This is a genomic window from Caballeronia sp. INML2 (assembly GCF_023631365.1).
GTDB lineage: Bacteria > Pseudomonadota > Gammaproteobacteria > Burkholderiales > Burkholderiaceae > Caballeronia > Caballeronia turbans.
The window spans coordinates 1-56,383 of the sequence record NZ_JALQDH010000058.1 but is presented as its reverse complement, the minus strand read 5'-3'; the positions used below and the strand labels follow the sequence as shown (position 1 = coordinate 56,383).

Below are 56,383 nucleotides of genomic sequence, written 5' to 3'. Positions count from 1 at the left end.
ACGCTGCCGGCATCGACTACGGCGAGAAAGTATTTGAGGTTGCGCGTCTCCATGCGGCCAGCATATCAAAATGCTATGAAAAACGAACGTATCCATAGTATGCGAGGCCGGCATTCGTTTCTAGAATGCAGTGGCATATTGAACAAGAGCCGGCCCGAGGCCAGCACAGGAGACGCAAGATGAATTGGTACCGTGAAATTTCCACGGCGGAGAGACGCACGCTGTGGGGATGCTTCGCAGGCTGGGCGCTCGATGGCGTCGATACGCAGGTATTCAGTCTCGTCATCCCGACCCTCATCGCGACATGGGGCATCGGTAAAGGACAAGCTGGCTTGATCGGTGGGGCGACGCTCGTCGCGGGCGCATTGGGCGGCCTGCTGGCGGGCGTGCTGTCCGATCGCATCGGGCGCGTCAAAGCTTTGCAGGTGACCGTTCTCTGGTTTTCGCTATTTACGTTTCTCAGCGCCTTTGCGCAGAATTTCGAGCAGTTGCTCGTGCTCAAATCGCTTCAGGGACTCGGCTTCGGCGGCGAATGGACGGCAGGCGCAGTATTGCTCAGCGAAACGATTCGCGCGAAACATCGCGGCAAGGCTATGGGCATTGTGCAAAGCGCGTGGGGCTTCGGCTGGGCCGGCGCGGTATTGCTCTATACCGTCGTGTTCTCGTGGGTTTCGCCCGATTGGGCCTGGCGCGTGCTGTTCGCGGTCGGCCTCCTTCCGGCGCTGCTGGTTGTTTATATGCGCCGCAATATCGAAGAACCGCCGCGCGAATCGAAACCCGCCGGACAGGATCATGCGCAACGTCAGGGCACATTCGCGATCCTCGCCGGCATCTTTCATCCTTCGGTATTGCGCACGACGATCGTAGGCGGATTGATTGGACTCGGCGCGCATGGCGGTTATCACGCCATCACCACATGGCTTCCCACTTACCTCAAAACGGAGCGCCATTTGTCGGTGCTCGGCACGGGCGGCTATCTGGCCGTCGTGATTACCGCGTTCATCATCGGATGCTTTGTGAGTGCGTGGCTGCAGGACAAGATCGGCCGCCGGAAAAACGTGATTCTTTTCGCGATCTGCTGCGCGGTCACGGTCAATGTCTATGTATTTCTGCCCATCGGCGATGTTGCGATGCTCATGCTGAGCTTTCCGCTCGGCCTTTTCTCCGCAGGCATTCCGGCGACGCTCGGCGCGCTCTTCAACGAGTTGTATCCACAAGGTGTGCGCGGCACGGGCGTCGGCTTCTGCTACAACTTCGGGCGCGTGGTGTCTGCTGTTTTTCCGGTGCTCGTCGGGCACATGGGCAATTCGATGCCGATAGGACAGGCGCTCGGCATCGACGCGGGCATCGCGTATGGACTCGTCGTCGTGGCCGCGTTGCTGTTGCCCGAAACGAAGGGCCGTCGCATCGCAACCGTGCCCGCTCAAACCGCATCGAGCGAGCGCTCGCCCACGCATGTCTGATCTATCCATGACGCCTTCACTTCACTCCACGCTCGCCGACGCGCAATGGCTCGCATCGACGCCCGCCGCAATCGAAGCGATCGACAGTCACGCGCATGTCTTCGTGCGCGGGCTTCCGCTTGCACCGCATCGTCGTCACGCACCCGACTACGATGCGACGCTCGATGCCTACGCGGAACATTTGCGCGCGAACGGCATATCGCATTCAGTGCTCGTGCAGCCCAGTTTCCTGGGCACGGACAATTCATTTTTCCTCGATGTGTTGCAGCGCTATCCGCAGCGCTTTCGCGGCGTGGCCGTCATCGATTCTTCGATCAGCGATGGCGAATTGCAGCGTCTCGCGGCGCGTGGTGTCGTCGGCATGCGGCTGAATCTTATCGGCCTTGCGCTGCCCGACCTGCGCGCGGCGCATTGGCGCGAATTGTTCGGGCGCATCAATGCGCTCGGCTGGCATGTCGAGATTCATCGCGATGCGCTGGATCTGCCGATGCTCATCACGCCGCTGCTCGAACAAGGCTGCACGATCGTGGTCGATCATTTCGGCCGTCCCGATCCCGCATTCGGCATCGACGATCCGGGCTTTCGCTATCTTCTGACGACGGCGAAGAGCGGGCGCGTGTGGGTCAAGTTATCGGCGGCCTATCGCAGCGTCCGTAGCGAAAACGGCATCGCGCTCGGGCAAACGCTCACGTCCGCCTTGCTCGGTTCATTCGGCGCCGCACGGCTCGTCTGGGGCAGCGACTGGCCGCACACGCAACATCAAAGGCTGATCGACTACGAGGCGTCGCGCGATGCGCTCGACCGCTGGATTCCGGACGCATCGCTGCGTACCATCGTGTTGCGCGATTCCGGGCGTGCACTGTTCCGCTTCGCGTAATAGCCGCGCAAGCGCCCAAGTGCATCGCGGGTTAGCATTGCAGACGCGGGCGAAACGTCGACGCGAGACACGAATTCACTTTCCGGAACCGAAACCATGACCACTTCCTCTTCACGCCGCCGTGCCGCCTTTCGCGAACGGGTGAACGCACGCAGCGCCCTGCTCTTGCCCGGCGCATTCAATGCAATGAGCGCGCGCGTCGCGGCCGATCTGGGTTTCGAAGCGATCTACATCACCGGCGCGGGCGTGACGAACATGTCGCTCGGCATGCCGGATCTCGGCTTCATCGGCCTCGCGGAAATCGCGGAGCATACGTCGCGCATTCGCGATGCCGTGGACGTGCCGCTCATCGTCGATGCGGATACGGGCTTCGGCAACGCGCTCAACGTGCGTCATACGGTGCGCACGCTGGAACGCGCGGGCGCCGATGCAATTCAACTCGAAGATCAGGTAACGCCGAAGAAATGCGGCCATTTCGCGGGCAAGGCCGTGATCTCGACGAATGAAATGACAGGCAAGATACGCGCGGCGGTGGATGCGCGCGAAGATGATAACTTTCTGATCATCGCACGCACCGATGCATGCGCGGTGGAAGGCTTCGATGCGGCGATCGAACGCGCGCGTGCATTCGTCGAAGCGGGCGCCGACATTCTATTTGTCGAAGCTATCGAAACCCCGGAGCAAATCGCCTCGCTTCCCAAGCTGCTCGATGCACCGCAACTCATCAACATCGTAATCGGCGGCAAGACGCCCGTGACGGATCAGGCAGATCTTGCGCGGATGGGCTTCAGTCTCGTGCTCTATGCGAATGCAGCATTGCAAAGCGCCGTGCGCGGCATGCAGACTGCGCTCGGCGCATTGAAATCGCAGGGACGGCTCGATGAAGATCCGGCAGTCGTCGCGCCGTTCGCCGAACGTCAACGGCTCGTGAACAAGCCGCTCTTCGATGAACTCGACCGCAAATACGCCGCGGACTGAATCCTTCGCCTGAAGCGGCCATGAAAGACCGCTTCGGGCATTCACGCCTCAGCGCGAGTACATCGCATTCCAGTCCGATTGCGATACGCGTGCACCCCCCGATTGCGACGTGCCGTTAGCGGCGCCACCATAAGCCGTCGCGCCCTCGCGTGCTGCGAGTTTCGCTTCGGCTGCCTGGATCGCTTCCGGATAATGCGCCTGATCGCCGTCGCCCGCGTGATAACCGACGCTCTGCAATTCTGCGAGTTCGGCACGAACTTGCGCCCGAGTGATTTGGCTTTGGGCGAACGAAGCGACGGGAATGACGAGAGCGGTTGCGACGATGGCTGCGCGAATGATCGACTTCATGATGAAACTCCAGTGTTATGAGGTGCCTGGCTTCGAACGCGGTGTCGTGCGAAAGCAGTGATAGCAGTCTATGACGCTGGTTATTCCGGGTTAACCCCTAGCACAGGAAAGCACCTTTCCCGGAAACACGCAGAATCGACGGCGCGAGTCGCACGGGGCATTAACGCCCGAGAATTTGTTATGCTGGCCGCCGGACTGAACGCACATGCGCGTTGCGTTCGCCTCATGGCGCAAAGCGCCCGTCAAACACTGGAGATACAGATGGCAAAAGGATATTGGGTCAGCGTGTACAAGAAGATCATGAAGCCCGAGCAGGCCGCCGAATACGCGAAGATCGCAACTCAAGCCATCGCGGAAGGCGGTGGCCGTCCGCTCGCCCGCGGCGTCGCGGCGATGGTGCAAGGCGAAGGCGTCATCGAGCGCACGGTGGTCATCGAATTCGATTCGCTCGATGCAGCCGTCGCCGCCTATAACAGCGCGACCTATCAGCACGCACTGGAAGTACTTGGCGATTCCGTCGTGCGCGATTTCCGCATCGTCGAAGGTGCCGCATAACATCCCTTACAGGCCGATGCTTGCGGCGCTCAGGCGCCCACGGCGTCGGCCAGTTCGTTCATGTCGTTCGCGACGACATCCCAATCGCTCTCAGCTTCCAAATCGACTGACTGACCCGGGCCGCGCTCATACGGACGCGAGACGAACGCAGTGCGCAAGCCGCACTTTCTTGCCGCTGCGAGATCGTCGTTATGCGCGGCGACGAGGCAGACTTCTTCTGGCTTCAGCATCAAAACGTCTGCGGTGCGCAGATAAGCCTGCGGATCGGGCTTGTAAATCTGCGCGATCTCCGCGCCGAGAATCGCATCCCAGGGCAAGCCTGCGCGCTTCGCCATATCCACCATCAGCCTGATATTGCCGTTCGAAAGCGGCGCAATGATATGGCGTGCCTTGAGCCGTTGCAAACCCGCGATCGAATCGGGCCACGGATCGAGTCGATGCCACGCGAGGTTCAGTTCGTCCAGCGCCTCCGAAGGAACCGCTTCAGGATTGATGCCAAATTCCGGCAGGAGGTCCACGAGATTCTCGCGATGCAGCACATCGAGCCGCACGAACGATCGCTCGCCGCTGATGATCTTGCGCATCGCGGGCACGTAGCGGCTGCGCCATGCATCCGCGAAGGCCTCAGGCTTCAAGCCGGTCGCGCCGTAGCGCTGCAGGAACGGCGCGGCCTCGCGGGCAATCCCGCCGCGCCAGTCCACGACGGTTCCGAATACATCGAATACGAATGCCTTTACGTTTTGCAAGCTCATGTCATTGCTCCCGTTGAGTCATTCATCTGATCGATTTCTCCTGCGATGCATTTGTTCCTCGCGCGCAAGACTGATTGTCCACCGCGTGTGTACGCAACGAATCTCGAAGAGCCTACATTACAAGCCATCGGAGCCTTCGGTCCGATCCGCAACAGGCCCACATCAACATCTATCGAGGTTCATCATGAGCAACGCAAACAAAGTCGCTATCGTCACCGGCGCGTCGCAAGGCATCGGCGCTGAAATCGTCAATGCCTTTCGCGCGCAAGGTTATCGCGTCGTCGCAACCGCCCGTTCCATTCGGCAGCCGGACGATCCGAACGTCGTGGCTGTCGCGGGCGATATCGGCGATCGCGCCACCGCGCAACGCGTCGTCGATGCGGCGATCGCCAAGTTCGGCCGCATCGATACGCTCGTCAACAACGCGGGCATCTTCATCGCCAAACCCTTCACGCAATATACGCAGGAAGACTATGCGGCCGTCCTGAACGTGAATCTGAACGGCTTCTTCCATGTCACTCAACTCGCCATCGAGCAAATGGAGAAGAACAAGAGCGGGCATATCGTCAGCATCACGACGACGCTCGCCGATCATGCGGTAAGCGGCGTGCCTTCGGTGCTGGCGTCGCTGACGAAGGGCGGCCTGAATTCTGCGACGAAGTCCCTCGCCATCGAATATGCGAAGTCCGGCATTCGCGCGAATGCAGTGTCTCCCGGCATCATCAAGTCGCCGATGCACGCGCCCGAAACGCACGAAGCACTCGGCGCTCTGCATCCGATGGGACACATGGGCGAAATGAGCGACATCGTGAACGCCGTTCTGTATCTTGATTCCGCGCCGTTCGTGACGGGTGAGATCCTGCACGTCGACGGCGGCCAAAGCGCGGGACATTGATCGATCCTTCACCGGTTGTGTATGCGCCCTTCGCGGGCGCGTCGCTGTTTTTCACTCAAGGAGATCGCCATGCCGATGGTTACGATTCAGGTGACACGCGAAGGCAACAAGGCAGGCACGAACGCCGTCACCGCCGACGAGAAAGCGCAACTCATCGAAGGTGTCAGCCAGTTGTTGCTCGACGTGTTGAACAAACCGCTCGACTCTACGTTCGTCGTGATCCAGGAAGTCGACATGGAGAACTGGGGCGTGGGCGGCGTGCCGGTGCAGGAATATCGGCGGCGGAAGCAGGAAAAGGAAAGTTGACGTGCATTGTTATGCAGGCATCGCCGCATGAAGAGCCGCGGCGATGCCGTCGTTTCGCTGTCTTATTGCCCCGGCGCGTAGAGGTCGAGTAGCTTGAGCGTGACGCCGTTGGTCCATCCGAAGCCATCTTGCAGCGGATATTCGCCGCCTCCGCCGCCGCCCGTTCCCTCGCCTTCGACGATGTATTTCTCGACGAGCTTCTGCTGCGTCTTGTAGACGTTATTCACGTCGGCAAGAAAGCGCGTACCGATCTGCTGCGCGAGATCGCTGCGCCCATATCGCTTCAAGCCTTGCACCGCGATCCAGTGCAATGGCGCCCATCCGTTCGGCGCATCCCACTGTTGCGTCGTGTTGTAAGTGGTCGTCGTGAGGCCGCCGGGCTTCAGCAACATCGCTTCGACCGTCTCTGCTGTCTTGTGCGCACGATCCGGCCACGCCGCATTCGCGAAGAGCGGATAAAGCATCGCCGCTGATGGATTATTGCGCGGTTGCCCGAGCTTCCAGTCGTAATCGCCGTAATAGCCGTTCTTGTTCCAGAGATACTTGTTGATGGCGATCGCGCGCTTGGCCGCGCGCCCGATGTACTCGCCGACGCATCCGAAATCGCGCGCCTCGCCGCAACCGATCGCGATGCTCGTTTCGAGGTGGAACATCAGGCTATTCAGATCGACGGGAATGATCGATGTCGTGCGGATCGTCGCGAGCGTCGTGTTGTCGCCGAACCAGCGCGAGCTGAAGTCCCAGCCGCTCTCGGCTGCCGCGCGCAGATCGCGATACACCTCGTTCGCCGGACGGCTCGTGACCTGTTTGGCGGTGGCTACATCTTCCGAGTAAGACTCGTCACGCGGCGTGTCGCGTTCGTCCCAATAGCGATTGAGCACGGTCTTGTCGGGCAGCATCACGACGTTGCGCACCGCACCGCCCGGCTGCAGCGTATTCGCGCCTTGCATCCAGTAGCTATGCTCCTTGCGCAATTGTGGCAAATACTTCTGATAAACCCGGCCGCCTTCTTTGTGCGCGGCAAGTTCGACCATATACGAGAAGAACGGCGGTTGCGACCGGCTTACATAGTACGTGCGATTGCCATTTGGAATATGTCCGATCGTATCGATCAGATACGCGAAGTTATCGAGCATGTCGTCGACGAGATCTTCGCGGCCGGCCTCCTGAAGGCCGAGCATCGTGAAATACGTGTCCCAGTAATAGCCCTCGCGAAAGCGCCCGCCCGGCACCACATATTGCTTGGGCATCGGAATCAGTGAGCTATTCGGCGGCACGTTGGCGGTGGTCGTCAAACGCGTGAGTTCGGGCCACAGCCAGTCGATATGTTCTCGCAATGTCTGATTCGGCGGCGGCGTGATGACCTGATCCGTCGGAGGCGTGAAGTACTGCCCGACGAAGTTCTTGAGCGAAAAGCCCGGCACCGACATCTGCTGATGATAGGCCTGCACGATCTGCGCGGGATCGATCTTCGGTACCGCATCGACGAAGGTTTTTTGATCGGGATAGATGCCCTGCGTCTGCACGGCGACGAAAAGATCGCCGTATAACTCGCTCGGCGGAGGCGGCAGCGTATAACCGGTTTGCGCGTCCGCATACGCGAGGTTCGCAGCCGCGCTCATGACGAGCCAGCCGCATAACGCTGTGCGTGCCTTGAACTGGAAACGCCGCGACGCCTCGTGCGCCGCGCGATACGATGACAGTGCGATCATGCTCCCTCCTCATCAGGATGAGTGAACCGGACTGGTCTCGCTCGTGCCGTTCTTGTTTTGACTGAATCACAGCACGGCGAAGCATCGCATGCTTGCACCGCGGTGGCAACCCTCCGGGATTGGGGCGACGCCGCTATTGCGTCGGCTATTGAATGGCGAGCGCCTTATGCGCCTGAGCCTGAAACTGCGTCGGCGTGACGCCGGTCTGCTTGCGGAAATAACGGCTGAAATAGGCGATATCGGCAAAGCCCAATCCATGCGCGATCTGCTTGACCGACATGCTCGAATAAACGAGATCGCGCTGCGCCTCACGCACGAGATGCTCGTTGATCATTGCAAGCGGCGAGCTCGATATTTCCTCGCGGCAAATACGTCCAAGCTGCGTGACGGTCATGCCGAGCCTTTGCGCATAGAAATCCACCGCGCGATGCTCGCGAAAGTGTGCGGCCACCAGCTCCCTGAAGCGCCTGATCTGTTGCGCGCGTCTTTCCGTCGATGCGACGTTCGGCGCGGACGTGCTCTCGCATAGCCGCGAGACATGCACGAAAAGTGCAATCAGGAGCGACATGCCCGCCGCCATGTGCCCGCGGTTCGTCGCGCGAAATTCCTTTTCCAGCAATTCGACGATCGTCATGAATGCGCTTTCCTTGACGGACTGCGCGCTCACACGGGAGAGGCCCGCGCGCTGCAGCACCGGAATGAGCCCCGGGGCTGCGATCGATGCGAGGGCCTCGATCGATCTTTGCGCGACGGTAACAACGAGACCATCGACGTTCGGCGCGAAGTTGAATCCATGCACCGTTTGCGCGGGCAGCACGATGACGCAGGGCGGCAAGATATCGATCACGCTGTTCTCGATCAGCACTTGCCCGCCGCCGCCGCGAATGTACAGAAATTGCAAGAGCGCGTCGTGACGATGCGCGTCGATATGCCAGTCGTTCGGCGCGCTGCGCTCGGCGATCCACTCGAAATTGAACGCGTCATACCACGGCGGGCGCGCCGACTCTCCATACAGGTTGTAGTTAGGGATTTTCCTCATGTCATGCGTCTCCTCATGCACAAATTGTCCTGTCGTCTGCTGCCTTTGTCCAATTTTTTGTGCATGACCGTGAATATACTTTTTTCACAGGCAAGGCCATCGTCGCCTTCGCATCGAATGGACTCAGGAGACAAGCATGACTAATCACCTCGCGCATGATCACAATACGCCGCATTGGCTCGGGCTCGAATCGAACGTGTGTGTGGTGACGGGTGCGGCGGGCGGCATAGGCCGCGCCATCGCATCGACATTCGCCGATGCGGGCGCTCGTCTCGCATTGCTGGATCGCGATGAAGCGGGCTGCATGGAAGTGGCCGACACGCTGCGCGCAAGCGGAGTCGATGCGCTTGCCATCGCGTGTGATATTGCCGATGCGGCGAGCGTGAACCGCGCGCGCGATCAGGTCGAGCGGAAGTTCGGTCATGTCGATGTGCTTGTGAACAACGCGGGCTTGTTGAGGGCGGGCGGCATCGAAGATATCGGCCTCGATGGGTGGAATGCGATGCTTGCCGTCAATCTCACCGGTTACATGTTATGCGCGCAGGCATTCGGTCGCGGCATGCTCGCGCGTGGCGCCGGCAGCATCGTGCATATCGCATCGGTGGCGGCACATCATCCGCAAACCTGGAGCGGCGCATATAGCCCGAGCAAGGCCGGCATCGCAATGCTGTCGCGTCAGATCGCCGCCGAATGGGGTGCGCGTGGCGTGCGCAGCAACACCGTGTGCCCCGGCATGATCCGCACGCCGCTCTCGAAAGCGTTCTATGAACAAGGCGATGTCGAAGCGCGCCGCAGCGCGATGACCGCGAGCAGGCGCATCGGCGAGCCGCGCGATATCGCCGAGGCAGTTGCATTTCTCGCGAGCCGGCGCGCGGCCTACGTGAACGGGGCGGAGCTTGCCGTCGATGGCGGCTTCGAATGCATGTTGATGGACCTCGTTCCGCGTCCCGGCTTCGAGGCGCCGCGCACCGCCTGAAACACGGCCTTTCATCTCACGGGTGCGCGACGCGCCCGCTTCCAATCAAAGGACTTCACCATGACTACCGTAACGCGGTCGTCCGATCTCGCTTGCGATGTGCTCGTGATCGGCTCGGGCGCAGGCGGCCTTTCGACGGCCATTACAGCGAAGAAACAAGGACTCGACGTGATCGTCGTCGAGAAGGAGGAATACTTCGGCGGCACGACCGCATTCTCCGGCGGCGTGCTGTGGATTCCCGGTAATCGCCACGCGAAGGAAGCGGGTGTTCAGGATACGCGCGAAGCGGCGCTTCGGTACATGCGTGGCGAAACGGGCGCGATGTACGACAAAGCAGCCGTCGATGCATTTCTCGACAACGGCCCGCGCATGATTGAGTTCTTCGAGCGCGAGACGTCGGTGAAATTCCTGCCGACGCTTTACCCCGACTACCATCCAGATGCGCCGGGCGGCGTCGACGTGGGTCGCTCCGTCGTCGCAAAGCCTTTCGATGCGCGCGAGCTGGGCAGGGACATCGCACGCCTGCGTCCGCCACTCAAGACGATCACGTTCATCGGCATGATGTTCAATTCGTCGAGCGCGGATCTCAAGCACTTCTTCAACGCGACTAGATCGCTTGCGTCGGCGTGGTATGTCGCCAAGCGGCTCGCGAGCCATATCATGGAACTCGCGCTGCATAAGCGCGGCGTGCAGATCACGAGCGGCAATGCCCTCGCCGCGCGCCTCGCCAAGTCCGCACTCGATCTCGGCATTCCAATTCATACACGCACGGGCGCGAAGGAACTCAGTACGGTCAAGGGCCGCGTGACGGGCGCGATCGTGATGGCGAATGGAAGCGAAACGCGCATCACCGCGCGGCGTGGGGTCGTACTTGCGTGCGGCGGCTTCTCGCATGATGTCGCACGCATTGCAAAGGCGTATCCCCATGTGCGACGCGGCAGCGAGCATGTATCGCCGGTTCCCGCGGGCAATACCGGGGACGGCGCACGCATGGCCGAACGCGTGGGCGGCCGCGTCGATATCCGCTATCCGCAGCCCGCCGCGTGGATGCCCGTCTCGCGCGTGCCGCTGAAAGGCGGCAAATACGGCGTGTTTCCGCATCTGCTCGATCGCTACAAGCCGGGCGTGATCGGCGTGACGCGCGACGGCGTTCGTTTCACCAACGAATCGAACTCTTATCACGATGTCGGCGCGGCGATGATCGAAGCGTGCCGCGATGATAAAGAAACGTCGATGTGGCTCGTCTGCGATCACAAGACGATTCGCAAATACGGTCTCGGTTTCGCGAAGCCCGCGCCGATTCCGCTCGGTCCTCATCTGAAGAGCGGCTATCTCGTCAAAGGCCGCACGCTTGCAGAACTCGCGCGGCGCGCAGGCATCGATGCAACTGCGCTGGAAGCCACCGTGCGCGACTACAACCGCGACGCCGTGGCAGGCCAGGACACCGCATTCGGCCGCGGCACGACTTCGTTCAACCGCTATCTCGGCGATCCCTCGCACAAGCCGAATCCTTGCGTCGCGCCCATCGGCAATGGCCCGTATTACGCGCTCAAGATCGTGATGGGCGACCTCGGCACGTTCGACGGAATCGCGACCAATCCTCACGGTCAGGTACTCAAAGGCAGCGAGCCGATTCCGGGGCTTTATGCCGTCGGCAACGATCGCGCGAGCGTCATGGGCGGCAACTATCCGGGCGCCGGCATCACGCTCGGCCCGATCATGACCTTCGGTTATCTCACCGGACTACATCTCGCGGGCCGCATCGACGAGCGCGCTAATTCCAGCGAATTGAGGAGCGCAGCATGAGCAAGCCATTCATCGATCACCGCATCTACACTATCAAGCCGCGCGGAATGGCTGAATTCATCGACGTGTTCGATCATCTGGCGATGCCGATTCAGCTCAGGTACCTCGGCGTGCCTGTGGGCTTCTACATGAGCGACATCGGTGCGTTGAATCAGGTCGTGCATTTATGGGGATACGAGAGCATCGCAGATTACGACGAGCGGCGCACCGCTCGCGACAACGATCCCGAATGGCCTGCTTATCTGCAAGCGTCCGCGCATCTGATCGTCGCACAGGAGAGCCGCATCATCAGGCGCGTCGAGTTCAAGAGTCTCTCGCCCGCTGTGCGTTGAAGCGCGGCATTGCGGCACGAAGAAGGCCGCATCCTCGCGACTGCTTTTAGATAAATGAATGGAGACATACCGGCATGGAAAAGAACTTCGGGACCATCGAGGTCCAGAGCTTCATCGACGGCGAACGCTTTTCGCCGTATCAATGGGTCATTCTGATCCTGTGCTTTCTGGTCGTCGCGGCCGATGGCTTCGACACGGCGGCGGTCGGCTTCATCGCGCCTTCGTTGATTGGCGATTGGGGCATCACGCGCGCCGCGTTGGGACCCGTGATGAGCGCGGCGCTCGTGGGTCTCGGTATCGGCGCGCTCGCGGCAGGACCGGTTGCCGATCGCATCGGGCGCAAGGCGGTGCTCGCGCTTTCCGTGTTCTTCTTTGGCGTGTGGAGTCTCGCGTCGGCGCAAGCAAGCTCGGTCGAAACGCTGACCGCGTGGCGCTTTCTCACCGGCCTGGGCCTCGGTGCGGCAATGCCCAACGCCGTCACGCTGATGGCGGAATATGCGCCCGCACGCATTCGCGCGGTCGTCGTCAACACGATGTTCTGCGGCTTCTCAGTGGGCCTTTCGATCGGCGGACTGTGCGCCGCGTGGCTCATTCCGCATTTCGGCTGGCAGAGCGTGCTCGTCGCCGGCGGCCTCGGCCCGATCGTGCTCACGGTGCTGCTGCTCTTTCTGCTGCCCGAGTCCGCGCAATTCATGGTCGTGAGAAGACACTCCGCGCAGAAAATCGCACGCGTCTTGCGGCGTATCTCGAACGATGCACGTCTTGCCGAAGGCGAGCGCGTCACATTCACTGCCGCCGATACGCGCACCGGCGGCGCGGACCAGTCCGCGCTTGGACTCATCGTTTCGCGGCCCTATCGCTTCGGCACATCCATGTTATGGCTCGCCTATTTCATGGGCTTGCTGATCTTCTATCTGCTGACCAACTGGCTGCCGACGCTCTTCAAAGACGCAGGCTTCTCCGCCGAACGCGCGGCGCTCACGACGTCGCTATTTCCGCTCGGCGGCATTCTCGGCAACCTGTCTCTCGGCTGGGTGATGGACAAGGCCAATCCGCGACGCGTCAACGCATGCGCCTATGTGCTCGCGGCGGCACTCGTGCTGACGATCGGACGCGGCGTCGCGGATCAGTTCTGGCTCGCGGTGCTCATCTTCCTGACGGGAACAGCGGTGACGAGCGCGGTCACGTCGATGTCTGCACTCGCGGCATCGTTCTATCCGACGCGAAGCCGCGCAACGGGCGTGGCATGGATGCTCGGCATAGGACGCATGGGCGCGGTCGCGGGCGCGATGACCGGCGGTCTTCTCATGAGCATGGGCCTGCAATTCGGCGCGGTCTTCACGCTGCTCGCCGTTCCGGCAGCCGTTGCCGCGTTGGCATTGGGCGCGTTGAGCCGGCGCGATGCGTCGCGTCAGGCAAGCGAAATGGATCAGACGGCGCGCGTGCCGGCAGAATGAGTCGTGGCATCGCTTTCGGTTGCAAGCGCAACTATATTGACGATGCCCTTATGCGCCATCTTCGTATAAGGGCAAAAGCGCTCTGTGTTGCACACGAGTTCCTCCGCCGTCGTGCGGTCGATAGCGGGCATCTGAACGCGCGCGTGCGCGGTGAGCACGAAGAGGCCGTCCATTGGATCGCGGCCGAATTCGACCGTGACCGACACGCTTGCGCCCTCCACCGCGATGCCCGCGCGCGCCGCGAGCAATACGAGCGCGCCATGAAAGCACGCGGCATAGCCTGCGGCGAACAATTGCTCGGGGTTCGTACCGCCGCCGGGCCCGCCAAGCGTTTTCGACATGCGCAAGTCGAGGTCGAGATTGCCGTCGTCGAATAAAGCGGCTGCACGTCGCGCCCTTCATACTTGTCGAGCAGGCCAACGGGCGGCGGATGCAGTGGCTCCATGACGACCTCTTCTATCAGCGATGACGACAGAGATCGCTCAATGCGCCGTTTGCGTCCGACTCTGGCTTCGCTCGAACCAGGCATCGAAATACATTGTGCCGAGATGCGCTTGTCCGCCTGGCAGCAGCGTGTCCGCTGCGAGTTGCGCGCCGAAGTAGAGCGCGCTCTCGTCGGCGAAGACCGTTCTTGCATCGCCCGTTACTTTGAAATAGCGCTGCATCAGATCGGACAGACGCGACCTGTCCGGACCCGCGATCTCGACAACACCGTTCACCGACGAACCTCCCGCGCGTGATGCACCGTAGGTGTGCGCGCACGCGTCCGCTAGCGCCGTCACCGTACGCGCAGTGTTGCCTCCGTTGCATCAATCGGCGATCGCGAGCGCCGAGGCGTTTGTGTTCGTCATGCTCGTCGTGAGGCAATGCAGATCGAGCGTGCGCGTATGCTCGGTCATGTAATCGACGAATACACGCACCCGTGCGGGCAAATGCTTGCGGCTGAGATAGCAGAGATAGTGGCCGCCGTCATCGGGCGCATGTTGCGCGAGACAGATGACGAGGCGCCCCGCCTTGAGCGAATCGCACACGAGATAGGCAGGCAGTTGCGCGATGCCCTGCCCGTAGAGCACCGCTTGCAACATCAGGTCGATGTCGTTGAACGTTTGCCTCGCGGCGGGCGAGCGTTTGTGCGTAAAGCCGTCTACCTTGAATTCCCAGTCGGCGATACGTCCTGCCGACGTACGGAAGTTGATGCAGCGATGGTTTTCGAGTTCCTCGACATGACGGGGCAAGCCGTGCTCACGCGCATACTCGGGCGATGCGCACACGACCATCTGCATCGGAATCAATTGCTTCGCGACGACTTCGCTGTCTTCCATATGACCATCGCGAAATGCGACGTCGACACGGTCGGCCGTGAAATCGCAAGGGCGATCGTTCAGGACGAGTTCCAGAGCAATCTCCGGATAGCGCGCATTGAAGCCTGACAGAAGCGGCGCGACGACTCTGCGGCCGAACCCCGGCGCGGACGCAATACGCAAGTGTCCGCGGGGCGGGCCGTGGCGCAGTTCGCGCATGTCCTCGAGCGCCTGCACGATGCGCTCCACGCCCGGCTGACAGTTCTTGTAGAAGAGTTCACCCTCGCGCGTGAGCGACGTGCTGCGCGTGGTGCGAAGAAAGAGACGCGCATCGAGCTGTGCTTCCAGCTTCTGCACGTTGCGGCTGACGGCGGACCGCCCGATGCCCAGGCGATCGCTCGCTTTGGCGAAGCTGCCTTCATTGGCAACGGCAAGAAATGAAACGACGCCCGCATAACTCGCCACGAAGCTATACGCGAGCGAATCGTCCGAGTGACATACGAGTTCAGATGGCATGGCGGCACGAAACGTAGTGGTTCTGTCTCACTAGACGTTCATGCCCTGCGCTTTGTGACACGCCATGCCGGATTTTTTATTTCACCGGCGTCAAAACCGGTTTGCCCTTGTCTTTGAGAAGCAGCACGATGAACTTCGCGCGCTTCGTGTTGCTGGCGTTGCGACCTACAGTGTGGATATCGTCAGGGCCTTCATAAAAGGTATCGCCGGGCTTGAGCGTCACGGCCTTGCCGCCCTGAAGCTGCATGACGATCGTGCCTTCGAGCACATACACGAACGCCTGCGCGTCATGGCGGTGCACCGGATCGACCGCGCCCGGCGGATATTCGACGCTGATCATCAGCGCTTCCTTGCCCGGAGATTCGGGCAGCGGCTTCGTCATGAGCTCCTTGACGATGGCCTCTGGCGCGGCCTGCGCCGTCTCCGCGACGAGCGCCGCGCATCCGAAGACGAGCGTAAGTCCCACCCGTTTGATGCTGTGCATGATCGTTCTCCCATGATCGAATGACGGCGCGAGCACATTACGAGAGGTTCGACTTGTCGAGGCCGAAGGCCTTGTCGGACGAACCCGGCACCGTCTGGAACGCGACATTCGCGCGATTCCATCCGTTGATCGCCATGATGGCGTAGGTCAGGTCGGACAGTTCCTTTTCCGAGAACTGTTCGCGCACGCGCGCATAGAGTTCGTCGGGCACGCCGTGCTCGGGAATGCGCGTCAGGACTTCGGTCCACGCGAGCGCGGCCCGTTCGCGTGGCGAGAATAGCGTCGACTCGCGCCAGATCGCCACATGATGCGTGCGCAGTTCGCGCTCGCCGTGAATCTTCGCTTCCTTCACGTGCATATCGACGCAGAAGGCGCAGCCATTCATCTGCGATGCGCGAAGCGTGACGAGATCGCGCGTCGTCTGTTCGATCGAGCACTCCTGCACCGCCTGACTGAACTCATAGAACTTCTTGAACAGTGCGGGCGATTGTTGAATGTAGTTGATTCGCTGCGTCATGATGACTCCATGCCTGGTTGAAAATATCGCCGGCAACCCGTGGCCGGCATGGATGTCATCGTAAGTTTGCGCGCCTTTTCGCGGTAGGCGCGGGATCGTGCGCACGCTATTGCTTCGCGCGCATCAATCAAAGTGGCAGGCGTTACGCATTGCCGTAACGCGCCGCGATGCGTTCGAGCTTGTCCGGGTTGCGTTGCACCTGAATTCGCACGATGCGCTCGTCTTCGATGTCGAATGTCTGCGCGGATTCGAGCTTGCCGTCGATGAAGCGCAAGAACGCCCATTCGCCATTGAGCATGACGAGGTCGAGACGCACGCCCTTTCCATAGCGCAGGAACGCCGCATAGAAAAGCTGCGCGATGCGCTTGCCGCCGAATAGCGGCTCCGGGAAACTCTGCACGCGACCGCCGCCATCGCCGACGAGCGTCGCGTCTTCCGAGAGCATCGCGTGGATGGCCGCGAAATCGCCGTGTTCGATCGCATGCGCGAATGCGCGCAGCAAACGCCTGTGAATCTCGCGCGGCACCGATTGGCGCGGGCGCGCCTCGCGCAATTGCGCTTTGGCACGGCTCACGAGCTGACGGCACGCGGCCTCCGTCTTGCCGATGATGCGCGCGAGCTCGGGATAATCGGCGTCGAAGACCTCGCGCAGCAGGAACGCCGCGCGTGCTTCGGGGCTCAGGCGTTCGAGCAGCATCAGAAACGCCACTGACACATCGTCCGCACGCTCGGTGACTTCTTCGGGCGTCGCGGGCGGCTCGGTGATTTGCGGCTCCGGCAGCCAGATGCCCGCGTAATGTTCGCGCTGCAGTTTCGCGGCGCGCAGCCGGTCGATGGAATGGCGCGTCGTGACGGCGACGAGCCATGCTTCCGCATTATCGATAGCTTCGCGCGCCGCCGCATGCCAGCGCAGCCATACATCCTGCACGATGTCTTCCGCCTCGGCGACCGAACCGAGCATGCGATATGCGATGCCCTGCAGACGAGGGCGCAGCCGGTCGAATTCGCGCGTGGCGTCATCCATGAAGGCGATTAAATGAAAGGTGCGGAAAAGGTGATCGTATATCACGCGCCTATGTTCGTGACGATCACGACGATGCGCCAAAAGATCTGAGCAATGCAGCCGTTAATATCGGAAGCCGGATCCGACTGCATCAACCTCCGTTCATTCATGACTCAATCCGAACATCAAAACGCGTCCGCGAATCCGACCCGCATCATCGTCGCGACCGTGATCGGTAACGGTTTCGTCGCCTACGACTTCACCGTGTATGGTTTCTCCGCGGCGATCATCGGACGGCTCTTCTTTCCCGCGCACGACGCCGCTTCATCCCTATTGCTTTCGCTCGCAACTTTCGGCGCGGGCTTCGTCATGCGTCCGCTCGGTGCCATGCTGATCGGCCGATACGCGGACCGGCGCAGCCGCGAGGCGGGCATGCGGCTGTCGATCGCGTCGATGGCGGCGGGCACCTGGCTGATCGCATGTCTGCCGACGCATGCGGCGATCGGTGCGAGCGCGACCGTGCTTATCGTGTTCGCGCGGCTTCTGCAAGGACTCGCGGCGGGCGGCGAGATCGGCCCGGCATCGGCGCTGCTGATGGAGTCCGTGCCCTACGAACGGCGCTGTTTCATGGTCAGCTGGCGCGGTGCGAGCCAGGGCGCCGCCGCATGCGCCGCGGCGCTCGTCGGCGCATGCACGTCCGCGCTGCTGTCGCAGGAGCAACTCATGCAATGGGGATGGCGCGTGCCCTTCGTCATCGGCGGACTGATCGCACCGCTCGGCTGGTTTCTCCGGCGCATGCCGGGCCACGCGTCGGCGGCGAAGACACGTGCCGCACGCACGCCGCTCGCGATCGTGCTTCGCGAGCACGCACGGCCTCTCATTTGCGGCATCCTGATGATGGCCGCGCCTTCGTCGAGCATCTACATTGCCGTGCTGTACATGCCGAGCTATCTCACGCACACATTGCACCGGCCACCCGCGATCAGCTTCCTGATCGCATCGCTCTCCGGTCTCGTGATCCTCATCGTCACGCCGCTCGTCGCGCTCGCCGCCGATCGCCTGATGAGCCGCAAGACGCTGCAATACGCATCGCTCATCGGCGCGCTCGCGACGGCATATCCCGCGTTTCATGCGCTCACGCAAGGCGCACCGGATACGCTCGCGCTCGTGATCATCCTGCTCTATGTCGCCATCGCGCTGAACAACGCGGGTGCGGGTTCGGTGCTCATGCTCGAAGCCTTTCCGAAGCATCGGCGCGCAGCGAGCCTCTCGGTCATCTACACCTTCGGCGTCGTCATTTTCGGCGGATTCTCCCCGCTCGCCGTCGCCTGGCTCATCGGCGCGACCGGCAATGTCATGACGCCCGCTTGGTATCTGCTCGCGGCGAACTGCGTGACGCTCTTCGCGCTCAGCCGCTTCCCCGAACGCCCCTCGAATGCGCGGCGTGCATGCGCATGACGGGATCGTTGGCCGCCGCGCGCAACAGATCCAGCGCGCGCAGACGCATCTCAAGCGGACTCACGTCGAACGCGCGACGAAACGCCCGCGTGAAATCCGATGCGCTCTTGAAGCCGAGGCCGAATGCGATATCGGCGATCTGGAGGTTCGGGAAGCGCGCCAGTTCATCGGCCGCCTCGCGCAGGCGGCGATGTCGAATGTATGCGGCAAGGCCGCCTTCCTGCTCGAACCATCGATAGATCGTCGCACGCTTCAGACCGAGTGCGTCGACGATCTTCATCGGCGTGAGATCGGCTTCATGAAGATGCGTCTCGACATAACGCTTCACCTGGCCTTTCACGGCCGTTTGCAGCGCGGCGCGTGAATCGTGCAACGCATGCGGCTTGTCGGCGAATGCCGCGAGCAGCAGTCGCGCGCCGGCTTCGAGCGCGTCGATCGCATCAGGCCGTTTCAGCGCCGGCAGCGCGCGCGCGGTGGCATCGAAATGCTGGCAAACGAAGCGCGCGAGCGGCGCGTCCTCGGGCAGGATGCGGCCATGCAGCGCATCGCAGTCAGCGGTATGCGCGGCCACGACCGAACGCGGCGCGAACATCGTCAACACGCGGCATGCCGGGCGTTCGACGCGGAACCGCTGGTTCAGATCGAACGCGACGATGCCGCGCACCGAGCCCGGCGCACTGCGCTTCACGCTCAGGCCGCTCACATGGCCGCACTCGCCTTCGGCATATACGTGAAACGCGAAATCGCGACGGGTATCGGTCGAGACGCGCGCGATCGAGCGCTCGAGCACCAGCGCATCGGTGCGCGCCTCAGTGAACACGAGCCCTCCCGCCGCATGCAGGTCGATGCTGCCCGCAAAGCCGCGCGCGATCTGATCGTTGTCGGGAAGGACATCGACGACATGCCCGACGCGATCGCGCCATGCGAGCAACTGGCGCTCGCGCGGCACTGCCTCCGTCGAGAAGCGCGTGAATAGCGTGGGCGGATCGGAATCGGCGGGCATGGGAGTCGATGTCGGTCCAAAGAGTCCTTTCGATCGGTGGCGCGCACACGAGGCGCCGCCCGGTGAGACGCATGGTAAAGCGTAGTCGAAATGCCGGTATATCGTGCTGATTGAGGAGCAGCGTGTGCGGCGTCGCGGGCGGTTCAGGTCGGCGATTCCTTGCCGTCATCCCGCTGTCACATCGCTGTCTCTCACTCATACGGTTTACGGCTGACAAGATCAAAAACACAGCCGTATGCAGCAAGAAAAGACGTTTCGGGGCGTCAAATGGAAAAGTCGAAAGTTTTGCGAACCAGGCGCGAAGCGGAAGCCACGCGAGCGGCGCTCAAGCCCGCGCGCGTCGCGGACGCCCAGCTCGATCATCTCGAGCGTATGGTCCGTTCGCTCGCGCGGGCGAGCGATCCGAAGGCGTTCGCCTGTCTCGATCGCGCCTATTGGACAAAGCGACTCGCCGCGCTCGGCGACGAAAGCGATCTCGTATCCACGCAGCGCGCTCGCGTGCTGCGGCTGCTCGATCTTCTCGCACAGGATCGCGCCGCCGGACCTGACAAGGCCGCGGCGTGATTTTTCGTCGGATATGCATGCGGAATGCAAGACACAAGACGGCATTCCGAATGCAAAACGCAAGATGCCAGCCATCAGCGGCAAGTCGATTGAAAGGCCAGCCTGAGAGAGCACGATCGACGCGCGGTCGTTTTTGACCGTCGTCCCGAAAAGTGCTATTACGACGGGGCTTCGCGTCCCGCGCATGCTTCGCCAGCACGCGCGAGGTCATGCGCGGGACTCGAAAGCTCCACGTAATCGCATCGGCATTCAAGACGATGCGCGTCAGCTCAAGGTCACCGTGAATCCCACAACCCTAACTCCCTGGTCTGCCCACGACACGCAACTGCTGATCGCCTGCGCGCTCGGCCTCGCAATCATCATCGTTTCCATCAGCGTGCTCAAGCTCGCGCCGTTCCTGTCCATTCTCGTGGGCACGTTCGCGGCGGGCTTCGCCGCGCATCAACCGCTCGAAGCAATCGCGCAAGCGTTCAGCAAGGGCGCTGGCGCACTGCTCGGCGACGTCGGCATCATCATCGCGCTCGGCGCCATGCTCGGCGCGCTGATGGCCGAGTCCGGCGCGGCCGACCGGCTCGTCACCACGCTGCTCGATCATTCGACGCCGCGCCGCCTGCCGTGGATGATGGCGTTCGTCGCGATCATCGTCGGCTTGCCCCTGTTCTTCGAAGTCGGGCTCGTGATGATGGTGCCGATCATCTTCGTGATGGCGCGTCGCGCGAAGCAGCCGATCCTGCGTATCGCCATTCCCGCGCTTGCCGGCATGACGACGCTGCATGCGTTGCTGCCGCCGCATCCCGGTCCGCTGATCGCGGTGAGCGCATTGCATGCCGATCTCGGCCTGACGCTCGGACTGGGCCTCATCGTCGCGCTGCCCGCCGTGATGCTCGCCGGGCCGCTCTATGGCATCTGGCTGTCGAAACGGCTGCATATCGAAGAGCCCGAGGAAATGGGCAAACTTTTCACCGCGCATGAAGACGGTGCAGCGACGCCGGGCTTCGCGATCTCGCTCGTGACGATCCTGCTGCCCGTCGTGATGATGCTCGGCCGCACCGTCGCCAAGCTCGCGCTCACGAAAGACACGCTGCTCTACAACACACTCGATTTCGTCGGCGAGCCGCTCGTCGCGCTGGCGTTGACGGTGCTCTTTGCGATCGTGATGCTCGGCTGGTCGCGCGGCATGGCGCGCGAGCGCGTGGGCGGCATTCTGCGCAAGAGCCTGCCGCCGATCGCGGCGCTCCTGCTCACCATCGGCGCGGGCGGCGGATTGAAGCAAATGCTCGTCAACGCGGGCATCAGCGCGACTATCGGCAAGATCGCGGTGGGCACGCATCTGCCGCTGATCCTGCTCGCATGGCTGATCGCGGTCGCGCTGCGTCAGGCGACGGGCTCGGCGACCGTCGCCACCACGACCACCGCGGGCATCGTCGCGCCCGTCGTGAGCGGACTCACGGCGACGCACAACTCGCTGATGGCGCTCGCGATCGGCGCGGGCTCGGTATTCTTCTGCCACGTCAACGACGCGGGTTTCTGGATGGTGCGCGAATACTTCGGGCTCACGCTGAAGCGCACGGTCGCGGTATGGTCCGTGTTGCAGACGATCGTCTCGGTGGTGGGACTCGTGCTGACGCTCGTGTTGTGGAGCGTGCTGGCGTAAGGACGTTTCAGGCGTTCGGGCGTTCAGCCCGACGCTTCCTCGCGCGCGAGATCGCCGATGCGCGCAGCCGGCGCATCGCGCTTTGCGCGTTCGAGGACGGCGAGCACTTCGCGCGCCGTGTTCTCCGAATGCTCGCGCAGGACCGCCGGCAAGCCATCGCGCGCGGGATCCTCGAGCGCGGCCAGAATGGCTTCGTGCTCGCTCGCGGATTCGGCCCAGCGCAGCGTGTCCGCATTCGCCGCGCCGCGCGCCCGATGCACCTTCGACATCAACGTCGAATAGACGCTCGCGAGCACGGGATTGTCGGCGGCATCGACGATCATTTGGTGAATCTGCTGATTCAGCTTGAAATACTCGACGCGCTTGCCGGCGTCGTGACACTCCACCATGCGCCGGTGCTTCGCCGCGATTGCCGCGATTTGCGCATTCGTGATGCGCTGCCGGACCAGTTCGCCCGCCATCGCTTCGAGGCCGTGAAGCAGTTCGAAGGTGGCGGCGAGATCATCGAGATCGATCTCCGCGACGCGATACCCGATGTACTGCCGGTGCGTCACGCGCCCCTCCGACACCAGCACCTTCAGCGCCTCGCGCAAGGGCGTCTTCGAGACGTCGAACGCGCTGCTCAGTTCTTTTTCGTCGATGCGCGCGCCGGGCGGCAATTCGCCCTCGTCGATCATGTCGCGCAGGCGCGCGGCGATCTCCGCAGCCATGCCGCGAGTGCGCAAAAGGAGGGGGCTTTTGATGGTCTGGTTCATTGCAGTGCAAGCTTATCACGAAGTTGGTGAAAACCCTGCACCAACATTTACCTCGTTAATTTTCAATAAAACCAATCGTTTACACTGTTTGTAATTATAAATTTCTAATCCTATACTCTGTCCAACGTTGCGCGACGTCACGAAAACATCCGCTTATCCAGGAGCCCGTTCATGTCTTCAACATCCGGTGTTGCCGCATTGACGGTGGGCAAATCCACCGTTCGCTGGAAGATTTTCGTCGTCATGCTGAGCCTCATCGCGATCAACTACATCGACCGCGCGTCGCTGTCCGTCGCGATGCCGCTCATTTCCAAGGAGTTCGATATCGGCCCGGCGATGGAGGGGCTTATCCTCTCCTCCTTCTTCTGGACCTACGCGGTGATGCAGATTCCCGGCGGCATGCTCGCCGACCGCTTTAAGCCGCGCGTCGTGATCGCATCCGCGACCGTGTTCTGGGGTTTCTTCCAGGCGATCGCCGCCGTCTGCACCAATGCGCCAGGCCTGCTGCTCACGCGTCTCGGACTCGGCGCGTCGGAAGCGCCGATCTATCCGGCCGGCGGCAAGCTCAACGCGATCTGGATGACGCAGACCGAGCGCGGCCGCGGCGCGACGCTGCTCGACGGCGGCGCACCGCTCGGCGCGGCGCTGGGCGCGATTCTGATCACCGGGCTGATCGCGATGCTCGGCTCGTGGCGGCTCGCATTCGCGGTGGCGGGCGTCGGCACGGTCCTCGCGGGCATCCTCGCCTGGTTTTATGTACGCAATACACCACGCGAGCACCCGGGCGTGAACGAACTCGAAGCGGCCTATATCGAGGAATCGCATGCCCGCGACGCCGCCGCCGAGCCGTCGTCGCTCTCGGGCCGCACGCGCGATTTCTTCAAGTACCGCTCGGTGTGGTGCATGTTCTTCGGCTGGATGTGTTTCAACAGCGTGTTCTACGGCCTGCTCACGTGGATGCCCAACTACCTGCACATGGTCCACGGTTTCGACATCAAGCAGATGGGCGGCTCGAGCTTCATCATCTTTTTCAGCGGCTTCATCGGCGAGTTGATCGGCGGATGGATCGCGGACAAGTGGAAGGCCGCGGGCGGGCGTCCGAATGTCGTGATGCGCACGCTCTTCGGCATCGCGGCGGTCATCGCGACCGTGTCGATCTTCTCGGTGGCGTATGTGACGAATGCGGTCGCGGTCGTCGCCCTGCTTTCGACGACGCTCTTCTTCCTGCGCTGGTGCGGTCTCTACTGGTGCATTCCGTCGTCGCTCGGCACGCGCAACAAGATCGGCTTTCTCGGCGGCTTCATGAATCTCGGCGGCAACATCGGCGGCATCGCGGTGCCGATCATCGTCGGCGCGATCGTGCAGCTCACGCACTCCTACTTCCTTGCGCTGATGTTCTTCGCGGCGGCCGGCATCGGCTTGCTCGTGTGCTCGAGCGCCATCGATTACGAAAAGAAGATTCCCGTCTGAGTGGAATCGGCAGTTCACGCTGCAACGCTTCGCTCAATTCACACAGAGACATCACGATGAAAAAACGTACCTTGCTCGGCATGCTCACGCCCTCGTCCAACACGTCCCTCGAACCGCTGACGAGCGCGATGGTTTCGAACCTGCCAGGCGTCTCCGCGCATTTCGCGCGCTTTCCGGTCACGGAGATCTCCCTCTCCGATCAGGCGCTCGGCCAGTTCGACGATTCGAAGATCCTGCAGGCGGCGCAATTGCTCGCCGATGCAAAAGTGGACGTGATCGCCTGGAACGGCACATCGTCGGGCTGGCTCGGCTTCGAAGCCGATGAGCGTCTGTGCCGGCGCATCACGGAAGCGACGGGCATTCCCGCGACGACCTCCGTGCTCGCATTGAACGAAATCCTGAAGAAGACCGATGCGCGTGAATTCGGTCTCGTCACGCCGTATCTCGACGACGTGCAGGAGAAGATCATCGCGAACTATCGGAGCGTTGGCCTGAACTGCATCGCCGAGCGGCATCTGAACCTGAAGGCCAACTTCTCGTTCTCGGAAGTTCAACCCGATGAAATCCGCCGCATGGTGCGCGAAGTGGCGAAGGACAAGCCGCGCGCGATTTCGATCTTCTGCACCAACCTGAACGCCGCGCATCTCGTGCCCGAGTTCGAAGAAGAAACCGGCATTCCGATCTACGACACGATCACGACCGTCGTATGGAAATCGCTGCAGCTCGCCGATTACGACACGCGCAGCGTCAAGGGCTGGGGACGTCTCTTCAGCGAAGTCGTCTAAGGAGACAGGCCATGTCGAACGAACTCGATTTCGTGATCCGTCACGCCGACGTCGTCACCGCGTCGGACCGGTTTTCGTGCGACATCGGCATTCGCGACGGCCGCGTGGCGATGCTCGGGCATGGCCTGCCCGACGCGCCGCGCGAGCTCGATGCGAGCGGGATGCTGGTGTTGCCGGGCGGCGTGGACGGTCACTGTCATCTCGATCAGCCGATGCCCGACGGCCTGCGCATGGCCGACGACTTTCTCAGCGGCACGCGCTCCGCGCTATGCGGCGGCACGACAACCGTGATTCCGTTCGCCGCGCAAGCCAAGGGGCAATCCCTGCAAGCGGCCGTCGACGATTATCACCGCCGCGCCGAAGGCCGCGCGGTCATTGACTACGGCTTTCATCTGATCGTCGCCGATCCGACGCCGCACGTGCTCGCAGAAGAGTTGCCGCATCTGATCAAGAACGGCTACACGTCGTTCAAGGTTTATATGACTTACGACGATCTCAAGCTCAATGACCGTCAGATGCTCGACGTTCTCACGGTCGCACGCGAGCACGGCGCGCTCGTGATGGTGCATGCGGAGAACTCGGACTGCATCGGCTGGCTGACCGAACGCCTGTTAGGAAATGGTTTGCATGCGCCGCACGCCCATGCGCTCGCGCGGCCCGCCGTCGTGGAACGCGAGGCGACGCATCGCGCGATTGCGTTCGCGGAACTCGTCGACGTGCCGATTCTGATCGTGCATGTATCGGGCGCGGATGCGATCGAACAGATTCGCTGGGGCCAGTCGCGCGGGTTGCCGATTCTCGCGGAGACCTGTCCGCAGTACATGTACCTGACCGCCGACGATCTCGGCCACGGCGAATACGAAGGCGCCAAGTGCGTATGCAGCCCGCCGCCGCGCGATCCCGCGAATCAGCACGCGGTGTGGAAAGCATTGCGCCAAGGCGTGTTTTCGCTCGTCTCGTCCGATCACGCGCCCTTCTCTTATGACGATCCGCAGGGCAAGAAGCCGGGCGGCAAGGAAGTGTCGTTCGATCACATTCCGAACGGCATTCCCGGCCTCGAAACGCGCTTGCCGCTGCTCTTCAAGGGCGTGAAGGAAGGACGCATCTCGTTGCATCAGTTCGTCGAACTCACGTCGCTCGCGCCCGCAAAGCTATACGGCCTGTATCCGAAGAAAGGCACCATCGCGGTGGGCGCGGATGCGGACATCGTCGTGTGGGACCCGGAGAAGCGCGTGACCATCGCGAACGCGTCGCTGCATCACGCGGTGGATTACACGCCTTATGAAGGCATCGAAGTGACGGGATGGCCGCGTCATTGCTTCTCGCGCGGCGAACTGCTCGTCGAAGACGGCAGGCTTCTGAACGTGCAGAGTGGACGCGGTCGCTTTCAGCCAGCCGGCAAACCCAATCTCGAATGAAGGCGAAAGCGATGAAGATGCGTTTGTTGTCACTGACCGCTGCGGCGTTCTGCATGAGCGCACACGCCGCGGAAAAAGATATGCCGAGCGTCGCGCCGGAATCCGTCGGCGTCGATTCAGCGCCGCTCGTACGCATGTCGGAATGGATACGCGCGGACAACATGGATGTGCGCAGCCTCGTCATCGTGAAGGACGGCAAGATCGTGTTCGAGCGCTATGGCGATGGTCTCACGCGCGACAACAACTACGAGCTGTATTCAGTCACGAAGACAATCACTTCGTTGCTCGTCGGCGTGCTCGAAGGCGAAGGCAAGCTGAGTCCGTCGACGAAAGCTGCGCCGCTCATCGCGAAAGCGCGGCCCGATCTCGCCGCTCAACTCGCCGACAAGCAGAGCATCGAATTGCGTCATCTGATGTCGATGTCGAGCGGCCTCAGTTATCAGGCGCGCGAAGGCACCGACCCGCTTTACTACGGCGCGCCGGATCGTTTGCGTGTCGCGGTGACGGCGAAGGCCGCAAAGACGCCGGGCACGGACTTCGATTACATCGACGTGAACCCGGTACTCGTCGGCACGGCCGTGAGCGTCGCGGCACACGAACGCGAGGATCGTTTCGCGCAGAAGAAGCTATTCGAGCCGCTCGGGATGTCGCATTACCGCTGGACCGGCGTCGATGAGACCGGCGCGGTCGCGGGCGGCTGGGGCCTGCGGCTGCGCGCCGTCGACATGGCGAAGATCGGCATGCTCATGCTCGACAACGGCCGCTGGCAAGGCAAACAACTCGTGCCGCAGGCGTGGATCAGACAGATGACGACGCCCTCGCCCGCCGCCGCCGATTATGGTTACTACTGCTGGATTCAGCATGTCGTCGAGAAAGGCCAGCCTGAATTCGGCGCGATGGGCTTCAAGGGGCAATTCATCACGGTCCTGCCGAAGCAACATGCGGTCGTCGTAATAACGAGCCTCTTGCCGACCGATGGCGGATTGCGCGACGCCACTTATCTCAATCAATACCGCCGCATGGTGAACGATTTCATCTTGCCCGCGCTGACACCGACGACGCGTCCTGCCGTGACGGCCGCGAAGACCGAGGCGCTCAGCGAAGAACTCGAACGCAGCAACAAGACACAGGGCGTGCCCGGCACCGCGGCCGCATTCAACGACGCACCCGAGACCTGATCCATGACTCTACGCTCGCTGCTCAAGTGCATCGCGCCGGCTATCGTCGCGATGTCGATCTCGAACGCCCAGGCCGACGCGCCGCTGCGTGAGACGGGTCTCGCCGAGGCATCGCCGGAAGATGCGGGCGTCGATTCGCATGGACTCGTGCGCCTGTCGCAATGGATTCGCGAGCAGAAGCTCGATGTGTACAGCCTGCTCGTCGTGAAAGACGGCAAGCTGATTTTCGAGCGCTATGGCGCGGGCGCATCCCGCGATTCGAACTACGAGCTGTACTCGGTCACGAAGTCGGTGACGTCGATGGTCGCGGGCATGCTCATCGGCGAGGGGAAGGTCAGTCTGGACGATTCCGTCGCAACGAAGCTCGCCGCGTGGCGACCCGACTTGCGCGCCGAGCTCGCCGACAAGCGCAACATCGAACTGAAGCACGTGCTCTCGATGTCGAGCGGCCTGCACTACGACTTCAAGCCGAAAGACGATCCGATCTACTACGCCGCGCCCGATCGTTTGAAGCTCGCGGCCGAAACGAATCCCAAGGCCGAGCCCGGCTCAGCGTTCGAATACACCGACATCAACCCGATCCTCGCCGCCGCGATGTTGAGCGCCGCAGCGCATGAGCCCGTCGAGAAATACGCACAGGCCCATCTCTTCGGCCCGCTCGGGATGAAGCACGCGGTATGGGCGCGCACAGACCGTTCGGGACTCGTGTCGGCGGGATGGGGCTTGCGGCTGCGCGCCGTCGACATGGCGAAGATCGGCATGCTCGTGCTCGATCACGGCCGCTGGCAAGGGCGCCAGATCGTGCCGCGAACATGGATCACGCAGATGACGTCGCCCGGTGTCGCGCCGTATTTCGGCTATTACTGGTGGATCAACAACATCGTGCAGAAAGAGCCGGAATTCGATGCGATGGGCTTCAAGGGGAAATTCATCACGGTGCTGCCCGAACGAAATACGGTGATCGTGATGACGAGCATCATGTCCGTCGCCGGCGGCCTGCGCGATGCGAAGAATCTCCAGACGTTCCGCCAGATGGTGAACGACTATGCGATTCCCGCACTCGACAATGCGCATCACGCGCGGCCCTCGGCGCAACGCCGCGCGACGTTGCGGCATGAGCTTGCCGTCAGCGCGCAAACGAAAGGCATGCCGGGCGCACAAGTGGACCCGACCGATCTTCCCGGCCTTTGACCCTAACGCACGCCGAATTTCCAGACCGTGATTTCGTGATACTCGTCACCCGGCTTGAGTGCGGTCGAGGGGAACGCCGGACGATTCGGCGAATCCGGGAAATGCCCGGCTTCGAGCGCGAAGCCATCCGTTTGCCGGTACGCCGTACCCGACGTGCCGATGGCGCTGCCATCGAGCCCATTGCCCGTGTAGAACTGCAGGCCCGGCTGCGTCGTGTAGACATCCAGCACGCGACCGCTCGACGGATCGTAGGCGCGCGCCGCGAAGCTCGGCTCGCCATTGCGCTGTCCGTTCTTGTTGAGCTTCCAGTTGTGATCGTAGCCGTGCGCATAACGCATCTGCTGATTCGACGAACGCAGCCGCGCGCCTATCGGTGTCAGCGCGCGCAAATCGAGCGGCGTATTCTCGACGCTCATGATCTCGCCGGTCGGAATCGAATCGGCACGCGTCGGCGTATAGCTCGATGCCGCGATCATGATGAGTTGCCCTTCGACACTGCCGCTACCCTCGCCCGCCAGGTTGAAGTAGCTATGGTTCGTGAGGTTCAGGACTGTCGACTTGTCCGTCTTAGCGCGATAGTCGATGCGCACTTCGTTGTCGTCCGTAAGCGTGTAGGTCACATCGACCGTGAGCGTGCCGGGAAAACCGTTCTCGCCATCGGGACTCACATAACGAAGTTGCACGCCCGCGCGCTGCGCGCCCTGAAACGTCCTGACCACGGTCCAGACTTTTTCGTCGAAGCCGTGCGGGCCGCCGTGCAACGTATTCGGCGGCTCGTTGACGGGCAGCTTGTAGCTGCGTCCGTCGAGCTCGAACCGGCCATCGGCGATGCGGTTCGCATAGCGCCCGATCAGACTGCCGAAGTGAATCTTGCCGTTGTACTTCTCGTAGTCGCCGAGGGAGCCGAAGCCGAGCACGATATCCGCGCGACGCCCGCGCCGGTCGGGGACATCGATTCGCGTCACGATGCCGCCATAGGTGACGCAGTTCATAGACACGCCCCGCGCATTCGAGAGCGTGTATTGAACGACCGCTTGCCCTTGCTGCGTCGCGCCATACGGTGTGGAAGTGATCGACGCCGCAAAGCCATGCAACGGCATGAACGTCGCGCATGCAAGGGCGGCAAAACGGATGAGCGTTCGGTTGGTATCCGGCATAAGCGGCGTGAACAGAAGGCTGCTCGATATGGCTGTGAAATCACGCATGGAGCCGAACGCAGCATCGCCTATGCCTGATGAGGCCGGGCACGCACGATGCGTTCGCTTGTCGCATTCAGTTCGACGATGACGACAAGGAGCCTTTCATGAACGAACCAGCCGATCGTCCGACGCCACCGAAGCAGACACCCGACGATCCGAACGTGGCGGATCGCCGTCTGTCCGACGAACAAAAGGATTCAATGAAAAACGAACCGGAGCCGCCGAAGCGTACCGACGAAGGCAATAACACCAAGCTGCCGAATCCGAAGGACGTCGGGGAAGCGGGGTAGTCTTCGCGGGCCGCGGGTTATTCGTTAGATGAATCGGCGGTCCGCACGTACGAATTACATACGACGCTCGCTCGTATGAAATCTGCAATGGCACTTCGCGGCGTTGTCGAGCGCTTTTGTTGTATGGTATTCCGAAACTGTTGCAGCGTTCGAAGCCGCGCCCGGCGACGCGCCTCGCCGGAATAAGGAAGCACGACGCCCATGTACGATCCTGCTCACTTTTTGCCATCGTTCGTATGGCGCGCGACGCGAGACGGAGTGATTCAATACGCCAATCCGTGGGCGTGCCGCTATCTCGGCATCCCCTTTCCGGAACTGGTCGGGCGGCATTGGAATGCTTTTGTCCACCCCGACGACATCCCGCCGGTGCTCGACGCATTGCGGCAAATGCGCGACGGCACGCTTCTCCGCAATGTCGACGTGCGCCTTCTGCGCAACGATGGCGCGTTTCGCTGGCACACGTTGCATCTTCAGGCGCGGCGCGACGAGGAAGGACAAATCAGCGATACGGTCGGCGTCGCGATCGACATCCACGAATGCCGTCACGCCTGGGCGATGTACGAGGAGAGCGAGCGGCGACTGCAGGCCGCATTCGCCGGCGCACGCATGGGCGCATGGGAATGGGACATGAAGACGCGTGTCGTGCGCATGACCGCGCAGCTCGCCGCGCTCTACTCCTTTCCACCCGGCACCGACGCGGTGCTCCTTTCGGAAGTATGGGACCGCGTCGCGCCCGAACACCGCGAGCCGTTTCAGCGCAAGCTCACGGAAGCATTGCGTGACGGCGGCCCGTTCGAGTTCGACTTCATGCTCGAAGGCGATCAGGGACAACAACGCTGGCTGCGCATGCGCGGGCATCCCGAGTTCGACCGTCATGGCGTGCTCGCTCGCGTGTATGGCGTGAGCTTCGACATCAGCGCGCAGCGCGCCGACGAGGAACGCCTCAGTCTGTCGGAAAGGCGCTATCGCGCGCTTGTCGAAACGACGGGTGCGCTCGTCTGGTCCGCCGATGCGAAAGGCGGGATTCGTGCTTCGGGCGGCGAATGGGAGCAGTTCACGGGCAAGTCGCCGGACGTGCTGTCCGGCTGGGGCTGGCTCGACTACATCCATCCGGATGATCGCGAGCGCACGCATCAGGCATGGCTCGACGCACTGCGCGAAGGCGCCGCGCGCACGCTCACCTTCCGCATGTACCGGCGTGACGGACTCTATCGCATGGTGGAGGCGCACGCGGCGCCGCTTTACGACGACAAGGGCAACTTGCAGGAATGGTTCGGCACGACAACCGACGTCACGCCGCGCTATGAAGCGCAGGCCGCGATCGAAGCGCGCAGCCTGCGCCTGACGGTGGCGATGCAGGCCGCGAAGATTCATATCGCATCGCTCGAACTCGAGACGTGGACGCTCTTTCTCGAAACCGGCGGCGAGCGCCAGATCACCGAAACGCTCAGCTACGACGCAGCACTCGCCCGCGTGCATCCCGACGACAGTGCGACGCTCGACCGCTATGTGCGCAGCATTGCGGCAGGCGAAAACCCCGAGGGTCATTTCGAGTTTCGCGTGCGCAACCTGCACGGCGAACAATGGATGCAAGGCAGCGCCCTGCTCCAGCGCAGCAAGGACGGCAAGCCGCTGCGCATCATCGGCAGCGTGATCGACATCACCGAACGCAAGCACATGGAGCTGATGCTGCGTGAAGCGGGACGCCGCAAGGACGAGTTCCTCGCGATGCTTGCGCATGAGCTGCGCAATCCGCTTGCGCCGCTGCGCACGGCCCTCGCGCTGATGCAGAAGGATCAGGATGGCGACACGCATCTGCGTGAGCTGACCGACCTGATGCGCAGGCAAGTGGAGCACATGACCCGCATCGTCGACGACCTGCTGGAAGTCTCGCGTATCACGCAGGGACGCATCGCGCTGCAAACCGAACCGATTCTGGTCGGCACGGCCGTGTATCACGCGGTCGAGGCGATCGCGGGCATGGTCGAGTCGCGCTCGCAAACCATTCAAGTCGATGTATCCGATGCCACCACATGGGTATGCGGCGATCCCACACGCCTCTCGCAGATCCTCGTCAACGTGCTCAACAATGCGAGCAAGTACACGCCCGAGCAAGGCCGCATCACCGTGAGCGTGCAGGCGGACGAGGCATGGGTGTCGATCGTCATCGCCGATACGGGCACCGGCATTTCGGCCGATCTCCTGCCGAAAGTATTCGAGCTCTTCTCGCAAGGCGAGCGCACGCTCGACCGCTCGAACGGCGGCCTCGGCATCGGGCTGTCGCTCGTGAAGAAGCTCGTCGAGATGCATAAAGGCACGATCACCGTGCAAAGCCCCGGACCGGGACTGGGCACGACCGTCACCGTGCGGCTGCCGCGATTGCATCATCACGAAAGGCATTCGGCGCTCGCGCTCTCCGAGACGAGCATGCGCGAGACGCGCGCGGCGCTGCGCATTCTCGTCGTCGACGATAACCGCGATGCCGCCGATTCGCTCGCGATGCTGTGTGAATCGGAAGGACATGTCGCGCGTGTCGCGTACTCGCCGACGGAAGCGCTGGAGGCCGCGCCGCACTTTCAGCCCGATGTGGCGCTGCTCGATATCGGCCTGCCCGATATCGACGGCTATGAACTCGCGCGGCGCCTGCGTCGCAAAGGCGACACGACGCCCATGCTGATCGCGATCACGGGCTATGGACAGGCGGAAGACCGGTTGCGCGCGCAATCTGCAGGCTTCGATTATCACTTCGTGAAGCCAGTGAATGTGGACAGCCTGCTGAAACTCCTGTCGTCGCTGACGGTCGCGCGTTGAAGAGCCGCGCTCTACAATGAGCGTTCCATCCAGGTCTTCGAGGACGTCATGACGCCAAAGCCCATCAGCCGCTATCCCGTTCCCGATCCGCAAGACTGGCCGGACGATATCCGCGCCCGCATTCTCGACGTGCAGGAAAAGGCGGGCTTCGTGCCGAACGTGTTCCTCACGCTCGCCCATCGTCCCGACGAGTTCCGCGCGTTCTTCGCCTATCACGATGCGCTGATGCTGAAGGACGGTGGCCTCACCAAAGGCGAGCGCGAGATGATCGTCGTCGCGACGAGCGCGGTGAACGATTGCCTCTATTGCGTCGTCGCACACGGCGCGATTCTGCGGATCTATGAAAAGAACCCGCTCGTCGCGGATCAGGTCGCGGTGAATCATCGCAAGGCGGACATCACGCCGCGTCAGAAGGCCATGCTCGATTTCGCGTTAAAGGTATGTCGCGCGTCGGGCTCCGTGGACGACACCGATTTCGCCGCCCTGCAAGCGCATGGTTTCAGCGATGAAGACGCATGGGATATCGCGGCTATCACGGCGTTCTTCGGTTTGTCGAATCGCATGGCGAACGTGATTTCGATGCGCCCCAACGATGAGTTCTTCTTGATGGGGCGTGTGCCGAAAGAGCCGAAATAAGCACCCATGCGCCTGCCTCCGCTGAAATCCATCATCGCGTTCGAAAGCGTCGCGCGAACGAAGAGCGTGAACCGCGCCGCCGACGAGCTCGGCCTCACGCCCTCCGCCGTCAGCCATCAGTTGGCGAATCTGGAAAGCATCGTCGGGCGCCCGTTGTTCACGCGCCTGGGCCGCGGCCTCGTGCTCACGCCGACCGGCTCGCAATATCTCTCGGACGTCACCGGCGCGCTCGCCGAGCTGAACCGCGCAACCGAGCGCGCGTCGAGCGAAACGTCGGTCGAGATATTGCGGATTCATTCGAGCCCGAGCTTCGGTCTGATGTGGTTGCTGCCGCGTCTCGCCGCATTTCAGGAAGCGAACGGCGATATTCAGATGAATCTCGCGTGCTCATATGAGAATGTGTCGTTCACCTCGGGTTACTACGATATCGACGTGCGTCACGGCTACGCACACTGGACCGATGTCGAAGTGAAGACCCTGCGTCATGAGACCATCGCCCCGCTCGCTTCGCGCACGTATCTCGAACGCTTTCCTGTTTCTTCACCCGAGGATCTGCTCAACCGTCGCCTGATCTTTTCCGAATCGCCGCTCGTCCAGTGGCAGCAATGGTTCGGCAAGTTCGGCGTGGCGGTGAAGCGCAAAGCGTTCGATTTCTCCTTCGACCGCTCGTACATGTCGCTCGAAGCGGCCGCGCTCGGTCATGGCATCGCGCTGGAAAGCACGATGCTCGCGTCCGGTCATCTCGAACGCGGCTCGCTCGTGCCCGTGTTCGGCAAGGAATACGCGGTTGAAGTCGACGCGCATCATCTGGTTTACCCGAGTCAGAACGCCGGATTGCCGCGCGTGGCCAAGTTTCTGCTGTGGATGGATCAGCAAATCGGGCGTCGCGGCGACACCTGAAAATTTCTCAGCAACAGTTGAACCAAACTGCGTTGATCGTCAGGTCAAAGGCGAAGAAACTGCGCCTACACCAGACAACCAACGGAGACAACGATGTTGCTCGACAACCAGGTAGTGATCGTCACAGGCGCGGCTTCGGCTCGCGGCATCGGCAAGGCAACGGCAAAGGCGCTCGCCGCGCAGGGCGCGCGCATCGTAGTGCTGGACCTGAAGGAAGCGGACGCGCAAAGCGCCGCGAACGATCTGGGCGAAGGTCATCTCGGCCTCGCCTGCGATGTCACCGACAAGGCCGCGTGCGTCGCGGCCGCCCGAGCGGCGATCGACAAATACGGGCGCATCGACGTGCTCATCAACAACGCCGGCATCACGCAGCCGATCAAGACGCTGGAGATCAGCGCGGATAACTTCAACGCGGTTATCGACGTGAATCTGCGCGGCACGCTCTACATGTCACAGGCCGTCATTCCGCAGATGAAGAAGCAGAAGAGCGGCAGCATCGTGTGCATGTCGTCGGTGTCGGCGCAACGTGGCGGCGGCATTTTCGGCGGACCGCATTACAGCGCGGCGAAGGCAGGCGTGCTCGGTCTCGCCAAGGCGATGGCGCGCGAATTCGGCGGCGATGGCATCCGCGTGAATTCGATCACGCCCGGCCTGATTCAAACCGATATCACTGGCGACAAGCTCACGCCGGACATGCGCGCGGACATCATCAAGGGCATTCCGCTCGCGCGTCTCGGCGATGCGGCGGATATCGCCAATGCATGCCTGTTTCTTGCGAGCGGCCTGTCGTCGTATCTCACTGGCGTGACGCTCGATGTGAATGGCGGCATGCTGATTCATTGATCGCACGCAATAGCGCACCCGGATAACCGGGGCGTCATAACATGGCTGGAGACATCTATGAAATCCAAACTCGCCGCATCGGCGGCAACGGCTGAATTCGCATCGTCCGAAGATGCAGGCAGCTTCGAGGCGAAGACCTACGCCAAGGTCGGACGCCGCCTCATCCCCTTCCTGATGCTGTGTTATCTCGGCGCGTATCTCGACCGTGTGAACGTCGGCTTCGCCAAGCTGCAGATGCTCAACGATCTGCGCTTCTCCGAAACCATCTACGGCATCGGCGCGGGCATCTTCTTCCTCGGCTACTTCCTGTTCGAAGTGCCCAGCAACGTCATCCTGCATAAAGTGGGCGCGCGCAACTGGCTCGCGCGCATCATGCTGACGTGGGCCGTGATCTCCGCGAGCTTCGTCTTCGTCAAGTCACCGACTACGTTCTATATCCTGCGCTTTCTGCTCGGTGTCGCCGAAGCGGGCTTCGCGCCCGGCGTGATTCTCTATCTCACGTACTGGTTTCCCGCAGCGCGGCGCGCCAAGGCGCTCTCGCTTTTCTTCATGGCAATTCCGCTCGCGGGTATCGTCGGCGGTCCGCTCTCCGGCTACATCATGCACGCGTTCCAGGGCATGCACGGGCTCGCCGGATGGAAGTGGCTCTTCATGCTCGAAGCGCTGCCCTCGCTTTTCCTCGGTGTCGCGATCCTGTTCTATCTCGACAACGGCATCGCCGGCGCGAAGTGGCTTACCGACAAGGAAAAGGCCTTGCTCAAGCGCAATGTCGAAAAGGACAACGCCCAAACGGTGAAGCATGTATCGATCGGCGCATTCATCCGCGATCGTCGTCTGTGGCTCATGGCCGCGATCTACTTCTGCGTCGTGCTCGGTCAGTACGGACTTACCTTCTGGCTGCCGACGATCGTGCGTCGCACCGGTGTAGCGGACCCGCTGTGGGTCGGCATTCTCACCGCGATTCCGTATCTCTGCGCGATCATCGCGCTGCCGCTGATCGGTGCGAGCGCCGACAAGCGCCGCGAACGCCGCCTGCATCTCGCGATTCCGATGCTCGTGTCCGCAGCCGGCTTCGCCACCTTGCCGATGCTCGGCAGCGTAGGCGCCTCGATCGTCTGCGTGAGTATTGCGGCGGCCGGCATTCTCGCTTCGTCGTCGCAATTCTGGTCGCTGCCTACCGCGGTGCTCGGTGGCATGTCGGCAGCGGCGGGCATCGCCGCGGTCAACTGCTTCGCCAATCTCGCGGGCTTCTTCTCGCCAGCGATCGTCGGCTGGCTCAACGACTTCACCGGCAAATCGACGGCGGGCCTGATCTTCATTTCTGTGGCGATCGTGCTGGGCGCGGTGCTCGTGTTCTTCGTGCCCGCCAAAACCGTCAATCGCTGATTTCAGCTTCAATCAAGGAGACAACACATGAATACCCCCGTCATCGAGGAGGTGACGCTCGCCGAGCGCGCCTACCGTATCCGTCGTAACGCCCTGCTGATGGGCGAAGTGCAGGGCCAGGGTTATATCGGCCAGGCGCTCGACATCGCCGATGTGCTGGCCGTCGCCTACTTCGGCGCGATGAACTACCGCCCTGAAGATCCCGACTGGGAAGAGCGCGACCGCTTCCTGCTCTCGAACGGTCACTATGCAATCGCGCTGTACGCCGCGCTTTTCGAAGCGGGCATCCTGCCCCAGGAAGAACTCGAAACCTATGGCAGCGACGACAGCCGTCTGCCGATGTCCGGCATGGCGAGCTACACGCCCGGCATGGAGATGTCGGGCGGATCGCTCGGGCAAGGACTCACGATCGCCGTGGGCCGATGCCTTGGCCTCAAGAGCAAAGGCTCGAAGTCCTTCGTCTACACGCTTTTCTCCGATGGAGAACTCGATGAAGGCGCGATCTGGGAAGGCCTCATGTCCGCTGCGCACTGGAAGCTCGACAACCTCATCGCGATGGTCGACGTGAACAATCAGCAAGCCGATGGCCCCTCGACGCAGATCATGGCGTTCGAGCCGCTCGTCGAAAAGCTCGAAGCGTTTGGCTGGTACGTGCAGCGCATCGACGGCAACGATATCGACGCCGTGAAGCAGGCCTTCGACAACGCACGCAATCTGAAGGACGCGAAGCCGCGCATCATCGTATGCGATACGAAGATGGGCTGCGGCGTGCCGTTCCTCGAACAACGCGAGAAAAATCACTTTATCCGCGTCGATGCCGATGAATGGCAACTGGCGCTTCAGGCACTCGAAGCAGGGAGACAAGCATGAGCACCCGTCTGAAAACTTCCGCGATGATCGCGTCGATTGCAAGCGAAGGACAGGTCACCCGGTCCGCGCCTTTCGGTAATGCGCTGGTCGAACTGGCGGGCACGAAGACGAACGTCATCGGCATGACGGCCGACCTCGGCAAGTACACGGACTTGCATATTTTCGCGAAGGAGTTTCCCGAGCGCTATTACCAGATGGGCATGGCCGAGCAATTGTTGATGGGTGCAGCGGCGGGCTTCGCGCATGAAGGCGCGCAGCCGTTCGTCACGACCTATGCCGTGTTCGCGACGCGCCGTGCGTATGACTTCATCCACCAGACGATCGCCGAAGACAATCTCGACGTGAAGATCGTCGCCGCGCTGCCCGGTCTCACGACAGGCTACGGTCCGAGCCATCAGGCCGCCGAAGATCTCGCCTTGATGCGCGCAATGCCGAACATGACCGTGATCGACCCGTGCGATGCGCTCGATATCGAGCAGATGGTGCCCGCCATCGCCGCGCACAAAGGGCCGGTGTATGCGCGCCTTCTTCGCGGCAACGTGCCCGCCGTGCTCGACGAATACGATTACCAGTTCGAATTGGGCAAGGCGAAGCTGCTTCGCGATGGCCGCGATGTGCTCATCATCTCGTCCGGCATTCTGACGATGCGTGCGCTCGAAACCGCCAAGGCATTGCAAGCCGACAACGTCGATGTCGCCGTGCTCCACGTGCCGACGATCAAGCCACTCGATACGGAAACGATCATCCGCGAAGCGAAGCGTTCGGGACGTCTCGTGGTGGTAGCAGAAAATCACACGACGATCGGCGGATTGGGCGAAGCAGTGGCGACGGCGCTGCTGACCGCAGGCGTAACGCCAACGTATCGTCAGATCGCGCTGCCCGATGCGTTCCTCGATGCGGGCGCGCTGCCTACGCTGCACGACCGCTATGGCATTTCGACCAATGTGATGTCGGCCACCATCAAGGGCTGGCTCGCCTGATGGACGAGCGCCGCGCAGTTCGATGAAACGCGCGGCGCTTGTTCACTTCTTCTTTCGTCCGCCCTTCTTCGCGCCCGCCGCCTCTTTCGCGACGATCACGCCGGGCCCGTTCATTTCTTCCATCCACGAAAGCGCGTCGGCATAGGCGAGGAATTGCTGGAAATAACCCGGCGATACTTCGCGCATGAGCGACAACGAACGATGTACGAGGCTGCTCGAATTGAGCGGTCCCGCATTCCTCGGAACGTGCGCGAGCGAATCGCGCAACTGCTTTTCCGCGCTGACTTTCGACCACACCGCGCGAAAGTATTCGAGCAACTCGGCGTGCGATGTCGCGTGCTTCGAAGACGGCTTCGCGATGTCATCGACCAGCGCAGCAAGCGGTCCGCGTTCGTCGGCATCGTGAGTTGCGGTGCGGTGCAATGCGGCACGCTCGATATCGGTGCGATAAGCATCGAGCAACTGCGCGAGGCGCGCATCGAGCTTGCGGCGCGTCTCGCCGTCGTAAGCCGCCGCGCGTTTGGCGAGCGCATCGATGAGATGAAAGCGCACGGGATTCGCGCGATCGTCGCCGTTCGCGCGCCATGCGTCGAGCATCGCACGTGCCGACGCTGCGTTATTCATGAGCCTTCACCGCGCCATCCGCGGGCCGCGGCACGGCTGAAATCTCGACGCGACGATTTTTCGCGCGCCCGACTTCATCGGCGTTCGAACTCACGGGCTGCTCCGACCCGAACGCCGCAGCGAACACCGACGAAGAAGGCACGCCCGCATCGATCAAAGCGCGTGTCACGGTCAACGCGCGTTTCGCGGAAAGCTCCCAGTTATCCGCGAAGCGCCGGTTGCCTTCGTGCACTTGTTGATCGTCGGCGAAACCGCTGACCATGAGGATCTCCTCATGCGCATGCAGATAGGCGCCGAGCGGCGCGGCCAGGCTCTTCAACACATCGCGGCCCTGCGGCTGCAACTGATCGGAATTGAGCGCGAAGAGCACGCTGCCGCTGATGCCGATGCGCCCGTTCACGAGCGTCACGCGTCCCGATGCGAGCGGCCCCGCGAGCGCCTGTTCCAGCGTCTGGCGGCGCTGCGTTTCTTCCTGGCGATGCTTCACCTCCTCGTCGAGCTTGTTCTCGAGCTGCAATTGCACGCCAATCACGCCGACGAGTATCAGCACGAACGCACCCAGCAGCACGGACATCAAATCGGCGAACGCCGGCCAGATCGGCGCGGCGTGTTCCGCGCCGCCGTCGATTTCCTCGTTCATGCCGCCCGCGCTCCGGCCGCGCGCTGTCCCGCGATGTGCTGCAAGTCCTCGACGATCTGCTTCTGCGACATCATGCTCAGATCGATGACTTCCTTCGCCTGCGCGACGTAATACGCGAGCTGTTCGTCGCTGCGTGCCAGCGATTTGTCGAGTGCGCTTTCGATACGTTCGAGATGCGCGACGAGCTTGTCGTTCGATTCGCCGAAGGACTGCACGGCCGCACCGAACGCGTCCGAGAGGCTCGCCATTTCGACCGCGCTCGTCGCCACTTGCGCGGCCATCGCGCCGAGCTTGCCGGCTTCGGCTTCGACCGTGCCGGTGAACTGTGCGCCGACGCGCTCGAGCAGCGTCGCCGATGTATCGACCAGTGCGTCGATCGCGGCGCGCTGCTCGTTCGATGCGTGATTCACGGCATCGAGCAGTGTTTCGACCGTGGCGAGCAGACGGCTGCGCTCGTCGAGCATCGCGGTGTCGCGGACCATCGAATCGGAAAGCTTCTGGCGCATTTCGGCGACGACTTCCGCTGCGGCCTTCGGTGCTTCCGATGCCGCCTGAACGAGCCGCTCGATCTCCGCGATGGTCGCGCTCGCGTGTGCCTGCGATTGCGCGGACATGTCGTGCGCGGTTTGCGCGAGCGCGTCGCAAATCTCTTTCTGACGATTCGCCGCCACCGCGCTCGTGTCCTGCCATTGCTCCCGCAACGAGGCCGCCATCGTGTCGAGCGCACCGCTCCATGCCGCGAGACGCGCTTCGCCGTGCTGCGCGAGTTCCGCGCGCAAGTCCGCATGCGATCGATCGACCGATTGCACGAGCGATGCCGCGTGCCGCTCGAAGCTGGCCGCTGCAGTCGTCAATGCGTTCTCGTTCTGCGCGGCGGTTTGCTCGCTGGCGCGCGCATGTTGCGCGAGCGCATCGCGCCATGTTTGCGACATGCTGCCCGTCGCGTTTTCCAGGCGCGCTGCAACAGCATCGATCAAACCGGATGAACGCGCTTCGAAGGTCTGTGCGAATTGCGCGAGCGATGCATCCATGCGTGCGACGAGCGCATCGCTCGATTGTGCATGCTTCGCAACCGACGATTCGAGTCCGCCCGACACGCGATCCATGTGCGCAGACACGCCTTCGACGAGATTCGCCGCACGCTGATCGAACGCAAGCGCGAAGCGATCGAGCGATCCGCCCATCTCATCGACGAGCGCCGCGCTCGATTGCGCGTGCTTCGAAAGCGATGCGTTCCAGATCTCCGCGACCTTCACCGACGATGCCTCGAAGCCGCTAGCCAAGCCTTCCAATTGACGCGCGACCGCTTGCTCGACGCTCCCGTGCAGCGAAGTGACTTCGCGCGCGATGCCGTCCATCGTCGCCTGCATGACGGGCTGCAACGCGGCGCTCGCGGCACGCGCGCTATCGGCGACGCTCTGCTTCAGCGACAACTCTACCGATGTAGCCAAACGCCGATACGACGTCTCCGCCTTCGCATGGAACGCATCCTGACTGGCGATCTGGCGTTCGCTCGCCGCGAGGCTCTGCTGCTCGATTGCCATCGTCATCGACTGAAGACGATCGACGAGCTTCGGCATCAATTCGGTCTGAAGCTGCAGCAGCTTGAACGTCTCCTCGCGTTGATGCGCTTGCGTGAAGGCGCGCAGCGTCGTTGCGATTTTCACGTCGAGCTGCTGCGTGACATGCAGGCGTTCACGGCGGCACAGCGCCGACAGCAGGCCGAGCATCGCGGAGGTCGCGACGCCCGCGATCGACGTGCCGAATGCGAAGCCGAGACCCGTGACCGGCGCGGAAAGGGACGCGCGGATGGCCGTCAGATCCGATGCGCTTTGCAACGCCGTGCCGGTGCCGCGCAGCGTCGCGACCATGCCGAGCAGCGTGCCCAGCATGCCGAGCAACACGAGCAGGCCGACGAGATACGGCGCGAGCACCGGACCGGGCAACGCCGCGCGCTCGCCTTCGATGCGCAGGCGCACGGCATGGCGCAAGCTCGGATGCAGGCTGTCGAGCCACACGGCGAGGCTGCGCGGCGCGCTCGCAAGTTGCGTGATGCGCTGTTCGAGCGAGACGGTGATCTGTTGATAGCGGCGTAATTCCGCCGCGCCCGCGAGATAGCATCCGGCGATCACGACCGTCACGGCGAACGCAATCGCGTTCGACGCGATATACGCAATGCCGATGCCCAAAACCGCGGCGAGGCCAATCGAGAAGACAGCGATATTCAAAAGATTTCGGGGCATAGCGAGCCAGTTAGCGGGGGCGAAGAGCCGCGAGCAAGCCTTCGATCGGTTGGAAACGAACATCGAGTTCGGCGAGCAACACGCTTTGCAGATCCTTGCGAAACACGTCGAGCCAGGTGTGGGCCGCGGATGTCTCCAGTGACGCGTGAGCGCTCTTCAGGCGCTCGAAATGCTTGCCGAGCAATGCGGGCACGTTGGCGAGCAGACCGCGCTCGCGCGCGCTCAGCGCCTGTTCCATGACGGCATCGACGACCGCGAGGCGCGCCATGTCCGGCGATCTGGCCGCGAGCATCGATCTCAAACGCGTACGCAGCGCGCCGATGTCGGATTCCATCGCCTGTTGCAGCGACACGTAACGCTGGCGAAACTCCGCATAATCGATGAGCGGCTCGTCCGGCGAAGGCTGCACGGGCGCACGATGCCTGCGGCGCGCAGCCGCTTCGTCGCGCGCGAACGCGCCGGCGAGAGAGGTCCGCACGCGCGCGCACTCTTCTTCCACGTCGCGAGGGGCGGATCGCGCGCCGGACATGGCGGGCGGATCGGTCGCAAGCGCGGTGGACAGCGCGATCGCGTCGGTCCAGCCGAGCCATTGACTCAGACGGTCCGCGAGCGATTGAGCGGGTTCGTGAACTTCGAGATCGGCAAAATGTGCCAGCAGCCGAACGAGCGCCGGGCCGCTGAATGCCGTGCGCTTCATGCCTTGCACAGTATCACCGGGGGCAAAAGGACACTATTTTACCTGCGCAGGCGAAATCGATGCCTCGTTTCTTGTCGAAACGGTGCAACGCGGCTGCGAACGTGGCCTCAGGGCGCCTTCGCAGGCATGAACGCGAACGGCTGTGTGGCGACGAAACTTCCCGCTGTCTCGCCAGAAAAAACCTGCCCCGCATCGATGGTCAGCTTCATCACCGGCGCGCCGGGATTCAGGTTGAGTTTTTTCAGCGAGACCCAGAACGTATCGGGCCGCGTCGCGGAATCGAAGTAATAGATCAGGTTCTGCTGATCCGACACGGTACGCCATATCGTCGACGATAGATTGGGCCGCTCCGGCGTGCTGATGCCGAGTGGCACGCTCACCGAACGCATCACGCTCATCACGCTCGCGACTGCCTGAAACGCATACGACTGCTGCGGCACGCCCGCCATGTAGTTCGGATCGGCCTGCTTCGGGATCGCATCGAGCAGGAAGGATGCGCGCACGAAGCGGTCCGCGGCGCGGTTCGTGCCGGGCAGGAAGCCCACGCCGCCCACGCTCTTCCAATACGTATCGATCGCAAGTTGTTCATCGTAGATCGGCGAGTTGGTCATCACCTTGTACTTCTTGCCCTGATGGATGATCAGCTTGCCGTTGATGTATTCGAAGATGGCAGAATCGCCGCGCGCATCCGACAAGGAGAGATGAATCGTCAGCGGCTTGCCGTTGGGCAGCGGCGGCGCGATGATCTGGAACGGCTCGCGCGACAGCACATACACCGCCTGCCCGACGGTCGCGAAGTTATCGAGCGCGTATTGCGCCCACAGGCTAATCGACATCGGATCGCGCTTCGGATCGGGCTTGCCGTAATCGGTTTCCGCGAGATAAAGCGCATTGGCGACGAGTCCGCGCTCGTTCATGCCGTCGACCGTGCCGATCTCATAGCCCGACACCACCACGCTGCCGTACTTCGATTTCCATTTGATCGAGCGCGGCCCCGCATTGCCATCGCGCTCGATGCCTGCGGGCATCACCCAGAGGTTCGAGCGCATGTCCTCGGACCAGTCCATCGACCGGCCTGTTATCACGAGGCCCTTGTCGCCGACATACAGTGCGCGCGTGCAGGCAAGCGCGAGTGACGTGGAGAGCAATGCAAGCGCGGCGAGGCACGCGATCTTTCGAGTCAGACGGGTCATGGCCGTGTTCCTCATCCGGTTGTGCAGGTTAGCGCTATAAGCCCGCGTGAGCGACAAGTTACTGGACCCGCGCCCTTTCGTCAAAGCATCGCATTGCTGCGCTTTTTGAAATTGCATGCGCCCTGAATCGCAATGTCGATTGCATGAGGCGGTGTTTCGCGTAGATCCACGACACGGCTCAAATAAACATCGAGTTCAGGTATGCGTTCGTATATTGATGGGATCGAAGCGGGCGAAGCGCACGCGAAGTCGCGTGCGCTGAAGACAAGCGGCGTCTATCGAGTTTCAGTGCGTATGACGCTCGGGTTCGAACGGCCTCTTTAGCGCGTGAACAGCGCCGCGCGCGAGAGGCCCCGGGGCCGCGTCATCGTGAAGGAAATCCCGACGCGATCGCCTTGGCGCGTAAGTCGGCGAAGCGGCCGCCCGGCGTCGGCGTCTGCGATGCGCCTTCCGCTGCCTGCGATTTGTCGACGGTGCCGAGGCCCGTTCCGGTCACCGGCGTGGTCGAGCATTGCAGGCCGTACGGCCCTTGCGCCACCGTCAGGGCGGGCGCATCCGTGCGCGGCGCGTCGCTCAGATCGAGTGCATAAGCCATGTTGAACGTGGCCGGATCGCTCGCTCGCGGGCCCAGCGGATCGAGCCCGAAGCGCCACGCGAGCAGTTGATGAATCGAGCTCGGATCGAAGGGATAGCGCGCCACGTTGTTTGCGCGCACGCGCGGCCCGAGCAGCATGCACGGCACGCGAAAACCGAGGCGTCCATCGTTGCCGAGTGCCTGCTCCGCCGACGACACCGGCCTGACCGGCGGCGCGACATGCTCGAAGAAGCCGCCCCACTCGTCATAAACGACGATCATGAGCGTCGTGCTCCAGTTCGGGCTCGTGCGCAGCGCTTCATAGATTTGCGAGAGCAGCGCCTGGCCATTGCGCACATCTGCATGCGGATGATCGTCGTTCGAGGTGCCGTTCGCCTCGCCGCCGAAGCTCGGATCGACCATGCAGAACGACGGCAGATTGCCGCTGGCCGCATCGGTCAGGAAGTCGGCAAAGAGCTTCGAGCGATCGACATAGCGCGTTCCGTAAAGCGCCGTGAACGGCACGTCGTGGAAGTAGTACTTCGACGAGACGTTCTTCGCGTCGAGGCGATCCCAGATCGTCGATAGCGACGAGGTGTCGAGCGTGTCGCTCAGGCGATCGGTCTCGCCGCTATGCAGATAGACCCGGTTCGGAAACGTGTCGGCGAGAATGCCGCTCATGTAGTAGTCGCAGACGGTGTATTGCGTCACCGCCTGGCGATAGAAGTCGAGATCGCTGCCCGTGAAGTAACCGATCGGCAGCAGATCGCCGCGCGTCTTGTTCGTGTCGGGCGTGAGCAGGAAGCCGTTCATCGCGCCGTTCGCGAGATGCGTGCGCCCTGCGTCGTATTCGTGATCCGGGTCCGCGAACTGGCAGCCCTGAAAACCATAGGCCGCGTTGGCCGACAGCGAAAACGTCGGATGCGCCTCGCCGAATGCATCGGTGAACTGCCTGCCCGCCTGCACGCCCTCGACGCCCGGCACCCAGCCGAGCAGGTGGTCGAAGGAGCGGTTCTCCATCGTGACGAGCACGATGTGATCGATGCCCGATGTCGCCGGCGCGGGCAACGCGGGGCGCGGCAGATTTGCGCGATCGGGCGGAATGTCGCCGATGGGACTCTTCGGCGTGACAGTGCCGGAGTCGTCGTCGCTGCCGCCACCGCAGGCGGACAGCATGGCGGTGCTGGCGAGTGCGGCAAGCAGGCGGCGGCGTACTGCGTCGGGTTCGTTCGAGGTTTTCTTGACCATGACGGCGCACCATGTGAGTGTCGTTATCGAACGCCGTTCGTCTGCAAACTCGGTTGCGCTTCGACGCATCGCACGCGAACGGCTTGTGGGTGCCGCGATATAGCATGCGGCGTTCCCGGCGACTTCACTCACACGGCCGCGCCGCTATGGTTTTCCGACGACCGAGTGGCTCGCGCCGTCCGCGACGGGCGCCTCGATCGAATAGGCATCGACGCCATCGATGCAGCCGAGGTTCACGCGCCAGTTGTCGGGATTCGAGCGCGTCTGATGGAACGTGTAAATTCCACAGTGCTTGCAGAAGAAATGTTTTGCGACTTGCGTATTGAACTGATAGAGCGTGAGTTCGCTTTCGCCTGAAAGGATGCGCAGTTTGTCCCTGGGGAACGGCGGCGACATTACCGCGCCGCGCCGCCGGCACAGGCTGCAATTGCAGCGCACGGCCGGCTCGGCCGGCGTCTCGACTTCGAAGACCACCGCACCGCAATGGCACGCGCCTTTCAGGATCGTCGGGTTGATCACGGGTCTGCCTCCTTCGCGGTTTCTTCTCAGGCCGCGTCCTCCACATATTGTGCGAGTCCGCGTCCGAACGACCAGTCCTCACGGCGATTCGGCGCAAGCACGATCAGCACGTCCTCGGGACGCAAGCCCGGCGATCTCGCGAGCTTCGCCGCCAATGTCGTGTAGAACGTCTTCTTCGTCGCCGTGTCGCGCCAGTCGCTCGCGGTGATGTGAATGAACACGAGGTCATCGCTACGCTCGACCCCGAGATACCCGGGATCGTAAATGAAGTCGTCGCGGTCGTGCTCCTGTATCAGCTGGAAGCGGTCGTCGGCCGGCACCTTGAACGCTTCGACGAGCGCCTCGTGGACGCTGTTCGAGATCGCGCGGATATGATCGCGCGGTTTGCCCTTCACGAGCGAGATTCTGACGAGCGGCATGAGGATTCTCCTTCGAAAGCCGGTTGAGCCAGCACCACTCTACGCCGCACTATGAATGCTGAAAATTCAATAGTTCTGCATCGACCGTTCGGGGAAACTGAATCATCGCGCCCGCAAGGCGTCGACGATGTTCATCCTCGAAGCCCGCAACGCCGGCAGGAAGCCGCCGACCAGTCCCATCACGAGCGAGAAGCCGAGCGTCCTCGCGATGACCGAAGGCGTCAGCATGAATCGGAATGAGAGGTCCGCGAAGGTCTGGAAATTCGTGGTCGAGAACGAAGCGAACTGCATCAGCGCCGCGCAGCACAGCCCCGCCACACCGCCGACCAGCCCGAGCAGCAACGCTTCGAGCAGGAACGCGCCGAGCACGTCGAAGCGCTTGAAGCCGAGCGCGCGCAACGTGCCGATCTCCGCGACGCGATTGGCCACCGACGCGTACATCGTGATCATCGCGCCGATCATCGCGGCGATAGAAAAGATAATCGACAGCGTGAAGCCGAGGATATTGATGAACGTCGACAGCGCCTTCGACTGATCGCCGTAGAAGACCTGCTCGCGCTTCGCCTCGTCGGCGAGACGCGGGTCCACGTCGATATCGGCTTTGAAGCGCTCGAACGCATCGCTGCGCGCGAGCCGCACGACCATCGACGAAAAGCTCGTGCGCCGGAACGACTGCATCAACTGATCGACGTCGCCCCAGATTTCCGAATCGAAACCACTGCCGCCCGCATCGAAGTGACCCACGACGGTCCAGTCGCGCTGCGCGAAGCGCAGATGATCGCCGATGCGCGTGCCGCCGAATCCCTTCGCGATGCTGCTCCCGACGATGATCTCCGACGACCCGCGCCTGAACATGCGCCCCGCCGTGAGCTTCACTTGCGGACGCAGTTGCACGCCCATCGGCGACACGCCGCGGATCACGACGTTCGCGGGCGTGTTCGAGCCGAGCTTGGTGAGCGAAATCAGCACCACGGTTTCCTTCGATGCGAGCGGCTCGCCGTCGCCGTTCATCGCGACCGATGGATGCATCTGCATCACGTTCGCCTGATTGCGGTCGATCGCGCTCTGGATCTCCGTTTCCGCGCCCTTGCGGATCACGACGACATTGTCCGCTTCACCGGTCGAGACGAGCGTCTTCTTGAGGCCCGCGTCGAGCATCAGCACGGTCGCGAACACGAACACGACGAGCGCGAGACCGCCCGCGGTCAGCATCGTCGTGAGCCGGCGCGCCCAGAGATTGCGTGCGACGTAGGAAACGGGAATGGCCATCGCGCGTCCTCAGCCGATCGCCCGAAGGCCTTCGACAATGCGCACGCGGCTCGCCTGCACCGCCGGCACGATCGCCGCCGCCATCGCCACGGCGAACGCGCACGCGGCCTGCAACAGCATGGTCTCGTGCGACACCATGAAGACCGGAAACACGCCGCCCGTCGCGCGCTTGAAGACTTCGGCCATTGGCGGCGTCGCCAGAATGCCGATGCCGCCGCCGATCGCGCAGATCGCCATCGATTCGCCGAACACGAGCATCGACAGGAAGCCAGGACCGAAGCCGAGCGCCTTCAGCGTCGCGTATTCGGTGATGCGCTCACGCGCGCTCATCGCCATTGCGTTCGCCATCACCGCCATGATGATGAGGATGACCACGTACGACACGACGCGTATCGCCGCAATGATCTGATTGGACATGGCGACGAAGCCGAGTTGGAACGCCTGCTCCGTTTCGGTGAGCGTTTCGGCAAGCGAGTTCTTGAAGACGCTGTCGATGTTGCGCGAGACGGCCGCGGCTTCGTCCGGGTCACGAATGCCGACCACATACACGCCGACCTGATCCACGGTGCGTTTGGTCGTCTTGCGGATCGTCTCGTTCAAATAGTCGTAGTGAAAGATGAGTTGCCGCGTGATCGTCGATTCCTCGCGGCCTTCCATGATGCCGCGCACGACGAAGTCCCATGTTCCCGGATAGATCGTGCCCTTGAGCGGAATGACGTCGCCGACCTTGAAGCCATATTGATCCGCGAGTTGCCGGCCGATGAGCGCGCCCTTGCGATCGCGCTGATAATCGGCGCGTTGCTGATCCGGAACGATGAACTCGGGATAGAGATCGAGATAATTGTCGGACACGGCGAACTGCGCGAAGAAGTTCTTCGGGTCGCGATAGACGCCGCCGAACCAGTTCGAACGTGCCACGAGCGTCACGCCATCGACGCCGCGGATGCGGTTCTCGTATGCGAGCGGCAAGGGAAACACGAGCGAGATCGCATTGCGCGTGACGAGCCGCGCATTCGATGCCGCCGCCGCGCCCGCGTACCACGCGTCCACGACCGTGTGCAGCAGGCCGTAAGCGAGCACGGCGATCGTGAGACCGAGCACCGTCAGCGTGGTGCGCAGCTTGTGCCGCAGCGCGTTGCGCAGGATCAGCTTGAGCACGAACATGATGGTCTAGCGCGCGGTTCCATCGATCAGTTCCCCCTTCTCCAGATGCACGAGCGCCTTCGCCGCGCCCGCGGCGTGAGCATCGTGCGTCACCATGATGATGGTCTTGCCGAGCTTGTCGTTCAGGCGTTGCAGCATCGTGAGGACATCGGCGGCGGAGTTGCGGTCGAGATCGCCGGTCGGTTCGTCGGCGACGATCAGCTTCGGGTCAGTGATCAGCGCCCGCGCAATCGCGACGCGCTGCTGCTGCCCGCCCGAGAGCTCCGATGGATAGTGGCTCATGCGGTCCGCCATGTTGACCATGTCGAGGACCATCGCGACGCGCTCGCGCCGCTCCTGGCGCGTGAGGCGCGTCAGCATCAACGGCAATTCGACGTTCTCGAATGCGGACAGCACCGGCATCAGGTTATAGAACTGAAAGATGAAGCCGACGTTCGCCGCGCGCCAGTCCGCGAGCGCGGCTTCGGGCAGTCGCGTGATATCGAGTCCGCCGACGAGCAGCTCGCCGCTATCGGGCCGGTCGATGCCCGCGATCAGGTTGAGCAGCGTGCTCTTGCCCGAACCCGATGGCCCCATCAGCGCGACGAAATTTCCTTCCGCGATGGATAGCGTGATGTCGGTCAGCACCGGCACCGTCTGCACGCCGCGCCGGTACGACTTGACGACGTGGCTGATCTGAACGAGAGGCGTCGTGCTCACGCTATTTCTTCGCCAGCGTGACTTTCGCGCCGTCCCTGATCTTGTCGCCGGGCGCGAGGACGAGCACATCGCCGGGCTTCACGCCCTGCACGGCCAGCAGATCGCCGATGCGCTCGCCCGTCGTCACGGGCACTTCGCGCGCGGTGTCGCGCTCGACGATGAAGACCACCTTCTTGCCGTCGCGCGTGACGACAGCCGCCGGCTGCACGGCGACGACCGCCTTCTTGTCCTCCGGCGGCACGGGCTTCGACAGGAACGCGACCTTCGCGGACATATCGGGCAGCACGCGCGCGTCGCGCTCGACGAAGCGCACTTTCACGAGCACGGTGGCTTTGGAACGATCGACCGTCGGCACGATGCGCGACACGCGGCCCGCGAAGCGCACGTCGGGCAGCGCGTCGAGCTGGATTTCGCACGGTTGCTCGACGGCGATGCGCGAGATGTTCGACTCGGCGACATCGGCTTCGACTTCGAGCGTTTTCATGTCGGCGATGGTCACGACCGCGCCCTTGCTATCCGACGCCGACGAGAAAGGCGTGATGTTGTCGCCGACATTCGCGTGTTTCTCCAGCACGACGCCGTCGAAAGGCGCGCGGATCACAGTCTGATCGACGGCCACTTGCGCGGCCTGCGCGTTGGCCTGGGCCGAAACGATCGCGGCTTCGTCGCTGTTGATGGACGCTCTCGCCTTGTCGTAGCGGGCGAGCGCGGCGTCGTATTGCGTCGCGGGAATGGCCCCTTGCGGGGCGAGGATCTTGTAACGAGCGAGATCGACTTCCGCGTTCTTCAGCTCGGCGCGCTGAAGCTCCAGATTGGCCCGCGCAACCTTGACCTGTGCCTGTGCCTGCGCGAGCGACGCGGCCACGTCATTGCTCTCGAGCCGCGCGATGATCTGACCTTCCTTCACGGGCGTGCCTTCGAGCACGCCGAGCCATTCGACGCGCCCTTGCCCCTTCGACGCGACCGCCGCCTTGCGCTGCGGCACGACATAGCCCGTAGCGTTCAGCAGCGTATAGCTCTGCGACGGATACACGGATGTGACCGTGGCGGTCTCCACGGCCTGCGGGCCGGCGAGACGAAACGCGACGGCGGCGAGCGCGATCAGGATCGCGACGATGACCGCGTATCGAAGCCAGTTGCGCCGGCGCCGCGGCATCGTCCCGGACGGTCCCCGGTCGATTTTGAGTTTTGCGAGATCGTGTTCAGCCAATTTTTGGACGTGCGCCGCCGGATGGTCCTGCGGATCGGGATGCGGTGGAGGGATGGTCAGTATAGCGCCGAGACTTGCTGCGCTTACGAAGTCTTTACTTGACTATTGACACCCCACAAGCCCTGCGCCGGCTTCGGATCGGGCGCGCCGTTATCCATCGATTTACACACCTCTTCTCTATTCGCAACGGAAGGCGATCACGCCCGCTATTTCGGTTGCAAGCCCGACAAAGCGGTTGTACTCCTCGAACGGCGTCAGACGATCGGCGATGGCATCGGTCGAACCTTCCCGTACGAACACGTCGAGCATGTCCTTCACCGCCTTGTGCGTCGCGAGCATCGGTTCGATGGGGCTCAACGTGTAATCGAAGCCCATTTCGTAGGCGTCTTTCATCGAGACACAAGGACTCTTTCCGGTAAGGGCCTGATTGAAGAGAATCGGCTTGCCGAGCGGCTTCAGACGCCGCGTGAGCTCGCGCATATGCTCGATGCTTTCCGGCGCGTCGATGACGGCCATCGACGATGTGCGCGGCCGTGCGCAAGTCCTCGATACGGCTGTTCGTTCATGAACCGATGAACACACGATCCACGGCGAGTTCATCGTGATGCCGTCCCGCGTGCGCGCCCATGCTCGGAACAGGTGCGCCGCGTGCGGGAATTGACGCTGCGGCTGATTGAACTCGACGAATCGCAAGCGCGGGAACTGCGCGCAATCGTCAACGCGTTGCGGCAAGGCGATGTGTCGTCGGCACAAGCGCTATGCCGCAAGAATCGCGGGCGCAATCTTCAGACCCAAATCGAAGCGTTGCAACGCCTCAGGATTCTTGACGTCTGATCGTGAGCACGATGAGATCCGCATCGAGGCGATCGGCTTCATCGGCGATCAGGCGCCCGATGCGCAAGCCTCCGATCATTGGACGAGCCGTTGCGGGCGTCCGTCGTTCAATTCATGTGATCGGCGCCGACAATTAGCGGAAGGTGAGCGTGCGCATCGAAAGAGGTTACGATGCGATAAATCAAACTGATGGGATGCTCATTCGCCTTTCGCCATGAACGATCGTGAACTGCTCAACCTCGCCTATTTGCGCGCGTTCCGTCTCGTTGCGCAGATGGGCAGCGCCACGCGTGCCGCCGCCGCGCTGTTCCGCGCCCAATCGGCAGTCACGCGTTCCCTGCAGGAACTCGAGGCGGCGGTCGGCGAGACGTTGCTGGAGCGCCGTCCGTCGGGCATGCTGCCGACGCCCGCGGGACGCGCCGTGCTGTTGCGCTGCCAGCGCATCTTCGCGGAACTGGAAGAGCTGGCGCAATGGTGCGCGACGCGTCAATCGCGCCGCCGAACCGCGCCCGGAGGCACGCTTCCCGCCTTTCTGCTCAACACGCGGCGGTTGCAATTGTTCTCCGCGCTAGCGCGCCATCGGCATATGCCGAGCGCGGCGCAGACATTGGGCCTCAGTCAGCCGGCTGTCAGCAGCGCGATCCGCATCATGGAAACGGGCTCGGGCATGCAACTGTTCTATCGCAGCCCGCGCGGACTGCTGCTCACGAGCGAAGGCGAAACCTTCGTGCTGCACGTGCGCCGCGCGCTAAACGAACTGCGCCATATCCCCGATGATCTCGCGGCTTTGCGGGGCACGATTCAGGGCTATGTCACGGTCGGCGCGCTGCCGCTCGGCAGAACGTTGATCCTGCCGGGTGCTATCGCGCGCGTGGCCGCGCAATATCCGGGCGTGCGCGTCGTGACCGACGAGAGCGCTTATGAAACGCTAGTCGCGGGACTGCGCGCGGGCGATATCGACTTCGTGCTGGGTGCACTGCGTCAGAACGATGCGTCGAGCGGTCTCGTGAATGAGCGCATGATGTCGGAAGACATCGTCGTGCTCGCGCGTCGCGGGCATCCGCTCGCGAGTGTGAGCGGTTTGACGCTCAAGGATCTGATTGCCGCGCAATGGATCTTGCCGCGCAGTCAGGCGCCCGCGCGGGGCATGTTCGAGGCGCAGTTCAAACGCGGGAAACTCAAGCCTCCGATGCCGACCGTCGAGACTGCCGATCTCGCTGTCATCCGCGGCCTCTTGATGCATACGGACATGCTCGCGGCCGTGTCGGCACAGCAATTGCACTACGAATGCGAATCAGGCCAGCTTGTCGTGATGGACATTCCCCTGCACAACACGCGGCGGGAAATCGGCCTTACGATGCGCGCGGGCGGCACGCCATCGCCGGCGGCACGGGCGCTGATCGATGCGATCAGATTGACTGTCGATCAACTCGGGCATGAACTGCGCCGAGCATCGCCCAACATCGTTCGAGTGCCTATCTAAATCGTTTATCGCCTTGTCGCATCGTTTCCTGGTGCGATCACCGCAGAGAAAAGGGAGAGGCAATGGACGAACAGCAATGGATTGCAATGGATGCGTATTTGTGCGATCGAGCGCAAACGCAGGATGAAGTGCTAGACGCAGCCCTTACGTCCAGCACGGAAGCGGGATTGCCTGCGATCAACGTCGCGCCGACGAGCACGAACACCACCGCGTTCAGGCTGTATCAAGACGGTCCAGTGAACGTGTTCTACTGCAGCGATCACAACGTGATGCTCGAGCCGGCGCACGATGTGTACGCGCACCTGACGCCATCGACGCCGGGTTGATCGCTTACTCGGAAGTCATGCCTTGTCTGTTCAAACCGGACCATCTGCCGCGCAGCGCGGACATGCCCGTTTGCGATCCGGCAGGCGGCAATTTCCTGCATTCGACATGCATGCCTCGCGAAGCCGCGGCCGCCGTGAACTGATCGATCTCCTCGCGTACGTCCGGGTCGACATAGTCCGCGCGTGATGCATCGAAGATCACCGTCGCGCCATCGGGGATGGTGCGCAGAAGATGCTTCAATGTGACCTTGCCGAGAAACGAAACGTCCTTACGGAACGACACCAGATAATGATCGTCGTGTTGCGTCATCGTAATCGGGCGCTTGAGATTCGCGCGGATCGCAAGCAGAAGACTGCACCCGATGCCGAGCAGGATGCCCATCAGCAAGTCGGTCAGCAACACGCCCGCAATCGTCACGATGAACGGCGCGAAGCGTTCGATGCCCTGTTTCGCGATGGCCGCGAACAACGAAGGCTTGGCGAGCTTCAAACCGGTGAAGATCAGGATGGCCGCGAGGCAGGCAAGCGGAATCAGGTTGATTACGCTCGTCAGCGCGAACACACTCGCGAGCAGCAGCGCGCCATGCACGAACGATGACCAGCGGCTCTGCGCACCCGCATGCACGTTCGCCGAGCTGCGCACGATGACCGAGGTGATCGGCAGTGCGCCAATCGCACCGGCCATCATGTTGCCGATGCCTTGCGCTTTCAGCTCACGATCGGGATGTGCCGCGCGCTTCTTCGGGTCGAGTTGCTCGACGGCTTCGAGGCTCAACAGCGTTTCGAGACTCGCGACGATGGCGAGCGTGAAGGCGAGCCGCCACACATCGGGATTCACGAACTGAGAGAAGTTCGGCAATTCGAGCGCATTCGTGAATGCAGCGAACGATTCGAGCGACGGCAGCGCGACGCGATGTTGCGCGGGCGGTGCGAAGCCCGGCGCGAACAGGTCGAGCAACAAGGTCGCGCCGATGCCGAACGCGACCACCGCGAGCGGCGCGGGCACGGCGCGCACGAGCGCAAAGCGGCGCATTGCGCGCGTTTCCCAGCCTGCGAGCATCGCAAGCGATACGACGGCCACGATGCACGCCGCCGCCGATATCGGTCCGAACGGCGTACCGAGCACGCCGGGTCCGCTCGCGGCCGGGGCGCCTCCATTGGCGAAGCCCGCGGCAAGGGGAATCTGCTTGATGACGAGCAGAAGACCGATCGCGGCGAGCATGCCCTTGATCACCGACGACGGCACATAGGCTGCGAAGCGCCCCGCCTTCAACATGCCGAAGCCGAACTGGATCGCGCCCGAGAGCAGCACGGCAAGCAGGAACGCTGAGAAGCTTCCGAGCCCGGCGATGCCATCGACGACAATCACGATCAGGCCCGCTGCCGGACCGCTCACGCTCAGTTGCGAGCCGCTCAGCAACGCGACGACTAGTCCGCCGATGATGCCCGACAGGAGCCCGGCGAATGGCTCGACACCCGATGCATTGGCGATGCCGAGGCACAGCGGCATCGCGACCAGGAAGACGACAGTGCCCGCGAACATGTCACGCGGGAAAGTGGCGATACGGTTACCAGAGTTCATAGTTTTTCTTCGAACGAGTTGGGGCCTGCGAAAGTCGCGAAAGCGACATCGCATCTTCGGGTGATCGATTCAGGAAAGCGGGCTTAAGCGGCTTGCAACGATGCGACCTGCGCGCGCGCAGCGTGCTGCGTTTCCCCCTCATCGGCGTAGCCGGAAGCGAGAACCTTGATGAGGCCGTCATGAAGGCCGAAGATCCAGCCGTGAACGAGCGGCGGCTCGTCGCGCTCGCAAACGATTGCGTGTTGCCGCAAAAGACGCACTTGTTCGAGCACGTTCAGTTCGGCGAGACGGTTCGCGCGCGCATCGAGTTCGGAGAATGCATCGAGCTCGTGTCGATGCCGTTGCCCCAATGCGCACAGCGGCGCGATCCGGCGATTCACGTGCGGCAAGTCGCTCGATTGCGGTAGAAGCGAGGCGCGTACACCGCCGCATCCGTAATGGCCGCATACGATCACGTGATCGACTTTCAGCACGCGCACCGCATATTCCAGCACGCTCATTGTGTTGTCATCGGAAGGCGAGAAGAGGTTGGCGATATTGCGATGAACGAAGAGATCGCCGGGATTGGCATTCGTCACCGTTTCAGCGGGCACGCGGCTATCCGCGCAGCCGAGCCACAACACCTTCGGGCTTTGTCCCTGCGCGAGACGCGGAAAGAACTGCGCATCGGCATGCGCGGTCTCGCGTGCCCACGCAATGTTTTCCAATAGCATTCGTTTCGGTCGATTCATGCATTTCTCTCCAGAACAAGCGCGTCTAACGATGCCGACGCAAAAGAATCAAAAAGGGGCCACATCTGCATTGCAGTGCAGCGAGTTCCTTACGAATTACTTTCGCAGAAAAAGTTCAGCGGCGTCCAGAGAAAAAAATATGACGGCGGCCTCAAATCTGAAGTGCAACACCTGTCTCATATAAGGTGTTGCGATGAACGAAAGAACCCAGTACAAGCAA

At 62.4% G+C, this 56,383-nt stretch carries 55 protein-coding genes and 3 pseudogenes (1 of these 58 cut by a window edge); 29 read left to right on the top strand and 29 right to left on the bottom strand.

What is annotated here, in order from left to right:
* Positions 1–53: pseudogene (locus tag NCT32_RS21350) on the bottom strand (LysR family transcriptional regulator) (its annotated part extends 322 nt beyond the left edge of the window); the annotation flags it as partial.
* 126 nt (positions 54–179) lie between these two features.
* On the opposite strand from NCT32_RS21350, the gene NCT32_RS21345 reads away from it, so the two are divergent.
* The 3 genes from NCT32_RS21345 to NCT32_RS21335 all read left to right on the top strand — a co-directional run bounded on the left by NCT32_RS21345 (position 180) and on the right by NCT32_RS21335 (position 3,318).
* On the top strand, positions 180–1,463 hold the full coding sequence (locus tag NCT32_RS21345; protein ID WP_061117107.1) for an MFS transporter: 1,284 nt from the start codon (positions 180–182) through the stop codon (positions 1,461–1,463).
* On the top strand, positions 1,456–2,340 hold the full coding sequence (locus NCT32_RS21340) for an amidohydrolase family protein (protein ID WP_409241538.1): 885 nt from the start codon (positions 1,456–1,458) through the stop codon (positions 2,338–2,340). The genes NCT32_RS21345 and NCT32_RS21340 overlap by 8 nt, the downstream gene beginning before the upstream one ends.
* 96 nt (positions 2,341–2,436) lie before the next feature.
* Positions 2,437–3,318, top strand: a complete 882-nt coding sequence (locus NCT32_RS21335) for an oxaloacetate decarboxylase (RefSeq protein ID WP_061117109.1) — start codon at positions 2,437–2,439, stop codon at positions 3,316–3,318.
* 48 nt (positions 3,319–3,366) lie between these two features.
* Here NCT32_RS21335 and NCT32_RS21330 read toward each other — a convergent pair whose 3' ends face one another.
* Positions 3,367–3,666 carry a DUF4148 domain-containing protein gene (locus NCT32_RS21330; RefSeq protein WP_061117110.1) on the bottom strand — a complete coding sequence of 100 codons (300 nt, stop codon included), beginning with the start codon at positions 3,664–3,666 and terminating at the stop codon, positions 3,367–3,369.
* A gap of 261 nt (positions 3,667–3,927) precedes the next feature.
* On the opposite strand from NCT32_RS21330, the gene NCT32_RS21325 reads away from it, so the two are divergent.
* A complete protein-coding gene (locus tag NCT32_RS21325; protein ID WP_250490510.1) occupies positions 3,928–4,221 on the top strand; it encodes a DUF1330 domain-containing protein in 294 nt (97 codons plus the stop codon).
* Positions 4,222–4,250: 29 nt separating this feature from the next.
* Here NCT32_RS21325 and NCT32_RS21320 read toward each other — a convergent pair whose 3' ends face one another.
* Positions 4,251–4,973, bottom strand: coding sequence for a haloacid dehalogenase type II (locus tag NCT32_RS21320; protein ID WP_061117111.1), 723 nt, complete (start codon positions 4,971–4,973; stop codon positions 4,251–4,253).
* A 184-nt stretch (positions 4,974–5,157) separates the two neighbouring features.
* On the opposite strand from NCT32_RS21320, the gene NCT32_RS21315 reads away from it, so the two are divergent.
* Positions 5,158–5,868 carry an SDR family NAD(P)-dependent oxidoreductase gene (locus NCT32_RS21315; protein ID WP_061117112.1) on the top strand — a complete coding sequence of 237 codons (711 nt, stop codon included), beginning with the start codon at positions 5,158–5,160 and terminating at the stop codon, positions 5,866–5,868.
* A gap of 69 nt (positions 5,869–5,937) precedes the next feature.
* A complete protein-coding gene (locus NCT32_RS21310) occupies positions 5,938–6,174 on the top strand; it encodes a 4-oxalocrotonate tautomerase family protein (RefSeq protein ID WP_061117273.1) in 237 nt (78 codons plus the stop codon).
* A 62-nt stretch (positions 6,175–6,236) separates the two neighbouring features.
* Here the strand turns inward: NCT32_RS21310 and treA are convergent, their stop codons facing one another.
* The gene (gene treA / locus NCT32_RS21305; RefSeq protein WP_061117113.1) at positions 6,237–7,886 is read right to left on the bottom strand and encodes an alpha,alpha-trehalase TreA; all 1,650 of its coding nucleotides are present in this window, start codon (positions 7,884–7,886) and stop codon (positions 6,237–6,239) included.
* Between the two features lie 145 nt (positions 7,887–8,031).
* Complete coding sequence (locus tag NCT32_RS21300) at positions 8,032–8,925, bottom strand: helix-turn-helix domain-containing protein (protein ID WP_061117114.1); 894 nt, start codon at positions 8,923–8,925, stop codon at positions 8,032–8,034.
* 136 nt (positions 8,926–9,061) lie between these two features.
* Between NCT32_RS21300 and NCT32_RS21295 the strand changes: the two genes are divergently transcribed.
* The 4 genes from NCT32_RS21295 (at position 9,062) to NCT32_RS21280 (ending at position 13,496) form a co-directional block, all read left to right on the top strand.
* A complete protein-coding gene (locus NCT32_RS21295; RefSeq protein WP_250490509.1) occupies positions 9,062–9,901 on the top strand; it encodes an SDR family NAD(P)-dependent oxidoreductase in 840 nt (279 codons plus the stop codon).
* A gap of 60 nt (positions 9,902–9,961) precedes the next feature.
* A complete protein-coding gene (locus NCT32_RS21290) occupies positions 9,962–11,707 on the top strand; it encodes an FAD-dependent oxidoreductase (RefSeq protein ID WP_250490508.1) in 1,746 nt (581 codons plus the stop codon).
* Entirely contained in the window at positions 11,704–12,039 is a 336-nt protein-coding gene (locus NCT32_RS21285) for an NIPSNAP family protein (RefSeq protein ID WP_061117117.1), read from the top strand. The genes NCT32_RS21290 and NCT32_RS21285 overlap by 4 nt, the downstream gene beginning before the upstream one ends.
* Before the next feature lie 74 nt (positions 12,040–12,113).
* A complete protein-coding gene (locus NCT32_RS21280) occupies positions 12,114–13,496 on the top strand; it encodes an aromatic acid/H+ symport family MFS transporter (RefSeq protein WP_061117118.1) in 1,383 nt (460 codons plus the stop codon).
* On the opposite strand, the pseudogene NCT32_RS21275 reads toward NCT32_RS21280, so the two are convergent.
* The 6 genes and pseudogenes from NCT32_RS21275 to NCT32_RS21250 all read right to left on the bottom strand — a co-directional run bounded on the left by NCT32_RS21275 (position 13,469) and on the right by NCT32_RS21250 (position 17,338).
* Positions 13,469–13,941 (bottom strand): annotated as a pseudogene (locus tag NCT32_RS21275) (Ohr family peroxiredoxin). The gene NCT32_RS21280 and the pseudogene NCT32_RS21275 overlap by 28 nt on opposite strands.
* A 37-nt stretch (positions 13,942–13,978) precedes the next feature.
* The gene (locus tag NCT32_RS21270; RefSeq protein ID WP_061117119.1) at positions 13,979–14,215 is read right to left on the bottom strand and encodes a hypothetical protein; all 237 of its coding nucleotides are present in this window, start codon (positions 14,213–14,215) and stop codon (positions 13,979–13,981) included.
* Between the two features lie 90 nt (positions 14,216–14,305).
* Positions 14,306–15,313 (bottom strand): LysR family transcriptional regulator, encoded by a 1,008-nt coding sequence (locus NCT32_RS21265; protein WP_061117120.1) that lies wholly within the window; start codon positions 15,311–15,313, stop codon positions 14,306–14,308.
* Positions 15,314–15,389: 76 nt separating this feature from the next.
* A complete protein-coding gene (locus NCT32_RS21260; protein WP_061117274.1) occupies positions 15,390–15,797 on the bottom strand; it encodes a cupin domain-containing protein in 408 nt (135 codons plus the stop codon).
* 37 nt (positions 15,798–15,834) lie between these two features.
* Positions 15,835–16,314 carry a carboxymuconolactone decarboxylase family protein gene (locus NCT32_RS21255; RefSeq protein WP_061117121.1) on the bottom strand — a complete coding sequence of 160 codons (480 nt, stop codon included), beginning with the start codon at positions 16,312–16,314 and terminating at the stop codon, positions 15,835–15,837.
* A 142-nt stretch (positions 16,315–16,456) separates the two neighbouring features.
* A complete protein-coding gene (locus NCT32_RS21250) occupies positions 16,457–17,338 on the bottom strand; it encodes an RNA polymerase sigma-70 factor (protein WP_061117122.1) in 882 nt (293 codons plus the stop codon).
* Positions 17,339–17,485: 147 nt separating this feature from the next.
* Here NCT32_RS21250 and NCT32_RS21245 point away from each other — a divergent pair, with 147 nt between their 5' ends.
* Positions 17,486–18,775, top strand: a complete 1,290-nt coding sequence (locus NCT32_RS21245) for an MFS transporter (RefSeq protein ID WP_061117123.1) — start codon at positions 17,486–17,488, stop codon at positions 18,773–18,775.
* Here the strand turns inward: NCT32_RS21245 and NCT32_RS21240 are convergent.
* On the bottom strand, positions 18,726–19,778 hold the full coding sequence (locus NCT32_RS21240) for a helix-turn-helix domain-containing protein (protein ID WP_061117124.1): 1,053 nt from the start codon (positions 19,776–19,778) through the stop codon (positions 18,726–18,728). The two genes, NCT32_RS21245 and NCT32_RS21240, sit on opposite strands and share 50 nt — an antisense overlap.
* A 267-nt stretch (positions 19,779–20,045) precedes the next feature.
* On the opposite strand from NCT32_RS21240, the gene NCT32_RS21235 reads away from it, so the two are divergent.
* Both NCT32_RS21235 and NCT32_RS21230 read left to right on the top strand, forming a co-directional pair.
* Positions 20,046–20,342, top strand: coding sequence for a hypothetical protein (locus NCT32_RS21235; RefSeq protein WP_061117125.1), 297 nt, complete (start codon positions 20,046–20,048; stop codon positions 20,340–20,342).
* Positions 20,343–20,622: 280 nt separating this feature from the next.
* Entirely contained in the window at positions 20,623–21,996 is a 1,374-nt protein-coding gene (locus tag NCT32_RS21230) for a gluconate:H+ symporter (RefSeq protein ID WP_061117275.1), read from the top strand.
* 23 nt (positions 21,997–22,019) lie between these two features.
* Here the strand turns inward: NCT32_RS21230 and NCT32_RS21225 are convergent, their stop codons facing one another.
* On the bottom strand, positions 22,020–22,706 hold the full coding sequence (locus NCT32_RS21225; RefSeq protein WP_086960854.1) for a GntR family transcriptional regulator: 687 nt from the start codon (positions 22,704–22,706) through the stop codon (positions 22,020–22,022).
* A gap of 216 nt (positions 22,707–22,922) precedes the next feature.
* Between NCT32_RS21225 and NCT32_RS21220 the strand changes: the two genes are divergently transcribed.
* The 5 genes from NCT32_RS21220 to NCT32_RS21200 are packed head-to-tail and all read left to right on the top strand — an operon-like array spanning position 22,923 to position 28,793.
* Positions 22,923–24,221: an MFS transporter gene (locus NCT32_RS21220; RefSeq protein ID WP_061117127.1), complete on the top strand. Its 1,299-nt coding sequence runs from the start codon at positions 22,923–22,925 to the stop codon at positions 24,219–24,221.
* A 56-nt stretch (positions 24,222–24,277) separates the two neighbouring features.
* Positions 24,278–25,006, top strand: coding sequence for an aspartate/glutamate racemase family protein (locus tag NCT32_RS21215; protein WP_061117128.1), 729 nt, complete (start codon positions 24,278–24,280; stop codon positions 25,004–25,006).
* A gap of 11 nt (positions 25,007–25,017) precedes the next feature.
* A complete protein-coding gene (gene hydA / locus NCT32_RS21210) occupies positions 25,018–26,424 on the top strand; it encodes a dihydropyrimidinase (protein ID WP_061117129.1) in 1,407 nt (468 codons plus the stop codon).
* 53 nt (positions 26,425–26,477) lie between these two features.
* The gene (locus NCT32_RS21205; protein ID WP_250477686.1) at positions 26,478–27,602 is read left to right on the top strand and encodes a serine hydrolase; all 1,125 of its coding nucleotides are present in this window, start codon (positions 26,478–26,480) and stop codon (positions 27,600–27,602) included.
* 3 nt (positions 27,603–27,605) lie between these two features.
* On the top strand, positions 27,606–28,793 hold the full coding sequence (locus NCT32_RS21200) for a serine hydrolase (protein ID WP_061117131.1): 1,188 nt from the start codon (positions 27,606–27,608) through the stop codon (positions 28,791–28,793).
* 2 nt (positions 28,794–28,795) lie between these two features.
* Here the strand turns inward: NCT32_RS21200 and NCT32_RS21195 are convergent, their stop codons facing one another.
* A complete protein-coding gene (locus tag NCT32_RS21195) occupies positions 28,796–29,893 on the bottom strand; it encodes an aldose epimerase family protein (RefSeq protein WP_250477687.1) in 1,098 nt (365 codons plus the stop codon).
* A 203-nt stretch (positions 29,894–30,096) separates the two neighbouring features.
* Between NCT32_RS21195 and NCT32_RS21190 the strand changes: the two genes are divergently transcribed.
* The 8 genes from NCT32_RS21190 to NCT32_RS21155 all read left to right on the top strand — a co-directional run bounded on the left by NCT32_RS21190 (position 30,097) and on the right by NCT32_RS21155 (position 38,708).
* On the top strand, positions 30,097–30,282 hold the full coding sequence (locus NCT32_RS21190) for a hypothetical protein (protein ID WP_061117276.1): 186 nt from the start codon (positions 30,097–30,099) through the stop codon (positions 30,280–30,282).
* A gap of 201 nt (positions 30,283–30,483) precedes the next feature.
* Positions 30,484–33,093, top strand: a complete 2,610-nt coding sequence (locus tag NCT32_RS21185) for a PAS domain-containing protein (protein WP_061117133.1) — start codon at positions 30,484–30,486, stop codon at positions 33,091–33,093.
* A 48-nt stretch (positions 33,094–33,141) separates the two neighbouring features.
* Entirely contained in the window at positions 33,142–33,729 is a 588-nt protein-coding gene (locus NCT32_RS21180; protein ID WP_061117134.1) for a peroxidase-related enzyme, read from the top strand.
* Between the two features lie 6 nt (positions 33,730–33,735).
* Positions 33,736–34,629: a LysR substrate-binding domain-containing protein gene (locus NCT32_RS21175; RefSeq protein WP_061117135.1), complete on the top strand. Its 894-nt coding sequence runs from the start codon at positions 33,736–33,738 to the stop codon at positions 34,627–34,629.
* A 93-nt stretch (positions 34,630–34,722) separates the two neighbouring features.
* Positions 34,723–35,472, top strand: a complete 750-nt coding sequence (locus NCT32_RS21170) for an SDR family NAD(P)-dependent oxidoreductase (protein WP_061117136.1) — start codon at positions 34,723–34,725, stop codon at positions 35,470–35,472.
* 57 nt (positions 35,473–35,529) lie between these two features.
* Positions 35,530–36,858 carry an MFS transporter gene (locus NCT32_RS21165; protein ID WP_061117137.1) on the top strand — a complete coding sequence of 443 codons (1,329 nt, stop codon included), beginning with the start codon at positions 35,530–35,532 and terminating at the stop codon, positions 36,856–36,858.
* 27 nt (positions 36,859–36,885) lie between these two features.
* On the top strand, positions 36,886–37,728 hold the full coding sequence (locus tag NCT32_RS21160) for a transketolase (protein ID WP_061117138.1): 843 nt from the start codon (positions 36,886–36,888) through the stop codon (positions 37,726–37,728).
* Positions 37,725–38,708 carry a transketolase family protein gene (locus NCT32_RS21155; RefSeq protein ID WP_061117139.1) on the top strand — a complete coding sequence of 328 codons (984 nt, stop codon included), beginning with the start codon at positions 37,725–37,727 and terminating at the stop codon, positions 38,706–38,708. Before NCT32_RS21160 ends, NCT32_RS21155 begins: the two co-directional genes overlap by 4 nt.
* A gap of 42 nt (positions 38,709–38,750) precedes the next feature.
* Here NCT32_RS21155 and NCT32_RS21150 read toward each other — a convergent pair whose 3' ends face one another.
* The 13 genes from NCT32_RS21150 to NCT32_RS21090 form a co-directional block, all read right to left on the bottom strand.
* Positions 38,751–39,332: a DUF2894 domain-containing protein gene (locus tag NCT32_RS21150; RefSeq protein ID WP_061117140.1), complete on the bottom strand. Its 582-nt coding sequence runs from the start codon at positions 39,330–39,332 to the stop codon at positions 38,751–38,753.
* On the bottom strand, positions 39,325–39,972 hold the full coding sequence (locus NCT32_RS21145; protein WP_061117141.1) for an OmpA family protein: 648 nt from the start codon (positions 39,970–39,972) through the stop codon (positions 39,325–39,327). The genes NCT32_RS21150 and NCT32_RS21145 overlap by 8 nt, the downstream gene beginning before the upstream one ends.
* On the bottom strand, positions 39,969–42,215 hold the full coding sequence (locus NCT32_RS21140) for a DUF802 domain-containing protein (RefSeq protein ID WP_061117142.1): 2,247 nt from the start codon (positions 42,213–42,215) through the stop codon (positions 39,969–39,971). The genes NCT32_RS21145 and NCT32_RS21140 overlap by 4 nt, the downstream gene beginning before the upstream one ends.
* A 10-nt stretch (positions 42,216–42,225) precedes the next feature.
* Positions 42,226–42,912 (bottom strand): DUF3348 domain-containing protein, encoded by a 687-nt coding sequence (locus tag NCT32_RS21135; RefSeq protein WP_061117143.1) that lies wholly within the window; start codon positions 42,910–42,912, stop codon positions 42,226–42,228.
* 107 nt (positions 42,913–43,019) lie between these two features.
* Positions 43,020–44,105 (bottom strand): linear amide C-N hydrolase, encoded by a 1,086-nt coding sequence (locus NCT32_RS21130; protein WP_061117144.1) that lies wholly within the window; start codon positions 44,103–44,105, stop codon positions 43,020–43,022.
* A 364-nt stretch (positions 44,106–44,469) separates the two neighbouring features.
* Positions 44,470–45,927 carry an alkaline phosphatase family protein gene (locus NCT32_RS21125; protein ID WP_061117145.1) on the bottom strand — a complete coding sequence of 486 codons (1,458 nt, stop codon included), beginning with the start codon at positions 45,925–45,927 and terminating at the stop codon, positions 44,470–44,472.
* 144 nt (positions 45,928–46,071) lie between these two features.
* Entirely contained in the window at positions 46,072–46,443 is a 372-nt protein-coding gene (locus NCT32_RS21120; RefSeq protein WP_061117277.1) for a GFA family protein, read from the bottom strand.
* A gap of 29 nt (positions 46,444–46,472) precedes the next feature.
* Positions 46,473–46,865, bottom strand: coding sequence for a tautomerase family protein (locus NCT32_RS21115; protein ID WP_061117146.1), 393 nt, complete (start codon positions 46,863–46,865; stop codon positions 46,473–46,475).
* Positions 46,866–46,967: 102 nt separating this feature from the next.
* Positions 46,968–48,134: an ABC transporter permease gene (locus tag NCT32_RS21110; protein WP_061117147.1), complete on the bottom strand. Its 1,167-nt coding sequence runs from the start codon at positions 48,132–48,134 to the stop codon at positions 46,968–46,970.
* Positions 48,135–48,143: 9 nt separating this feature from the next.
* Positions 48,144–49,298 (bottom strand): ABC transporter permease, encoded by a 1,155-nt coding sequence (locus tag NCT32_RS21105; RefSeq protein ID WP_061117148.1) that lies wholly within the window; start codon positions 49,296–49,298, stop codon positions 48,144–48,146.
* Positions 49,299–49,304: 6 nt separating this feature from the next.
* The gene (locus NCT32_RS21100) at positions 49,305–49,997 is read right to left on the bottom strand and encodes an ABC transporter ATP-binding protein (protein WP_061117149.1); all 693 of its coding nucleotides are present in this window, start codon (positions 49,995–49,997) and stop codon (positions 49,305–49,307) included.
* Between the two features lies 1 nt (position 49,998).
* Complete coding sequence (locus NCT32_RS21095) at positions 49,999–51,153, bottom strand: efflux RND transporter periplasmic adaptor subunit (protein WP_250477689.1); 1,155 nt, start codon at positions 51,151–51,153, stop codon at positions 49,999–50,001.
* Between the two features lie 231 nt (positions 51,154–51,384).
* On the bottom strand, positions 51,385–51,723 hold the full coding sequence (locus NCT32_RS21090; RefSeq protein WP_061117151.1) for a hypothetical protein: 339 nt from the start codon (positions 51,721–51,723) through the stop codon (positions 51,385–51,387).
* 132 nt (positions 51,724–51,855) lie between these two features.
* On the opposite strand from NCT32_RS21090, the gene NCT32_RS21085 reads away from it, so the two are divergent.
* The 3 genes and pseudogenes from NCT32_RS21085 to NCT32_RS21075 all read left to right on the top strand — a co-directional run.
* Positions 51,856–52,041 (top strand): hypothetical protein, encoded by a 186-nt coding sequence (locus NCT32_RS21085; protein WP_250490507.1) that lies wholly within the window; start codon positions 51,856–51,858, stop codon positions 52,039–52,041.
* Between the two features lie 214 nt (positions 52,042–52,255).
* Positions 52,256–53,524 carry a LysR family transcriptional regulator gene (locus NCT32_RS21080; RefSeq protein WP_061117153.1) on the top strand — a complete coding sequence of 423 codons (1,269 nt, stop codon included), beginning with the start codon at positions 52,256–52,258 and terminating at the stop codon, positions 53,522–53,524.
* A gap of 194 nt (positions 53,525–53,718) precedes the next feature.
* A pseudogene (locus NCT32_RS21075) lies at positions 53,719–53,850 on the top strand (anti-sigma factor); the annotation flags it as partial.
* Between the two features lie 4 nt (positions 53,851–53,854).
* Here NCT32_RS21075 and NCT32_RS21070 read toward each other — a convergent pair.
* Positions 53,855–55,432, bottom strand: coding sequence for a SulP family inorganic anion transporter (locus NCT32_RS21070; protein WP_061117155.1), 1,578 nt, complete (start codon positions 55,430–55,432; stop codon positions 53,855–53,857).
* Positions 55,433–55,515: 83 nt separating this feature from the next.
* A complete protein-coding gene (locus NCT32_RS21065) occupies positions 55,516–56,163 on the bottom strand; it encodes a carbonic anhydrase (protein WP_061117156.1) in 648 nt (215 codons plus the stop codon).
* Between the last annotated feature and the right edge of the window lie 220 nt (positions 56,164–56,383).

Bases quoted from the DNA above. Each gene is read 5' to 3' on its own strand.
- NCT32_RS21295 (WP_250490509.1), top strand. From the start codon at position 9,062: ATGACTAATCACCTCGCGCATGATCACAATACGCCGCATTGGCTCGGG.
- NCT32_RS21335 (WP_061117109.1), top strand. From the start codon at position 2,437: ATGACCACTTCCTCTTCACGCCGCCGTGCCGCCTTTCGCGAACGGGTG.
- NCT32_RS21330 (WP_061117110.1), bottom strand. From the start codon at position 3,666: ATGAAGTCGATCATTCGCGCAGCCATCGTCGCAACCGCTCTCGTCATT.
- NCT32_RS21195 (WP_250477687.1), bottom strand. From the start codon at position 29,893: ATGCCGTTGCATGGCTTTGCGGCGTCGATCACTTCCACACCGTATGGC.
- NCT32_RS21190 (WP_061117276.1), top strand. From the start codon at position 30,097: ATGAACGAACCAGCCGATCGTCCGACGCCACCGAAGCAGACACCCGAC.
- NCT32_RS21315 (WP_061117112.1), top strand. From the start codon at position 5,158: ATGAGCAACGCAAACAAAGTCGCTATCGTCACCGGCGCGTCGCAAGGC.
- NCT32_RS21185 (WP_061117133.1), top strand. From the start codon at position 30,484: ATGTACGATCCTGCTCACTTTTTGCCATCGTTCGTATGGCGCGCGACG.
- NCT32_RS21155 (WP_061117139.1), top strand. From the start codon at position 37,725: ATGAGCACCCGTCTGAAAACTTCCGCGATGATCGCGTCGATTGCAAGC.
- NCT32_RS21125 (WP_061117145.1), bottom strand. From the start codon at position 45,927: ATGGTCAAGAAAACCTCGAACGAACCCGACGCAGTACGCCGCCGCCTG.
- NCT32_RS21115 (WP_061117146.1), bottom strand. From the start codon at position 46,865: ATGCCGCTCGTCAGAATCTCGCTCGTGAAGGGCAAACCGCGCGATCAT.
- NCT32_RS21265 (WP_061117120.1), bottom strand. From the start codon at position 15,313: ATGCCATCTGAACTCGTATGTCACTCGGACGATTCGCTCGCGTATAGC.
- NCT32_RS21095 (WP_250477689.1), bottom strand. From the start codon at position 51,153: ATGCCGCGGCGCCGGCGCAACTGGCTTCGATACGCGGTCATCGTCGCG.
- NCT32_RS21285 (WP_061117117.1), top strand. From the start codon at position 11,704: ATGAGCAAGCCATTCATCGATCACCGCATCTACACTATCAAGCCGCGC.
- NCT32_RS21170 (WP_061117136.1), top strand. From the start codon at position 34,723: ATGTTGCTCGACAACCAGGTAGTGATCGTCACAGGCGCGGCTTCGGCT.
- NCT32_RS21255 (WP_061117121.1), bottom strand. From the start codon at position 16,314: ATGACGCAGCGAATCAACTACATTCAACAATCGCCCGCACTGTTCAAG.
- NCT32_RS21260 (WP_061117274.1), bottom strand. From the start codon at position 15,797: ATGCACAGCATCAAACGGGTGGGACTTACGCTCGTCTTCGGATGCGCG.
- NCT32_RS21280 (WP_061117118.1), top strand. From the start codon at position 12,114: ATGGAAAAGAACTTCGGGACCATCGAGGTCCAGAGCTTCATCGACGGC.
- NCT32_RS21240 (WP_061117124.1), bottom strand. From the start codon at position 19,778: ATGCCCGCCGATTCCGATCCGCCCACGCTATTCACGCGCTTCTCGACG.
- NCT32_RS21090 (WP_061117151.1), bottom strand. From the start codon at position 51,723: ATGGCCGTCATCGACGCGCCGGAAAGCATCGAGCATATGCGCGAGCTC.
- NCT32_RS21220 (WP_061117127.1), top strand. From the start codon at position 22,923: ATGTCTTCAACATCCGGTGTTGCCGCATTGACGGTGGGCAAATCCACC.
- NCT32_RS21345 (WP_061117107.1), top strand. From the start codon at position 180: ATGAATTGGTACCGTGAAATTTCCACGGCGGAGAGACGCACGCTGTGG.
- NCT32_RS21200 (WP_061117131.1), top strand. From the start codon at position 27,606: ATGACTCTACGCTCGCTGCTCAAGTGCATCGCGCCGGCTATCGTCGCG.
- NCT32_RS21235 (WP_061117125.1), top strand. From the start codon at position 20,046: ATGGAAAAGTCGAAAGTTTTGCGAACCAGGCGCGAAGCGGAAGCCACG.
- NCT32_RS21160 (WP_061117138.1), top strand. From the start codon at position 36,886: ATGAATACCCCCGTCATCGAGGAGGTGACGCTCGCCGAGCGCGCCTAC.
- NCT32_RS21080 (WP_061117153.1), top strand. From the start codon at position 52,256: ATGAACGATCGTGAACTGCTCAACCTCGCCTATTTGCGCGCGTTCCGT.
- NCT32_RS21290 (WP_250490508.1), top strand. From the start codon at position 9,962: ATGACTACCGTAACGCGGTCGTCCGATCTCGCTTGCGATGTGCTCGTG.
- NCT32_RS21245 (WP_061117123.1), top strand. From the start codon at position 17,486: ATGACTCAATCCGAACATCAAAACGCGTCCGCGAATCCGACCCGCATC.
- NCT32_RS21150 (WP_061117140.1), bottom strand. From the start codon at position 39,332: ATGAATAACGCAGCGTCGGCACGTGCGATGCTCGACGCATGGCGCGCG.
- NCT32_RS21205 (WP_250477686.1), top strand. From the start codon at position 26,478: ATGAGCGCACACGCCGCGGAAAAAGATATGCCGAGCGTCGCGCCGGAA.
- NCT32_RS21110 (WP_061117147.1), bottom strand. From the start codon at position 48,134: ATGGCCATTCCCGTTTCCTACGTCGCACGCAATCTCTGGGCGCGCCGG.
- NCT32_RS21175 (WP_061117135.1), top strand. From the start codon at position 33,736: ATGCGCCTGCCTCCGCTGAAATCCATCATCGCGTTCGAAAGCGTCGCG.
- NCT32_RS21105 (WP_061117148.1), bottom strand. From the start codon at position 49,298: ATGTTCGTGCTCAAGCTGATCCTGCGCAACGCGCTGCGGCACAAGCTG.
- NCT32_RS21320 (WP_061117111.1), bottom strand. From the start codon at position 4,973: ATGAGCTTGCAAAACGTAAAGGCATTCGTATTCGATGTATTCGGAACC.
- treA (WP_061117113.1), bottom strand. From the start codon at position 7,886: ATGATCGCACTGTCATCGTATCGCGCGGCGCACGAGGCGTCGCGGCGT.
- NCT32_RS21140 (WP_061117142.1), bottom strand. From the start codon at position 42,215: ATGCCCCGAAATCTTTTGAATATCGCTGTCTTCTCGATTGGCCTCGCC.
- NCT32_RS21165 (WP_061117137.1), top strand. From the start codon at position 35,530: ATGAAATCCAAACTCGCCGCATCGGCGGCAACGGCTGAATTCGCATCG.
- NCT32_RS21340 (WP_409241538.1), top strand. From the start codon at position 1,456: ATGTCTGATCTATCCATGACGCCTTCACTTCACTCCACGCTCGCCGAC.
- NCT32_RS21065 (WP_061117156.1), bottom strand. From the start codon at position 56,163: ATGAATCGACCGAAACGAATGCTATTGGAAAACATTGCGTGGGCACGC.
- NCT32_RS21070 (WP_061117155.1), bottom strand. From the start codon at position 55,432: ATGAACTCTGGTAACCGTATCGCCACTTTCCCGCGTGACATGTTCGCG.
- NCT32_RS21300 (WP_061117114.1), bottom strand. From the start codon at position 8,925: ATGAGGAAAATCCCTAACTACAACCTGTATGGAGAGTCGGCGCGCCCG.
- NCT32_RS21135 (WP_061117143.1), bottom strand. From the start codon at position 42,912: ATGAAGCGCACGGCATTCAGCGGCCCGGCGCTCGTTCGGCTGCTGGCA.
- NCT32_RS21325 (WP_250490510.1), top strand. From the start codon at position 3,928: ATGGCAAAAGGATATTGGGTCAGCGTGTACAAGAAGATCATGAAGCCC.
- NCT32_RS21145 (WP_061117141.1), bottom strand. From the start codon at position 39,972: ATGAACGAGGAAATCGACGGCGGCGCGGAACACGCCGCGCCGATCTGG.
- NCT32_RS21215 (WP_061117128.1), top strand. From the start codon at position 24,278: ATGAAAAAACGTACCTTGCTCGGCATGCTCACGCCCTCGTCCAACACG.
- NCT32_RS21130 (WP_061117144.1), bottom strand. From the start codon at position 44,105: ATGACCCGTCTGACTCGAAAGATCGCGTGCCTCGCCGCGCTTGCATTG.
- NCT32_RS21180 (WP_061117134.1), top strand. From the start codon at position 33,142: ATGACGCCAAAGCCCATCAGCCGCTATCCCGTTCCCGATCCGCAAGAC.
- NCT32_RS21250 (WP_061117122.1), bottom strand. From the start codon at position 17,338: ATGGATGACGCCACGCGCGAATTCGACCGGCTGCGCCCTCGTCTGCAG.
- NCT32_RS21225 (WP_086960854.1), bottom strand. From the start codon at position 22,706: ATGGCTGCGGAGATCGCCGCGCGCCTGCGCGACATGATCGACGAGGGC.
- hydA (WP_061117129.1), top strand. From the start codon at position 25,018: ATGTCGAACGAACTCGATTTCGTGATCCGTCACGCCGACGTCGTCACC.
- NCT32_RS21310 (WP_061117273.1), top strand. From the start codon at position 5,938: ATGCCGATGGTTACGATTCAGGTGACACGCGAAGGCAACAAGGCAGGC.